Genomic DNA, 57,671 nt, shown 5'->3' on the forward strand with positions numbered 1-57,671 from the left:
TCCAGTCCAGGCCCTTTCTCTGGAATAATATCTCTTCATATTTCATTGTTTTTAAAGGCCATGTGTCTGATCGTTTTGTATATTTCACCTGTACCAAATTATCAAACTTCTTAACTACTTTTACCTGTTCCATCACCGATATGGATACTCGTTCGTCTAAGATATCCTTGAATATCGTTCTATAGATCAGCTTGTCCCCTACTTTAATCGAATCTTTTAAACGCTTAACATCATATTTACAAATCACTGCCTTAACATATCCTTTGGTCATAATCTCTCCCCTGTCCTTGATCAAATGGAAATACACCACACGGCTCCCAGTCCGCATCTACCGGATTAAGCTTAACCATTGTGTAACGCTGATACGGATATCCCAGCTTATCAAACCCGTTGTAGAGACTGTCTTTCTCTATGTAATATCCCTTACGGGGTTTTGGATTTACATCCCACCCTTTTTTAACCGGAACCAGCCTTCGTTCCGGTTTCGGCATGATTAGGTTACGGCTACAGGAATAATGCTGTTTACTCGGATTCCCCTCATCCCTGAATGTCTTTTCGGTTTCTTTAATCATGTACTCTGCCAGACGTTTATATTCTCCTTCTTCATATAGCGGTACAAACTGCCTGCGGCCATGATCTTTCCACAATTCTCTTGTAATCTCCAGAGTTGTCTTTTTGTTACTCTTCACATGGTTGATGATAAGATGATGGTGGATTCTTTTATGAAGGTATTCTGTGACTTGTATGTATTTCAGCTCAAATCCTATTTTCCTGTATTCTTTTCTCAGTTTGGAAAGAAAATCACCTATGTTTTTTTGAGCTTGCTTGCGATCCGGTTTGGGATCCTTATAAGTCAGTATCAAATGCCAGTCACCCGGTTTAAAGTTCGCATTTATTTTTATCGCAAGCTTACGCGCTGCCTGCCTCATATTCGCTTCCTGCATCTCTTCTTTGGTTTTCTTAACCTTTTTACCTCTTACCCCACTGTATCCCTTACGTTCTGACTTAGGGATGCACTTTATAACTTCTATGGTTGCTCCTGCCTTATACTCTATTAATTTATATCTGTACATTACTGTCTCCCATACTGTAAAGTTAGTCCTTTTAACAAGTGAGAAATGCGGTCAAATCCGCTTATTTCCTTGACTTTCCAGTTTGCACAGATTATAATTAAATTGATGTTGGGTCTGTGCAAACAGGCTGTCCTAATGGACAAGCGCATATAGTTAAGGGAATAACTATATGCGCTCTTTTATTGTCAACGTACCTGTCATATTTTCACGCGGTCCCAGCCAGAATCCGCTTTACTTCCATCTGATCCTCAACCGACATGTGGAAGAGCTTTCTCTGCTCGGCTTCCTTCTCCATTTCTTCGATGCATTCGTCACAGTATGGCATCTCTGCCGGGTCTAACAGGCAGCCGCACCGATGGCAGTTGTATCTGTGTCTCATTTCCTAATCACTCCTTTTAGCAATTTGAATAACGCAATACCGGTAATAAAGGCCACGATACACTCTCCTCCATACGCCACGTATCCTCTTTCCAGGTAGGCCAGTGGAGCCAGGAACATATAAACTGCTAATGACATAAGCACGGACAGTGTCACCTGTAAAAATCCGTAAATCCTCCCCGTTCTTTCAGTTTTCCTTTTATTTTTCCGTCTTCTCCTAACGCGCACCACGGGCATGTATAACGTTTCGTCTTCTCTGCCTGTAACGATACATTCCATCGCAATCCGCACTTCCGGCAGATCTCCCAACGTCCTTCTTTTATGCACTTTTCTTTCCTCCGCATATTGTTTCTCTCTTATTCTGATATTTAAGGCGGTTTCAGCCGTCTCACCCCCGGTTTAATCGAAGTGGTTTTATAAGTCTCGGCTGAGACTGAGTGCTTTCGTTATTTAGATAATTTATTAGCAGATCCAGATTTATGTACTTTGTTCTTCCTGTTTTTCCTGATGAAACATAGGGTACTTCTCCATCAAGAACTAATCCTCTGATCTTCCAGTATGTGATCTGAGTCTGGGGATCGTTATTCTTAAAGTAATCCGCACATTGCTGGATCGTTCGCATTCTCGGTACAGAGTTTCCTTCCACTTTTTTACCTCCTGTCCTATTTTCTATTGTCTTTTTCTGCCATGTCTCCTATAATTTAAGTACAGGCCATGCCGGGCCGAGTACATAAGAAAGGAGGCAAAATCAATGTCCCTGCTTAAGTATCGTATAGATATTTCATCTCTATCTGACGGTGAAAAGTCCAATTTGATTGACCGAATCGATAAGCGTTCTTTTAACGGATCCTTTATGATCCCCGGCCAGGACTTTATCGACTTTTTAATTGATGAAAAAGTTAATGTCAGTGTGCTGGATATTCCTGCTTCCTGCCGTCTGACTCGCCTTTATCAATAGGTGCAAAAAAACAATAATTTGTATTGAGGGCTTCCGCATCGTAAAACAGCTCCATGCGGAATCTCTCATGCGTTTGTGCCACTTCATAAAGCTGTCCCATCAGTGACATCATGAATGCCACTGTTTTGTCGAATCCCTCTGTTTTTACCATTCCTTTCCCAACAACTGTCTCTCCCTTTTTTGCAATTTTCTCAGCATCTTCCACCGTAAAAGGTGTGTATTTCTGTTTCATGATTTCTCCGATCTTTCAAAAAATATTTGTTGACACCGATGATTACGGTTCCAAATCAGCCATCATAAAAGCTGTCTCCCTAATCATTGTGTTTTTCCATCCTTTTCCCTTAAAACTTTTTCGTTGTCATTTTCTCCCAAATCCCTTATAATGTACTTATATTTCATGGGTATAACCAATACAAATGAAGGAGAAAATATAAATGAAAAAATCTTTAATTTTAGTCTCTTGTATACTTGTTTTTACCATTTCTGCTTGTTCTAAAGGAGTTTCTCAGGAAGAATATGAGTCCCTTGCATCTCAGAACAATGAATTAATGTCCGAGGTGCAGTTATTATCCGCTGAAAAAGAGTCACTTGCAGATGAATACGAATCATTATCAAACATATCCAATGAACTACTTGATGAAAAAAAAGAGCGTGTACTCAATCAAATGGACGATTCTTATGCTAATGCATGGATTACAACCTCTTTTGGATCTAATAGTACTTGTTTTTCTGATAACGTATCCCTCCTTCAATGTAGTGCAGGTAATGTTTACCCAATTACTGAAGAAGGCATTGCAAAAATTTATAGTGACTTATTAAACTCAATGACTACGCTCGCCTTAGTACAAGATAATATCAAATATGATATGATTTCCATCAAATTCCATAATGTCGCTGGAACATGCGCAATGGAAATAAGCTTAAAAAAACAAAATGGTTCATTCACACTTGATACAATAATGTGTAATGCGTCCTATACCTCTACGATTATTACTGCACTAAACAATATCTTATCTAAATAAAATTTTGATATCTCGTCCCTGACAAATCTTATATTGTCAGGGATTTAAAATTATAAAACTCCCACCTTCCAGATCAACTCACTTAGATTTCTGAAAGGTGACTCTCTAAAAAACATCTTTATTTCCATGTTTCCCTTTCTAAAAATGAATTAAGATATCTTTCGCATCACTTTAGCAAAGTGTCTTCTAAGACACTTTGTCTGCAAAAAAAATATCCACTGGAGAATCTAATTTTAATAACTTTACAATCGCTTGGATTTCTTCAAGAGTAAACTGAGTTTTCCCCTTACACTTCCTGTAAAAAGCTGACCGACTTATCCCTAATTCACTACACATTTTTTCCTTACTTATGCCTTGCTTTTTCATTTCTTCTTCCAGTTTATATTTATTCATTTTTTCTCACCTCCATTTATTTAGTGTCTTTTATGACACTCTCAGTATAAACCAGCTTAGAAATTATGTCAAGCATATTTTTGTCTTTTAGGACACTTAATTATTATTTTTGTTGCAAATAAGACACTTTTATGTTAGACTATAGCCAATAGGAGGTATAGACATGTCAGATACAGGAGAAATAATCAAAAAATTACGAATTGAAAACGGAATGACTTTAGAAGAACTTGGAGATAAGATAGGCGTAGGAAAAAGTACCGTTAGGAAATGGGAAAATGGAATAATTGCAAACATGAAGCGCGATAAGATAGCGAAAATTGCAAGTATCTTTAATGTTTCTCCTTCTTACCTCATGGGTTGGGAAGAGCAAGAGGATATAGAAACAATGGCAACCAGTTTAGATTTATTATATAACGACAAAAGTTTTCAATTAGTTGCAAATAAATACTCTTTGTTGAAAAACGAAATTTCTATTAGACGGTTACTAAAGTATATGGACCTTTTGATCGAAGAAGAGAATGAGCTATAAAATATCGCTCATTCTCTCCTTATAAATCAAGAACGCCGCATAAGTTGTTTATCCAGAAATGAAATTATAGTTTTGAGTAAAGTCTCATCATTAATCTCTCTTAACTGCTCTGCAATTATAGTTATGTAATAATCAATACTCATAAAATATCCTCTCTTTCTGACCACGAGGGTCCGTAGTTACAAATGCTTTAATTTTTTTGATCACGAACTCATCTTGTAACAATTATAACACCACACGGAATTTTTTTGTTCAATTTCAACAATATTTTTCATATATGAAAAATATTGTCTGTATATATAGAAATGCGTACTATAAAAGTATATAATTAAATGTCAACTATCGTGAATAGTTCTGTATATTCTACCCCTAGTGCCTCTGCAATTAATAACAATTCACTTAAAGTGGGTTCCTTCATTCCATTCTCTATCCGCCATAATGAGGTCATAGAAATTCCAGTACTGGCTGATAGCCATTCATATTTAGGGTCCCCATGTTTTGCTTTAACTTCATTGATTAGTATTTTCACCCGTTTGCTCATCATATTAGTGTAATACAAGATAAGCTGTAAAATAAATGGAATTATTTACCAATATTCTGTAGGGAGGTGTGATCATGCCATCGATACGAAAAAAAGGAAACAACTATGAAATAACAATCAGTAACGGTTATGATTCTTCAGGTAGAAAAATAACGGTAAGCCGCACATTTACACCGAAAGATACCTGGAATGAGGAGCGAACTAAAAAAGAGGTTGAAAAGTTTGCGATCCGGCTGGAAGAGAAAGTAAAAAACGGATATAACGTAAAAGCAGACAATATAACTCTTGAAAAATTGTCTGTACTCTTTTTGGAGGATGTGAAGCCGCCAGAAGTAGAGCGAACCACGTACTATGATTATACAAGAAGGCTTCAGATGCGTATTATTCCCATTCTGGGCCGTGAGAAGATTACGAACATCAACGGTCATACCATTAAGGAGTATTCCAGCCAGCTCCGTAAAGACGGGATCCGGCTGGATGGAAAATCCGGTGGACTCTCTGAAGGTTCAATCAACAAAGATAAGGCAGTAATCAGTTCTCTGCTTTCCTATGCCGTTTATGAAGGGCTGCTCAGCATTAATCCTCTGATATACTCTGGAAAGCGCAGAGGGCGTCAAAAAGCCTCCAAAGAGTACACAGTCGATTATTTTACCATTGACCAGACAAAATGGTTTCTGTGGGCCTTAGAGAACGAAATTGAGATAAAGCATAAGGCACATGAATGTAAGAGAAAAGATGGAAGTAAGTATATGGTTAAAGAATATACTCAGAAATGGAAGCTTCCGATTAAATGGCGTGTCTTCTTCATGTTATCACTCTTTACCGGAGAACGTCGCGGTGAGGTTATTTCTCTGACCTGGGAAGACCTGGATTTTGAGACTGGTGAGGTGAATACAGAAATCTCGACCGTATGTGTAGAAGGAAAAGTATATCACAAGGATACCAAAACCCATGCCTCCCGCTGTCCTGTCGTCCCTCTCTTTGTAATGGAGGCTGCTGCCGAGTTACTGAAGGAACAGAAAAAGGAGTCGCTACAGCTCGGGGATCAATGGGTTGGATACAAAGGATCTAAATTCAAAAAGAATTTTGTGTTTACTCAATGGAACGGACAGCAAATGAATTTAGGAAGCCCCAGGCATGAATTCAAGCGATTGATCCGTATCTACAATGATAACGTCGCTAAGTCCGAAGAAGACCTGCTGCCTGAGACAGTTACCCTTCATGATCTGCGGCATACTGCTGCCTCTATCCTTATTTCAAACGGACTGGATGTTCAGTCTGTCGCTGGTGTTCTGGGCCACGCGGATCCTACAACGACATTGAATATCTATTCTTACTTCTTCCGGAGTAAGAATAAGGAGGCTGCAAATATTATGGAGAATGTACTTCGGCCCTCTCCTCAAAACCAAAACGAACAAGTAATTTAAGTAAAAATACAGCCATTGGCTTCTGCCGGCGGCTGTATTTTTTAGCTTATAAAAAGTAGGAATTTGCCAATAGTAGGAAAACAGTAGGATTTGTGTTAAAAACAGAGTTAGTATTTTTTTGGCAAAAAGAAAAACCCCTGATAAAATCAGGGGTTTTCAGCCAGCTCCCGGCCGGACTTGAACCGGCGACCCACGCATTACGAATGCGTTGCGCTACCAACTGCGCTACGGAAGCAGCTTTGTTTGTCAGACTTAACTGTCGGACCTTAGATAGTATATCAGCAAAGGGGGAAAAAATCAACCCTTTTTTTGAAAAAATTGTAAATAGCGAGAACTGTTACAATTGATGTATTAGTTGCAAAAATTAGGGTGAAAAGTTATAATGAATAACAGTAGAAACGTCCCCAAATGACTGGCATTATAAAAGGTGATCAGATGAAGGAAAAAGAACCCGTCAGAAAACACATTCTGGTAAGCGGCCGGGTCCAGGGCGTCGGCTTCCGCTACAGGACCTATTATCTCGCCCAGAATCTTGGTCTGACCGGCTGGGTTCAGAACCTGGATGACGGCCGTGTCGAGATGGAGCTTCAGGGTGATGAAGCAGACATGAACCAGCTTTTCCGAAGGCTGGAGCAAAACAGTTTTATCGATATTACGGACTGTGTGGTAAAGCAGATTCCGACGGAACGGGAAAGCAGTTTTCACGTGCGGTAGCTTCCATATTTTTCCAGCTTCACCTCTCCCATAAAGTTGTATAGTTACCTTATGGGGGTGAATTGAAATGCATAAAAAAGGAGAAAAGGAACTGGCAGATTTATTCGACCGCGCCGCTGAAAGCGACGATCCCGTACCACCAGCACCGGACAATGAATTTCAGACGATTCTGGCTGAGATGAAACGCAGGGGGATTGAACCCCGGATTCGCAGGGAGCTGAAGGAAAAGAAATAGGCGGTCTTTACAGACCGTCTGTTTCTTTTTCCGCGTATCCCGCCACCTCTTTATCCCAGGTCATAATATGCTTCTGAAGCCACTCCTCCACGTTCTTTCTCACAGCCTCCACGAACGCCTCACTCGGTCCTTCCTCTTCCTCCAGCATAATCCGCAGTTCCTCTACGGCCCGCTTAAACTTCTCATGCTCCCGGTGGTGGGCCAAAAGCTTCGGATACCCGCTCTTTTTCTGGAGCCCTTCCTCCTCTGAAAAATGGTAATCCGTATAATCCAGCAAAAAATCAAGCGTTCCCACCGCGGTTCTCTTTTCCGTTCCCGGAACGCACTCCTCCGCCAGTTTATTCACCCGGCTGATCAGTTCTCTGTGCTGCGTGTCGATCAACTCATTCCCCGTTACCAGACTCCTGTCAAATGTAATGCTCATTCTTTCATTCCTCCTTTTACCATCTTTACTCGTATGTGCCTCAATCGCACTTTCCCGGTGCTCCGTCTATTCCGGAAGCACCATGACCCATCTTCCCTCTTCCGGATAAAAAATCAGTTTAAACTCCTGGGTCAGCCCGCCGATCACCGCCCGGCAGGCGTATTCCATGGAAGGTATTCCGGAATAATACTTTTCTTCTCCAAAACGGACTGCCACATGGTTTACGGTCTGCATCATCCCATCGTCCCCTTCGAACTTAAAGGACAGGGGCTGGATTGCTCCGGTACTGGTAAACCACGCCTTGCACGCGATTTTGATCTGTCTGCCAGCCAGAAGCCCGCTGTCCGCTCTTTCCGCATTTGTCCCTATTCCGAACGCCGACATGTCACCACTCCTTTAAAAAACTTCCTGTCTGCTGTAATCCACCGTGCGCTTCTCCCTTGCGATTCCGCCGCCCATGTGATCATGTACGGCGGCTCCCTCCGGATGCTCCGGGAGAAAGGCTGCGCGTTTTACAGCATCGTTGCCGAACCGCCTCCGGATTTCATCGACTGCCTTATCCATTCTCTCCAGCTTTTCGTAATCCATGCGGTCGAAGAGCCCAATCTGCCTCGATTCCTCTGAGGAGACGTGACTTGTATGGATGCCCAGATGGCGGACCGGCGTCTTATCCCACGCCTCGTCAAAGGCCCGGCATGCCGCCTCATACAGTTCCCTCGTGATGTTGGTCGGCGTTTCCAGCGAAATCTGATGAGAATGGTATTCGAACAGATAATCCCGGATTCCCACCGCCACCACGCCGATTTTAACACCGTCCTTCCTGAGTCTGGCGCCCAGTGTTTCCGCCAGGGACAAGAGGACCAGTTTTGCCGTTTCCGCATCACAGACGTCAAAAGCCACTGTGGTGGAATTGCCGTATCCTTTATTGGGCGGAGCCTCCGCCTCCACTGCAGATAGGTCGATGCCGTTGGCAAAGCCCCAGATCACCTCTCCCTGTTTTCCCAGGTGACGTCTTAAAATATCCGGATCGCTCTGTGCCAGCTCCCCGATCGTGGTGATTCCGATCCCCTTGAGTTTCCGGTAGGTCGCGCGCCCGATGAAGAAAAGCTCCGACACGGGAAGCGGCCACATCTTCACCGGAATCTGCTCCTTCCACAGCGTATGGACCCGGTTCGGCTTCTTAAAATCAGAGGCCATCTTTGCCAGAAGCTTATTCTGCGCCACGCCGATGTTCACCGTAAAACCCAGTTCCTGTAAGATCCTCTCCCTTATCGTCTCCGCAGCCGCCTCTGGCGGTCCAAACAGCGCCGTGCTCTCCGTCATATCCATATAAGCCTCGTCGATGCTGTACTGTTCCACCAGCGGCGTATACTCCTTTAAGAGACGGATCAGTGCATCACTGGATCTCTGATAGAGATTATAGTTAGGCGGAACCAATACCAGCTCCGGGCACTTTTTCAAAGCAGAAAACACAGTCTCTCCCGTCTTGATCCCGCATGCCCTGGCAAGAATGGACTTTGCCAGTATAATTCCGTGACGCCTCGTCACATCGCCTCCCACAGCAGAGGAAACCGTCCTCAAATCCAGGCGGCCGCCCAAATGCTTCATCCGGTAGACCGCTTCCCAGGAAAGAAACGCCGAATTCACATCCACATGAAATATGGTGCGTTCCATCAATCATCACCTCAATACTATTGTATCGAATATATGTTCGATTGTAAATGGAAAGTAAAGGAAGCTGTCACAGCTTCCCCTACCGTTCGTTCTATTCTTTTAAAGCACCTTTTTCATCGGTTTTCAAATGCAGCTCCCCTTCGAACATAGCGCCGTCTTTCTTTGCCCGGTAAAGCTCTCCCTTCCAGATGATCCACTGGTCTCTGGCCATGGCGCCGTCGTCCTTTAAATAATACCAGACCCCGTCAGAGCCGGTCTTCCAGGTATCGTGCACCATCATGCCCGCGCCGTCAAACCAGTACCAATGATCGCCATCCTTGTACCAGTCATCGGCCACATAGTTTCCCGTATCTCCGAGATAGAACCGCCAGCCGCCGTCCTCCTCCAACCATCCGGATTTCTTTTCCTGCACAGTGATCCCGTAATACAGGGCGATGGCGTCGGCTTCCGCCCTGGCCAGACGGTCCAGATTCGATTCCTTTAAGAGCCATGCGGCTATCTGCGCATTGGTATGAAAGGAGTGCTCCAAGATAAGCCCTGGAGTCCCTACGGAGACCGCGCCCCGGAGCACGCCATAATAATCCCCGTTCTGTCCTCTTCTGTGCTCAATTCTGGCAGGCTGCTTCGTCTTCATCACCTTTTCCACACACTGCGCGAGAGCCATTCCGATCCCATCCGCGCTTCCGTTAATGACGCAGTAGGCGGCTGGATAGTCCACCTGATTGTTCACACCGGTTCCCACCGCGTTGGAATGGTCGGACAGGAACAAATCGCATCCTTTCGACTCCGCGCCTCTGGCGAAAAGACCCTTGTCCTCATCCTCCCGGCGCCTCGTGGTGATCACTTCGATTCCATACTCTTCCAAATACTTTTTCTGCAGAAGGTGCAGTTTCCATACCATGACAGACTCGTAATACCGATGATCTGCCGGGCTCTGGTTATACCGGCCCTGATGTCCCGCATCCAAACATATCTTCATATCGCTGCTGACTCCTTTTTAAGCTTATACTACAGGATATGAAACTTTGGGACAGGTGTTGCATCAGGCTCCCGCGCCCATAATTTTGTATAATAACGAAAAAAGCTTCCGGATTTATTTTCCGAAAGCTTTTTTATGACCTATCCGAGAATCGAACTCGGGTTTCCGCCGTGAGAGGGCGGCGTCTTGACCGCTTGACCAATAGGCCACGTATCGAATGTTAACCAAAAATCGTCGAGGCGACAAGATTCGAACTTGCGACCTCTGCGTCCCGAACGCAGCGCTCTACCAAACTGAGCCACGCCTCGATACCTTTGGTAGTATAATATAAAAATGATGGATTGTCAACTATATTTTGGAATTTTTTTAATTTTATAAAATATAAGAAAAATTCTACTGCTGTTCCACCGCCGTAAAGCCCAGATCATCGAGAATTTCCACTGCTTTTCCGTAGTCCTTCTCTTCCTCGATCACTACGGTCTTGGTCTCTAAATCCACTTTGTGGCCGATTCCCTCGTGATCCAGCCCTTTTTTGATTCTTGATACACATCCGTTACACATCATTTCATCACAGCGATAAGTCTTCATAGTCTTTATCTCCTTTTCTTTTTCATAAATTGCGGTTGTTCAATCACTTCATAACCTTCTGTATCGTCATACACAGCTCATCGACCGCTTCTAAATTGCCGTCCTGAATCTGTTCCACGACACAGCTCTTGATATGGCTCGACAGCAGCACCTTATTGAAGCTGTTAAGTGCCGCCTGAACCGCGGATACCTGTGTTAAGATGTCCACACAGTACCGCTCGTCTTCCACCATGCTCTTAATGCCGCGGATCTGGCCTTCGATCCGGTTTAAGCGGTTCAGTAAGTCCTTTTCCTCCGCGGCCTGACGATGCTTGTGCTTCACCGCACAGTCACATGTGCGTTCCTCCATATCATACCTCCATTCCTTATGCCCCTACAGCTTTACTGTCTTTAAGCGAAGCGCGTTGCTCACCACGCAGACCGAACTGAGTGACATGGCAAATCCGGCAAACATCGGATTTAACAGCGGGCCTCCAAATAAGTATAGCACACCAGCGGCCACAGGGATACCCAGACTGTTATAGAAAAATGCCCAGAATAAATTCTGTTTGATGTTCCGAATCGTGAGACGGCTTAATTTTACCGCCTTATAGACGTCGCGCAGATCGGATTTCATGAGGACGATATCGCCGGATTCCAAAGCGATGTCGCTTCCTGAACCGATGGCCGTTCCCACATCCGCGGATACAAGCGCCGGAGCGTCGTTGATTCCGTCTCCAACCATCATGACGGTCTTTCCCTGCTTCTGCAAAGACTCCACCACATTGGCCTTATCTTCCGGCAGAACCTCTGCGATTACGGTGTCGATATGGGCCTGCCTGCCGATGTAGTCCGCTGTCTTCTGATTGTCTCCCGTCAGCATACACACCGTGATTCCCAGACTCTTTAACTGGTCCACAGCCTCCACGCTGGTCTCCTTAATGGTATCGGCTACACAGATAATGCCCTTTAACGTGCCATCCACCATCAGATACATCGGTGTCTTTCCCTGGTTCGCCATCTGGTGGGCCTGCTCTCTCACGGGATCGCCCATGGATACCTTCATCTGCTCCACCAGTCTTTCATTACCCACGGCTACCTGGCTCGTTCCGATGGATGCGATGATTCCCGCTCCCGTCACGCTCTCAAATTTCTCCGGCATGGCAAGCTCCAGCCCATGTTCTCTGGCCTTCAGTACGATGGCCTGCCCCAGCGGATGCTCCGACATCTGTTCACAGCCAGCCGCCAGCTTAAGAAGACCGTCGGAGGTCTCCGTCTGATCCAGAACCACGATGTCCGTGACCTTCGGCTTCCCTTCCGTAATCGTACCCGTCTTATCAAATACGACAGTGTCTACCTTATGAGCGGTCTCCAGCGCCTCACCACTCTTGATCAGGATTCCATGGCTGGCTCCCAGACCGGTTCCGACCATGATCGCCGTCGGTGTCGCCAGTCCCAGCGCACACGGGCAGGCGATAACCAGAACCGCCACAAAGATGGTCAGGACAAAAGACAGCTCCTTGCCGCCAAACAGCCACCAGAGGAGCGCCGCAACCAGTGCGATTCCCATAACCGTCGGAACGAAGTATCCCGCAACCTTGTCTGCCAGTTTGGAGATAGGCGCCTTTTTCCCCTGTGCGTCCTCGATCATCTTAATGATCTTGGAAAGCGTGGTATCCCCGCCTGTATGGGTAACCTCCATCTCCATGGCCCCGTTGTAATTCATGCTGCCGCCGATCAGGGTGTCGCCCTCCTGCTTCTCCACAGGGATGCTCTCTCCTGTCAGCATGGACTCATCCACGCTGCTGCTGCCGCCCGACACGATACCGTCCAGGGGTATCCTGCTGCCCGGCTTGATAAGGACATGCTGTCCCACTCTCACACTGGCCGTTTCCACTTCCCGTTCCGTACCATCCTCATAGAGAATCGCGGTGTCCGGAGCCAGCTCCATCAGCTTTCTGATCGCTTCGGAGGTCTTGCCCTTGCTTCTGCTCTCCATGTATTTGCCCAGCATGACGAGAGTGACGACCACGGCCGCCGACTCGTAATAGAGGTGATGGGCGTTCATCGGATTCACCGGTATCGTAACCGTCATACAGAGGCTGTAGATAAACGCACTGCCGGTGCCGATCGCCACCAGGGAATCCATGTTCGGATTGCCCTTAAACAGCGCCCTTAAACCTACCAGATAAAACTTCCTTCCCGCAATAAGCACTGGAACCGTAAGAATCAGCTGTGCCAGCGCATAGTTGAAAGGATTGGCTTCCATATGGAGGAAATGCGGAAGCGGAAGTTCAAACGGGAGCATATGGCCCATGGAAATGTACAGAAGCGGAACCGCAAAACAGATGGCCACGATCAGCCGTCTCTTCATCGTGTCGCGCTGCTGCTCCTGCTTTCCCCAGTTTTCCTCCTCCTGGGCCTTTACATCTTTCTCCTCCGCCAGAGGGCAGGCGCCGAATCCGGCCTTCTCTACCTTCCCCATAATCATCTCCGGAGTGACTTTCGTCTCGTCGTAGGTGATGGTCATCTTGTTCGTCGTCAGATTCACGTCACTCGACTCCACACCTTCCAGTTTTCTCGTGACCCGTTCCACCGCACTGCTGCAGGCTGCACAGGACATGCCTTCAATATCGTAAACTTCAGTTCTCATAAGATCATCCTTTCTCATATACCCCTATAGGGTATATTCATTATAGTATGATTTCTTATCCCTGTCAATGGTATCTGTCAATATTATTTCTCAATAAAGGAAAATCTTGCTGGAAATCTTCGGAAATAAAAAGGCAGGTTCCGCAGCGCTTCTAGAAGAAACCTCAGGTTCATGGTAGAATTAGACAGTCTTGTTTCAGCAAAAGCGTTAAAAACAAACAAATGAGAAAGCAGGTATTGATTATGTGGGCAAATCCATTGAATCCGGGAGATACCATCGGCATTATTTTCCCCAGCCATACCGTCACTCCGGACGACTACGCGAAAATCATCTCCGGGATCGAAGCGAAAGGCTTTCGGGTGAAAACGGAGAGCCGCTTATACCGGCATACGTACGGCTACGCGGCAAGCGAGACGGAGCGCGCCGATGATCTCAGTGAGCATGTAATCTGTCCCATATTGAGCAGAGTTCCTTCATAAATCAGGTATCAGGGCTGCTGTTCGGCAACTATTCAGACACCTTATCGCAGCTGCTGCTTGGCAGGCTGGAACGTTTCGGCCGGAAACACAGCATCCCGGTCGCGTACTGCGATGATTTCGGCCACGGAAAAAATCACGCCATCCTGCCAGCTGGCTGCCGCGCTGTGCTGGATACGAAAAATAAGACACTGCGGTTTCTCCCTTCATAATTGGCAGCAAAAAGGCAGGTCTGCACAGGACCTGCCTTTTTGCTGTATTGCCAAATCAAATTAAACTGAATTCAAAATTTAAAAATCAAACAGTGACAACTGATTAGACTCCGGCAGTTCGCCCAGCAGTCCCAAATCTCCCATCAGATCGCACACCGTCTTACTGACCTTCGTCCTGTTCCGGAAATCTTCCTTTGATAAGAACCTGCCGTCCTTCACGGCATCAACCACGGCATCAGCCGCTTTTTCACCAAGTCCGTCAATACTGCTTAAGGAAGGCATCAGCTTGCCTCCGATAATCTGGAAATGGCGGGCCTTCGCCTGATAGATATCGATCGGCGTAAAGTCATAGCCTCTCGCGTACATCTCCTGAACGATTCTCATATCGCGGAGCGTATCCTGTTCCTTCTTTGAAAGCGTATCCATCCGCTTCCTGTAGTCAGCCAGGTAATATTCCAGCTTATCGCGTCCCTGGCACATCAGCTCATAGGAGAAGCCATTGGCGCGGATACTGAAAAACGCCGCATAATATGCCAGCGGATAAAACACCTTACAGTAAGCGATACGCCACGCCATCATAACGTAGGCGGCCGCATGGGCCTTCGGGAACATGTATTTGATCTTCTTACAGGACCAGATATACCAGTCCGGCACGCCGTGGCTGGTCATCTCCTCTTCCCACTCCGGCTTCAGGCCTTTTCCCTTTCGGACACTCTCCATGATGGTAAAGGAGAGTCCCTCCTCCAGCCCCATGGAAATGAGATAGATCATGATGTCGTCACGGGTACAAATGGCGGTCTGAATCGTCGCCTTTCCCTCCTGAATCAAGGTCTGGGCATTTCCCAGCCATACGTCGGTACCGTGAGCCAGACCGGCGATTCGCACAAGGTCGGAAAAATACTTGGGCTGGGTATCAATAAGCATCTGCATGGCGAAATCCGTACCGAACTCCGGCACGCCCAGCGCTCCCAGCTTACATCCGCCGATATCATCCGGCGTAATCCCCAGAGCCGATGTATCCTGGAATAAGGACATGACCTCCCTGCTGTCCAGCGGAATATCCTTAACTGGGTCAAAACCGATTAAATCCTGAAGCATTCGGATCATGGTCGGATCATCGTGCCCGAGTATATCGAGCTTCAGCAGGTTATGATCGATGGAATGGTAATCAAAATGGGTAGTGACCGTCATGGTCGTCATATCGTTGGCCGGCCTCTGCACTGGAGTAAAGGAATAGATTTCCTCCCCGTGAGGAAGCACGATGATACCGCCGGGATGCTGTCCCGTGGTTCTTCTTACCCCCACGCATCCCTGGACAATACGGTTGATTTCACAGTTTCGTTTATGTACGCCGTGTTCCTCATAGTAATTCTTCACATAACCGTAAGCCGTCTTATCCGCCAGTGTACCAATGGTTCCCGCGCGGAAGGTCTGGCCTTTTCCGAAGATAACCTCCGTATAGTCATGAGCCTTACTCTGGTACTCACCGGAGAAGTTCAAGTCAATATCAGGCTCCTTGTCTCCCTTGAATCCCAGGAATGTCTCAAAGGGGATGTCGAAGCCATCCTTTGTGAGCGGATGGCCGCAGACCGGACACTCCTTATCCTGCATATCACATCCGGCCATACCGGAATACTTCTTCACTTCCTCCGAATCAAAATCGTAATAATGGCAGTTGGTACAGTAATAATGGGGGCTTAAGGAGTTAACCTCCGTGATACCGGACATGTACGCGACAAAGGACGATCCTACCGAACCACGGGAACCTACGAGATACCCGTCCTCATTGGACTTCCACACCAGTTTCTGCGCAATGATGTACATAACGGCGAAACCGTTGGAAATGATGGAGTTTAACTCCCTCTCCAGACGCTCCGTAACGATCGTCGGCAGGTTGTCACCGTAGATCACGTGGGCCCTGTCATAACAGATCTGCCTCAAATCCCCGTCTGAGTTTTCGATGACCGGCGGACACTTATCGGGGCGCACCGGCGAGATTCGCTCGCACATGTCCGCGATCTTCCGCGTATTCTTTATGACGACCTCTTCCGCCTTGTTTGGACCCAGATACTCGAATTCCTTCAGCATCTCCTCCGTCGTCCGCAGGTAAAGCGGCGCCTGGTCATCACTGTCCTTAAATCCCTGCCCCGCCATGATGATCCGGCGGTATACCTCGTCCTCGGGATCCAGGAAGTGAACGTCGCAGGTGGCGCAGACCGGTTTTCCGAACTGGTCTCCCAGTTGCACAATTTTCTTGTTGATGTCGATTAAATCCTGCTCCGAATTTATGCTGCTCTTCTCATCACGGAGCATGAAGCTGTTGTTTCCTAGAGGCTGGATCTCCAGATAATCATAGAACCGAACCAGCCTGGCGATCTCTGCGTTGGAGCCGCCGCGAAGCAGGGCCTGATACAGTTCCCCCGCCTCACAGGCCGATCCCACGATTAAGCCCTCCCGGTTCTGGTTCAGCAGACTCTTGGGTATTCTGGGCCTTCGGGCATAGTAGTCGATGTGGGACCATGAGATCAGCTTATAGAGATTCACACGCCCGATATCGTTGGTTGCGATAATGATTACGTGATAGGTCGGAAGCTTCTTGATCATCTCCGGAGTCATCGTCTTTAAGCTGTTTAACTCGATCAGCGTCTCCACGCCGCGCTCCCGCAGCATCTGGACGAATCTGACAAAGATCTCCGCCGTACATCCCGCGTCATCCACGGCGCGGTGGTGGTTTGCCAGCGAGATATTCAGCGCCTTGGCGACCGTGTCCAGCTTGAATCTGTTTAGGTTCGGCAGAAGGAACCGCGCCAGAGTCACCGTATCCAAAACCGTAGGTTCAAAGGGAAGCCCCTGCAGCTCCGCGTTGCGGTTGATAAAGCTCACGTCGAAGGAGGCATTGTGAGCCACCAGAACAGATCCCTGACAGAATTCCAGAAACTGCGGCAGAATCACATCAATCTTCGGATATGGGAGCACCATGTTGTCATTGATGCTGGTCAGCTGCTCAATCTCGAAGGGAATCGGTACATCCGGATTTACGAAGGTGCTGAATTTGTCCGTAATGACTCCATTCACCACCTTGACGGCGCCGATCTCGATGATCCGGTTCTTTTCCGGGCTGAAGCCTGTGGTCTCGATATCGAATACCACGAAGGAGTCCGCAAATGTCTGGTCTTTCGGATTATCCACCAGCAGCTTCAAGTCGTCGACAAGATACCCCTCCACCCCATAGAGAATCTTGAAGGTGTCCCCCTTGTCCAGGGCGTGGTTGGCATCCGGGAAGGACTGCACGCATCCGTGGTCTGTGACGGCGATGGCCGGCATCCCCCACTTTTTTGCACGCTTTACAATATCCTTAACCTCCGATACGCCATCCATATCGCTCATCTTCGTATGACAGTGAAGCTCGACCCGTTTCTCCAGGCTTCCGTCCACCCGTTTTCCGGTGAAGTCCTCTGACTTCTTGATGCCTACCACAGAGCCCAGAGTCAGCTCGCCGTCGAACTTGTCGATGGTCGTCACACCCTTAATCTTAATAAACGTTCCCGCCACAACGGCCGCCTTCAGATCATCCAGCTGTTCCTCCCTTGCGAACATCTTCACGGTAATCGTATCCGTAAAGTCAGAGACATCGAAGATCATAATCGTCTTTCCGCTCCGCAGTTCCCGGCTGTCCACCATGAGAATCTTTCCGCGGATGGTTACCTCTCCGATCTCCCCGTCGATCTTTTCGATCTCCATCGTCTCTCCATCGAAATCACGGCCATAGAGCACGTCCGGATTATCTGAACGTTTTCCTCCGTAGCCGCCATAACCGCCGTTTTTCTTATAATCCTTATATTCTTTCTTCTGGTCCTTCTTTCCGTAATCCCCGTTCCTGTCTTTTTTATTTTCGTCCTTCTTATTCTCGTCCTTCTTACCGCCCATACGCAGAACCGGAGCGCCTGCCCCGCTTTCTACCGCTCCCTGCCGGGCCGGGCCCTCGTCGAAGGGAACTTCCGCCGAATATCCGGCCGCCAGTGCCTCCAGAGATGCACCGTCCGCCATGGAAGGACCGCCGTATCCGTCCTCTGTCCCAGTTTTCGACAGCACCTGCTCCTCGTTTAAGACAGCGGCCAGGGAGGTCCGGCTGACGATCTCCTCCACCTCGCGCTGCATCTGAAGCTCCTTCTGCTTCGCCAGCGCATTCTCCTTCGGCTCCACGTACTCGTAGCGCACCTCAACAGGGAGGCCGCAGCGCTCATAAAAAATCTTCTCCAGAACGCGCTTTAACTCGGCTTCCTTTTCATGGGTGACAATGGTGTCTTCCACTGTCATCTTAAGCAGATCCGGCTCCGGAAATTCATATTCTGTCTTCCGGAAAATATTATATTCGATGATACTGTAGTTTTTGAGTTCCATCAGGATACTGTCCCGGTACACATCCAGCAGCTTCTCCGGCGTGTACTGGTCAGACAGGCGGAACTTCTCGATAATCTTGATCGATACCTGCTTAGAGGGGAAGAGCTGGTCCTTAATGCCCTTCTCCAACCCATAGATATTCTGTTTATGAATCAGTCTGGGGCTCACGATATAAATGCGAATAGAGCTTCTATCCCTGGTGGAAGTGACCTTCTCAACTTCCACCAGATTTAAAAGCTCCCGCAGTTCGTCTGTCATATTCAGATTTGGAAATACATCCAAAAATGCTTTTGTCATTCCATCACCTGTTGCTTTCTGCCAAACATTATCTCCTCTTATCCAGCTTTAAGAGCTCCTCTCTCAAAGCGTCAAGTAAGTTCTCCTCAGGTACTTTACGGATAATCTCTCCCTTGCGGAATAAAAGGCCCTCGCCGATACCTCCGGCCACGCCCAGATCCGCTTCCTTCGCCTCACCTGGCCCGTTGACGACGCAGCCCATAACGGCTACCTTGACATCGAGATGATCAAATTCCGTCACCATGTCTTCCACCCGGTTCGCCAGGGAAATAAGATCGATTCTGGTCCGTCCGCAGGTCGGACAGGAGACAACCTCCACTCCGCCCTTTCGTAAGCCCAGGGTCTTTAATATCTGCTTCGCCGTCGTCACCTCTTCCACCGGATCTCCGGTTAAGGAGACACGGATCGTGTCGCCAATGCCCTGATGCAGGATAATTCCCAGCCCGATGGAGGACTTGATCGTCCCCGAACGCACGGTTCCCGCCTCGGTAATCCCCACATGAAGTGGATAAGCGGTCTGCTCACCGATCAGTTCATGAGCCTTTATGCACATCAGCACATCGGAGGACTTGATGCTGATCACCAGATTATCATATCCCATCTCCTCGATCATGCGCACCTTCATGAGGGCGCTCTCCACGATGCCCTCTGCCGTCACTCCGTGATACTTTTCCAGTAATTCCTTCTCAAGGGAACCGCTGTTGACACCGACCCGGATGGGGACGCCGAATTCCTTCGCCTTATCCACAACGGCCCTGACCCGGTCCTCACTCCCGATATTGCCGGGATTAATCCGGATCTTATCCGCGCCGTTCTCAATGGAGGCCACGGCCAGCCGGTAATCGAAATGAATATCCGCCACCAGCGGAATATGAATCTGTCTCTTGATCTCCTTTAAAGCCTCTGCCGCTTCCATCGTCGGTACCGCCACACGGATAATATCACAGCCGGCAGCCTCCAGCGCCAAAATCTGAGCCACCGTGGCAGCCACATCCTCTGTCTTTGTATTGCACATGGACTGGATCAGAATGGGATTCCCGCCCCCAATCTTCCGGTTCCCGATAGAAACCGTCTTCGTCTGTTCTCTGTCCGTCATCGCACTTTCCTCCATTTGCATACTCCCGGTAACCCCTCCCATCTCTTTGGGAAAATTCCGGGATACGCACAGTATTTTTCTTGTTTTTCATGTCCACTTTAGGTAAAGCGGCTGATATCGTTAAATACAACGAACACCATCAGGGCCATGAGTGCCATCATGCCAATCAGATTCACCATGCCTTCTTTTTCCGGATCCATGCGTTTGCCACGGACCGCCTCAATGATTAAGAACAGCAGTCTTCCTCCGTCAAGCGCCGGAATCGGAAGCAGGTTCATAATACCCAGGTTCGCGCTCAAAAGAATGCACATGCTGAGAACATTCATTATAGCCGCCATGACGCTCACTGTCAGCCCTGCCTTCACGGAATCATCGATCATAACCACGATTCCCACCGGACCGCTCAAGTCATTGACACTGGCTTTTCCCGTCAAAAGCATACCGAGACTCTTAATCGTCACGGTAATATCATATTTCACCTCATAGGCCCCGTATTTTACCAGCTCCAGGAAAGAAGCTGCCCGGACATTTACCGGAGTTACGGAAATACCTATCATATACTGGTTGTATTCTTCATTAAATTCCGGTGTCACCAGAACCGTGCCGCGCTCTTTTCTGCCCGTCTGTGCATCGGTTCTCTCATAGGACACCCGGCTCATCTTCTCATCCGGTTTTAACATGCGGTAAAGGATATAATCGCCGTAAACCGTCATCTTCTCATCGTTTACGCCGGTAATCACATCCCCCGGCTTAAGCCCCGCCTCGTAAGCAGGAGAACCCTCTGTGACTTCTTTGATCTGAGTGATATTGTATCCGCCCATTCCCACGAGAATCAGTGCCAGGAAAAAGGCAAGAATAAAGTTAAAGACCGGACCGGCCGCGATAACCGCCATCCTGCCCGGGATGCTTGCATTCTGAAATGCTCCTTCCGCCGGATTTTCCTCGTCTTCTCCGAGCATCATACAGGAGCCGCCGATCGGCAGCAGCTTTAAGGAGTACGTCGTCTCCCCTTTTTTGACATGGAACAGCCTCGGTCCCATACCAATGGAAAATTCCACAACGGCGATGCCGTTTAATTTTGCAAATAAAAAGTGCCCTAATTCATGAATCAGCACGATCAGTCCAAATACAAGAACTGCTACGATAACGCTGGACAATCTACCACCTGCTTTCTATATAGTCATAAGCCGAAGCCTCTGCTTCCAGAATCTCATCTACAGATGGATTCTCTTTCACAGTATGCCCTTTCATAGCCCCCTCTATCATATCCGTGATGGTAAGATAAGAAATTTCTCTGTTTAAAAATTTTGCAACGGCCCGTTCATTGGCCGCGTTGAATACAGTCGGCATGGTTCCGCCGGTTCTTCCGGCCTCGTAAGCCAGGGAAAGCCCCGGGAAATTGTCCATATCCGGCTTTTCAAATGTGATCTGCCCGATGCTCCAGAAATCCAGCCGGTCCCCGGCCAGAAAACGGCGCTCCGGGTAGTAAAGTGCATACTGGATGGGCAGCTTCATATCGGGTGTTCCCAGCTGTGCAATCACCGCCCCATCGTCGAACTGCACCATGGAATGGATAACGCTCTGCGGCTGAACCACAACCTGTACCTGATCCATGGAGACATCGAAGAGCCAGTGCGCCTCCATCACCTCCAGGCCTTTATTGACCATGGTGGAAGAATCGATGGTAATCTTCCTTCCCATCGACCAGTTGGGATGCTTTAAGGCATCCTCGATACGCACCTTTTTAAGCTCCTCTCTCGTCTTTCCGCGGAACGGCCCGCCTGACGCGGTTAAGAGAATCTTATGTACCGCCTTTTTGTCCTCGCCGTTCAGGCTCTGAAAAATAGCGCTGTGCTCACTGTCCACAGGCAGGATCTTTACGCCCTTTTCCTTTGCCAGAGGCATAATGATATGGCCGGCCGTCACCAGCGTCTCCTTGTTGGCGAGCGCGATGTCTTTCCCCGCCTCCATGGCCGCAATGGTGGGCCGTATTCCAATCATGCCGACGATGGCCGTTACCACAATCTCCGCGTCCGTCTCCACGGCCGCCGCGATCAGCCCATCCATGCCGCATACCACCTTCACCGGCAGATCGCTGACCATCAGGGCAAGCTCCTTCGCCTTTTCCTCTTCCCACACACAGACAATCTCTGGATGAAACTCCCGGATCTGTTCTTCCAAACGTGTAATATTACTTCCAGCCGCCAGAGCGGTTACTTCTATATCCTTCTGAGCTCTCACCACTTCCAGGGTCTGTGTTCCGATGGAACCGGTTGAACCCAGAACTGCAATCTTTTTCATGCTGTTTTTCGCTCCTTTTATCTTTCTCGCGTTCCTCTTTTCTCATCGCCGGAATTTGCTCATCGCAGAAATGTTACTGCAAAGAATATGGCAGGCGCCGTAAACAGCATACTGTCAAACCGGTCCAGAATACCGCCGTGGCCCGGAATCAGATGGCCGTAATCCTTCACTGCGTGATTGCGTTTTACCGCCGATGCCGCCAGATCGCCGATCTGGGAAATAACCGCCGCTATGGCACAGGCCAAAGCGCAGGCAACCTGCGGGTTCTGTACTTCCGCCATGGAAGCGCCGAACACCGTCGCATAAAGGAAACCCAGAAGCGCCGCTCCTGCTACGCCACCGATCGCCCCCTCAATCGATTTCTTGGGACTCAAAACCGGCGCCAGCTTATGCCTGCCAATCAGCATGCCCACGCAGTACGCGCAGGTATCGCATCCCCAGGAACTCAAAAAGATCAGCCAGACGAGATATTTTCCATCCGCCATGACGCGAACCTGATACAGATAAGACAGCATAACCGCCACATAAAAGACGCCGAAGAACGCTACCGTCACTTCCTCTGTCTTATATTTGGGGAACGTAAAGACATAGATGGTCATCAGTATCATAAGAAATGCGATGGACATCAACATCATATACTGCTCTCCATGGAACCACAACAGCCCGTAGTAGGACACCACAGTCAGATAGCCGGCAATTCCGATCACATTCTTCTGTATCTTCATAACACGATATAATTCAAACAACCCTATCATGGAAATGGCCACAGTCGTAGCAAAAAGAATCATCCCCCCGCTTCCCACAGTGACGAGGGCGATCAAGACCAGGATAATTCCACTGATCAGTCTGGTTGTAAACATCGCGCTTCCTCCCTTCGGACTATTTCACTCCTCCAAATCTTCTATCCCTACTATTGTACGCAGCTATCGCCTTTTTCAGTTCTTCTTTATTGAAATCGGGCCAATAGCAGTCCGTCACATACAGTTCCGTATAGGCTAACTGCCATAAGAGATAGTTCGACAGCCGCAGTTCACCGCTGGTACGGATCAGAAGATCCGGGTCCGGAATCTCCGCCGTGTCGAGATACGATGAAAATGCCGCTTCATCCATCTGGTCCGGAGTAATCTTCCCGTCAGCCGCATCTTTCATGATCTTCCTGGCTGCGCGCACAATCTCATCGCGTCCGCCGTAATTCACTGCGATAACAAAGGTCAGGCCCGTATTATTCTCGGTCTCTCTCTCCAGCCGGTTAATACCGTCGATGATATCCTGGTCGAAACGGCTTCTCTCACCGATCATCCGTACCCGGACATTGTTCGCCCTGGCAACCTTTAAGAGCCGTACCATATAGTAACGGAACAGCTGCATCAGCGCGCCCACCTCATCGCCGGAACGCTTCCAGTTCTCCGTGGAAAAACCGTAGACAGTCAGATATTTGATTCCAATTCTGGCCGCATCCTCTACCGTTCGTTCCACCACCACACATCCTTCCTTGTGGCCCATGCTTCTGGGCAGTCCACGCTTCTTCGCCCAGCGTCCATTGCCGTCCAAAATGATGGCGATATGGTCAGGAATTACCATATTATCTATATTAATTTCCATTATATTCTCCTTTATTATTCTAGTACTTAGGAATTTATGCAACGCTGTACTAGGCTGCCCTGAAACATAAACAGGACAGGCACTTTGAAAGCCCCCTCACTTGCGTGGGTTGGAATCATGCCTGCCCCGGTTCTTTCTGTTATACAGTAAGAAGTTCCTTTGATTTCGCTTCAATTGCTTTATCGATCTTGCCGATCATCTTGTCAGTTAATTTCTGAATATCATCCTCTGCCTCAGCTAAGTCGTCCTCGGAAATCTCATCCGCCTTCTGCTGTTTTTTGAAAAAGTCATTGGCGTCACGGCGGATATTACGAACCGCTACCTTGGCTGCCTCGCCTTTTTTCTTGACATCCTTAACCAGTTCTTTTCTGCGTTCCTCGGTCAGTTCCGGGAAAACGAGACGGATTACATTGCCGTCGTTAGTCGGATTGATCCCCAGTTCAGAAGTCAGAATTGCCTTTTCAATCGCCTTTAAGAGGCTCTTCTCCCATGGCTGAATGATGATCATGCGGGCTTCCGGAACGTTGATGTTGCCCACCTGCTGAAGCGGAGTAGGAGTTCCGTAGTAGTCAACCTTGATTTTATCAAGTACATGCGGGTTTGCACGTCCTGCGCGGATCGTCATATAATCACTCTCCAGCACTTCTAAAGTCTTATTCATCTTGTCCTCGTAAACCTGTAAACTCTCCTGCATATTGTCCTCCTAGTTTATGCGGTCACAATCGTGCCGTTTATTTTCCCCTGCATCGCGTTCGCAATGCTGTCTTTTTCGTTCAGGCTGAATACTGCCAATGGCATGCGGTTCTCCATACACATGATAGAGGCAGTCAGATCAATCACGCCCAGCTGCTTGTCAATAACCTCCTGTATGGAAATCTCATCATACTTCTTCGCCTCCGGATTGATCTTCGGATCGCTGTCGTAAACGCCGTCGATGGCCTTCGCCAAAAGGATGCAGTCCGCTTCCATCTCGATGGCCCGAAGCGCGATTCCGGTATCGGTAGAAAAGTAAGGATGGCCGGTACCGCCTGCAAAAAAGACGACCATTCCCTTTTCAAAATACTTGTTTGCTCTGTCCTTGGAAAAAAGCTTAGTCATGGAGCCGCACTCAAACGGTGTCAGAATCTGAGTCATCATCCCGGCACACCGGAAGATTTCAGAAACATAGATACAATTCATAACCGTGGCCAGCATTCCGATCTGATCAGCCTTGGTGCGGTCGATTGCATTGCTCGTCCTTCCCCTCCAGAAGTTGCCTCCGCCGATAACGATGCCTACCTCGACACCAGCATCCACGGATATCTTAACCTGCCGCGCTACTTCCTTCACAGTCGCTTCATCAAAGCCTGTTTTATTCGGTCCGGCAAGGGCTTCACCGCTTAATTTCAGTAATACACGTCTTGGGTTCATAGCTATCATTCTCCTGTTATTTAAGCGTTTTCCGCTTTGGTATTGTCATGAATGATTATAGCATATTTCCTTTTGGTTGGAAAGAGAAAGTTTTTATGAGGAAATACGCCCTGCCATTCACCACGTCCCGCATAGTACAAAAAGTCCGGTGGTAAAGCACTTTCCAATTACATAAAAAGTCCCCGGAAGAAGTTTTCACCTCTTCCGGGGACCGTTAAAATTCTTTTACGTCAGACAATTAATCCATTGTCGCATACTGGAAGAACCAGTAGCCGTATGGAGAATGCCATGTTCCTTTTAACTTCGGATCCTGTAAATAGAAATCGTTGTAGTAAGCAACAGGCGCCATAGCCGCGTCTGCAAGGATCATGTTTTCTGCTTCATGAAGTTTTGCATAATGCTCAGCAACGTCAGCTGTAGAGTTGGCATCGTTTAACATCTTGTCAACTTCAGGATTGCTGTATTTACCATCGTTGTTTCCGCCGCCGGTAATCATTAAGTTCAGCATGTTGGAAGGATCATCGTAGTCATATACCCAGCCGTTACGTGCCACCTGGAAATCGCCGGCACGACGGGTTGGTGTAAATGTAGACCACTCAACAACCTTGATATCCATGTTGATACCAAGTGCTTCTTTCCAGCAGCTCTGTAAGTACTCAGCCAGTGGTTTGTGGTAACCAGCATCGTTAGTCATGTATTCAATCGTTGGGAATCCTGCTCCGTCCGGATATCCGGCGTTAGCAAGTAATTCTTTTGCTTTTGCAATGTCAGAGTCATGATCAGCTACATTAAAGAAGTCTCCGCCGTTATTCTTACGTGTTACTTCTTCGAAGGAGGAACCATCTTCTGCATCAGAAAGGCCAGGTCCAACAAAGTTGGTAGCTGGGGAATAAGTTCCCTGCATAACAGTGTTGGCAACGTAATCACGGTCGATTGCAAGGCTTAATGCCATACGTACGTCAGGATTGTTAAATGGTTCTTTTTCTGTCTGGAAGCTGATATAATATGTACCCATTAAAGGATCTACATGGAAATCTTCGTTGCCGCGCAGACTCGGAACTTCTTCTGTAGGAACATCCTTGATCATAGACACTTCGCCTGTCTGGTAAGCGCTGTAAGCCGCATTGGAATCTTCCATCAGGACAAACTTTAAGGTATTAACTGTAACCTTATCCGCGTTCCAGTAATTTTCGTTCTTTGCAAAAATAATATGGGAACCTGGTACCCATTCGATCATTTTTAAAGGTCCGTTTGAGACATAGGTCTCCGGTGTTAAAGTCCACTGATCGCCGTTCGCTTCAATCGTTGCCTGCTGAACAGGAACCATGGAACCATGTGTAATCAGTTTAGAGAAATATACACATGGAGAAGCCATCTCAACAACGAATGTATCATCATCCGGTGCAGATACTCCAAGTGCGTCTAAATTACCTTCAGATGCTTCTTTGTAGCCTTTTACGTAGCCGAGCATATCCATAGCATACGGTGCAGCTGTGTTCGGATCTGCAAGTCTCTTCCAGGAATATACGAAGTCGTTCGCTGTAAGAGGTGTTCCGTCACTCCACTTTAAGCCTTTGCGAAGATGGAAGGTATAGGTAAGTCCATCATCAGAAACTTCCATGGATTCCGCCTGCCCTGGAACAATCTTGTTCTCTGAGTCAACGCTCATCAGAGTCTCAAATGCATGAAGAATCATGTTTCCGCCGTCTACTGCGCTGTTTAAAGCCGGATCAACAGTCTCAGGATCAGGTCCGATCTGAACTGCAAGGTCAAGGCCAGCTCCTCCGTTTTCAGCCGGTGCTGCAGTCTCGCCCTCTGCGGCAGCAGCTGTTGTTGTGGTATCGGCAGCTGTTGTTGTTGGCGCATCAGCAGTCTTATTGCCGCCGCAGGCGGTAAGAATCATGCCGGATGCCATAACAGCAGCCAATACAAGTGCTGTTTTTTTCATATCAATTCCTCCTCTAAAGAATTTTATTCAAATTAGCACAGCAGTACTTTACCTGACTACTGTGCTGATTTGTCTTTTAGCATACCACAAATCTCCAGGAATAGCAACTTAGAAATTAATTTACTTTGTCTAAGTGGTGGCATGCCGCGTAATGACCACTGGAAACTTCCTTCCACTGCGGCTCCTCCGCTGCACATAACTCGTCGGCATACGGACAGCGGGTACGGAAGCGGCAGCCGCTCGGCGGATTAACCGGGCTCGGCACGTCGCCTTCCAGAACAATTCTCTTAGATTTTCTGCTGATCTCCGGATCAGCGATCGGAATCGCCGAGATCAGGCTCTTCGTATACGGATGTACACTGTGGAACGTCAGCTCATAGCTGTCTGCCAGCTCCACCAGCTTGCCCAGATACATAACTCCGATTCGGTTTGATATATGTTTTACAATGGATAAATCATGTGCAATGAAAAGATAGGTCAGTCCCAGTTCTTCCTGAAGCTGCTCGAACATGTTGACAACCTGGGCCTGGATGGATACATCCAGTGCGGATACAGGCTCATCACACACAATAAACTCCGGATTTACCGCCAAGGCGCGCGCAATGCCGACACGCTGACGCTGTCCGCCTGAGAACTCGTGAGGATAACGGTTCGCATGCTCGGAGTTTAAGCCAACGGTGGAAAGCACGGATAAGATTCTCTCGTGACGGTCCTTTTTGTTGGCAGCCAGACGATGGATGTCGATGGCCTCGCCGACGATATCCTCGACTGTCATACGCGGATCCAGGCTCGCGTACGGATCCTGGAATACGATCTGCATCTTACGGCGGTAAGGAAGCATATTCACATGCGTGATATCTTTGCCGTCATAGAGAATCGTTCCATCCGTCGGTTCATATAAACGAAGCAGAGTACGGCCGGTTGTCGTCTTTCCACAACCGGACTCACCTACCAGGCCGAGCGTCTCTCCCCTTCGGATACCGAAGGAAACGTTATCGACCGCCTTTACAACCTTCTTTTCAAAAAGCTTACTTCCTGCAACCGGGAAATACTGCTGTAAGTGTTTTACTTCTACCAGATACTTGTCTTCCATCATGCATCCCCCTTCTGTGTCCTGGAATCCTGCTGTTTGTCAAACTCTCTCTTCTGCATCAGCCAGCATGCACTGTAATGGATATCGGATAAATCTGTATACGGCGGCATCTCTCTTAAGCAGATCTTCATGCAGGCGCGGCACCGCGGCGCAAACGGGCATCCTGCAGGCGGATTCAGCATATCGACAGGGCTTCCCTCGATAGGTACCAGCTTATTATGCTCTTTTTCCGTCAGCTTCGGAATACTCCGGATCAGTCCCTTTGTGTACTCGTGGGACGGACGGTAGAAGATATCATCTGTCGTGCCGTATTCCACAACCTTGCCGGCATACATAACGGCGATTCTGTCACACATATTGGCAACAACACCCAAGTCATGAGTGATCATGATAATCGCCATGCCCAGTTTTTCCTTTAAGTCCATCATAAGCTCGAGAATCTGGGCCTGAATGGTAACATCCAGAGCCGTGGTCGGCTCATCTGCGATCAAAAGCTTCGGTTCGCAGGCAAGGGCGATGGCGATCATCACACGCTGGCGCATACCGCCGGACAGCTCGTGAGGATACTGTTTCAGACGCTTCTCCGGCTCGTTGATTCCAACGAGAGTCAGAAGTTCCTTCGCTCTCTCATTCGCCTGCTGTTTATTCTTATCCGTATGAAGCATAATTACCTCACGGATCTGGTTTCCGATGGAATAAACCGGATTCAAGCTGGTCATCGGGTCCTGGAAAATAATGGAAATCTCATTTCCACGTACTTTCCTCAGTTCCTTTTCTGACATCTTTTCGATCTCATGACCGTTGAATTCCAGGGAACCGCCGATCAGACGGCCCGGATAAGCGGTAATTCCCATTAAGCTGTATGCGGTTACGGATTTACCGGAACCGGATTCGCCAACAATTCCCAGCACTTCGCCTTCTTTTAAATGAAGAGACACATCATTTAATGCCTTTACTTCACCCGCGGGAGTAAAGAAAGAAAGGCGTTCATTTTTGATATTTACCAAATACTCGCTCATCGTATCTCTCCTCCTTTAGTCTTTGAGTTTCGGGTCAAACGCGTCACGCAGACCGTCGCCCAGTAAGTTAAAGCTTAAAATGATGACGGAAATCGCAAGCGCAGGTGCAAACAGACGGTGCGGATAAGACTGCAGACCATTTAACGCAGCACTGGCAAGGCTTCCCAGAGAAGGCATAGGCGCAGCAACGCCAAGACCTAAGAAGCTTAAGAAACTTTCCGTAAAGATCGAGGACGGAATCTGCAGCGTTGTGGTTACAATCAGAGTACCGATACAGTTTGTCAGTAAGTGCTTCCTAATGATACGGCCATTGGAAGCCCCCAGTGCCCTGGCCGCGGTCACGTATTCCTGCTCCTTCAGAATGAGGATCTGGCTTCGAACGATTCGGGCCATACCGACCCAGTAAAGAAGGGCGAACACGACGAAAATACTGATCAGGTTGACACCGATTACCTGAATCCATTCAAATCCCGGTTTTTGAGCCAACGCCTTTAGGGGCTGGTCAAATGCAACCGATAAAAGAACGATGATCAGAATATCAGGGACCGTATAGATCATATCAACGATACGCATCATAATCATATCGACCCAGCCGCCGAAGAAGCCCGCGACGGAACCATAAAGGGAACCAATCAACAGGATGATAGCGGAGGCCACAAGTCCTACGGTAAGGGAGACACGGCTGCCCATCATGACACGGACTGCATAGTCACGTCCCAGGTTATCCGTTCCCAGCACATGCGGGAATACGCTCTCTCCCGCTGCCTTTGCCTCCAGTTCCTTTTCTGAATACTGCATGGGTGCCAGATTCTCGCTTCCACGAATCTGCTGCTCATAGCTGTATGGGTAGAACTGTGGTACCAGGAATGAAAAAATGAATACAAAAACAATAACTACCAGGCTGACCATGGCAATCTTATTCTTCTTTAAACGGCGTATTCCATCCTGCCAGAAGCCAACACTCTTGCGGAGGACGGTAAGACTCTCTTTTTCCTCGTCACTTGCCGGGAGAAAGTCGTCTACGTTAAGCTGTAATGATAATTTATTATTCGACATCTTCTTTCTCCTTTCTATTTAAGATTAATACGTGGATCGATGAATTTGTAGGCAACGTCTACAATCACGTTCATAACAACCATCAATGAGGCAAGGAATATGGTAGTTCCCATGATCAGCGGATAATCACGTCCTGTGATGGAACCGATAAACTCGGAGCCAAGGCCCGGGATTGTGAAAATTTTCTCGACAATGAAGCTTCCCGTTACCGTATAGGCAAGAAGCGGTCCCAAATACGTAACAACCGGAAGAATCGCGTTACGAAGCGCATGCTTGAAAATACTGATTATCTGAGAAAGTCCCTTTGCGCGTGCTGTTCTCATGTAGTCCTGGCCCATAACATCCAGCATGGAAGAACGCATCAGACGTGCGATATAGGACGACGGATACAGTGCCAGCGCAATAACCGGCATGATGTAGTTTTTCCACGATGCCAGTCCGTACGTGGGCAGCAGCCCCAGCTTCAGACTCAGGACATACATCAGGATCGTACAGATTACGAAACTGGGAATCGCAATTCCGCACGTACTGAATACGATTATGATGTCATCCACCACCGTCCCTCGTTTAAAGGCGGCAATACTCCCCAGTGGAACGCCCACCAGAACTGCCGTTAAGATTGCGATGCCGCCGACTCTTGCGGACACCGGGAACTTCGATGCGATGATCATATTCACGGTACGGCCGCGCTGTTTTACGCTTAAACCGAGATTTCCGTGAAGAAGATCTTTCATATATGTAACATACTGCTCACTTAGAGGCTTATCAAGACCGTATTTCTCATTCAATGCGGCCTGTGCCTGCGGACTTATGGCCTTCTCTGACATGAAAGGGCCGCCGGGTACCATGTTCATAACGAAGAATGTAACAGATGCAACCGCAAATATTGTTACAATCGCCATGATGATACGTTTAAAAATATATTTAGCCATTGTGTCAACTCCTTTGGTATAAGGTTTCCTTCGCGCAGCCCGGACGGAAGCCTTACAGGCTTCCATCCCTGCGTTCTGCGAAATATCAATAGTCTCTCCTGCTCTGAACCCGGAAAAAGGGCGAAGTGTCCGTCCAATTTGGAAACATCTGTCAACGCTAAACGGACACTGTCTCTATAGAAAAATCCCATGGATGCCCATGGGATTCCCCCCTGAATCCTCTTTCCTTGGAAAGTCCTCCTCACATACGTTCGGCGGAATCTATTACTGCATCTGTTTTGCAACTTCAGCAGCAAAATCTTCTTCTTTTTTCTCAAGACCTTCTCCGGTTTCAAAACGAACGAATTTCTTCAGTTCGATCTTTCCGCCAACTTCTTTGGAAACCTGCTCTAAGTATTTAGCAACAGTTAAATCGCCATCTTTCACGTAAGCCTGGTCTAACAGACAGAATTCTTTTAATTCCTTGTTGAGACGGCCAACGATCATCTTCTCGATGATAGCGTCCGGCTTATCCGGATTCTCGTTCTTTGCCTGAACCTTTAGTATCTCAGTTTCATGCTCGACGAATTCCTGAGGAATCTCGTCTCTCTTTACATACTTTGGTGTTAAAGCTGCAATCTGCATTGCAACGTTCTTTAAGGCCTCTTTTACATCATCGTTAACAACTTCAGCAGAAGCTTCCAGTAATACGCCGATTCTTCCGCCGCCGTGGATATAGTCGATTACTACACCGTCTGTGGTGATCTTCTCGAATCTTCTGATGTTCATGTTCTCGCCGATTACTGCGATCTGGCTGGATAATACCTGAGCTACAGTCAGGGAAGCATCCTTTGCCCATGCTTCCGCCATGAATGCATCCATATCCTGCGCGCTGCTGGCCAGTACCTGTGCTGCCACATCGGCCACATAGCCCTGGAACTGGGCGTTCTTTGCTACGAAGTCTGTCTCGCTGTTTACTTCAACGATTGCCGCAGACTTTCCATCTTCGCTTACGAGGGTCTTAACAAGACCTTCTGCTGCGATTCTTCCCGCCTTCTTGGATGCAGCTGCAAGTCCTTTTTCTCTTAAAAATTCTACAGCCTTTTCCATATCTCCATCGGTTGCCGCAAGTGCTTTCTTACAATCCATCATGCCTGCACCGGTCATTTCTCTTAACTCTTTTACCATTCCAGCCGTAATTGCTGCCATTTGATTTCCCTCCATATTCTTTTCGTTATTCATATTATACAGGTTTAAGCTTCCTGGTCTATAGGGAACTTCTTCCTTTTCACCACGGCAGTATCTGCCGCAGCGCGAATCCTGCTGCCCCATAAATCGAAAAATGCTTCAACCCGCTTATCACAGCCGGTCGAAGCATTCATCTGCCTGAACAATTAAGCCTCTACAGCCTCTTCCATATCCTGAGCTGCTTCTGCTTCTTCAGCTGTTGCCTCGCCCTGGTTTGCCTCGATTACTGCATCCGCCATCTTGGATACGATCAGCTTAACGGCTCTGATTGCATCGTCATTACCCGGAATCACGAAATCGAGTTCTTCCGGATCACAGTTCGTATCAGCAATACCAATTAACGGAATTCCCAGTGTATGAGCTTCCTGAACGCAGATTCTCTCTTTCTTAGGATCTACAACAAAGATAGCATCCGGAATCTTCTTCATTTCTTTAATTCCGCCAAGGTTTTTCTCCAGTTTCTCCCATTCTTTCTTGAGAGCAATAACTTCCTTCTTAGGAAGAACATCAAATGTTCCGTCTTCGGACATGGTCTCGATCTGTTTTAATCTTCCAATTCTGGACTGGATTGTCTTGAAGTTTGTAAGCATTCCGCCCAGCCATCTCTCATTTACAAAGTACATACCGCAACGCTCTGCTTCTGTTCTGATCGCGTCCTGAGCCTGCTTCTTGGTTCCTACGAAAAGGATCTTGCCGCCTTCTGCAGCGATGTCGGCTACGGCTTTGTAAGCCTCGTCTACTTTTACAACAGACTTCTGTAAGTCGATGATGTAGATGCCGTTTCTTTCTGTGTAGATGTACGGAGCCATCTTAGGGTTCCATCTTCTTGTCTGGTGACCGAAATGTACACCAGCCTCCAACAGCTGTTTCATTGAAATAACGCTCATGTTATTACCTCCATTTGGTTTTTCTTCCGTCTGCTTCTCTTGCTTCCAAGGAGACCGATATTTCGGCACCTTCCTCCAGAATCCGCAAACGTGTTTTTTTGTAAGCCTAGCTAGTATAGCATATCTTTAATGCCTGTGCAAGTCATTTTTTACTTTTAATGACAATTTTTTTCATACTTTCGTAAAAAAAAAGAAGCAGTTTTTCTTCGCTGCTTCTTTTGCCGACGTCCTGATTTACGGTTCTTTTATCTCTCTGTGTCCCTGCATCGACTTTCCGTTGCCGGCCTTGATCGCCTTCAGCTCATCGAAAACCACATCGTTTAAAACTTTGATGTAGGTTCCCTTCATACCGGAAGAACGGGATTCGATAACGCCTGCACTCTCGAACTTTCTGAGAGCGTTGACGATGACTGAACGGGTAATTCCCACGCGGTCAGCGATCTTGCTGGCTACCAGGATTCCCTCATTTCCGTCAAGTTCGTCGAAAATATGAGTGATTGCCTCCAGCTCTGAAAAGGATAAGGTGCTGATCGCGGATTTTACGATCTGAACCTTTCTTGTCTCCTCTGCATTCTCCTCATTTACGGACCGCATCATCTCAAGGCCTACGACCGTCGTTCCGTATTCGCTCAGAATGATATCGTCAATATCGTACTGAGCATCTGACTTGTAGATGAACAGCGTTCCCAGACGCTCACCCGCAATATCGATAGGAGTGATAATAGCCTGGTACTTGCGGATATTGTCGCCTATAAATCCGAGAGTCTCGAGATTCACATTTTCCTTGGTGGAAAGAATACCGAGCAGACGTTCATTCAGCATACCATCCACGTAGCCGCCGACCTGATCTGCAATCAGTTCCTGTATCTCTTCTACATCAGAACTGATCGCAACACCCAGTACCTTCCCCTTTTTACTGATCACGAGAATATTAGAATTTAATATCTCGCTGAGCACTTCACAGATATCGTTAAATACTACTTTGTGCGAGTTGTTGTTATGCAATAACTTGTTAATTTTCCTAGTTTTGTCCAACAATTGAACACTCATAACCGAAAACCTCCTTAAGAATTTGTAGGAAAGCTCAAAATACCCCTTTAATATTTAAATATTAACACTATTCCAGCAAAATAACAATCATTTTTTGAAGATTTTCGATTTTCTTAATAATTATTCTATTTTGTATTTTTGCTCGTACTGTAACCACACTGTTCGTTGGAGCAGAGCAGTTTATTGCCTTTTTCGACCATATAAGCGCCACATTTCGGACATTTCTCTGTGGAAGGTCTCTGCCAGGACATGAAATCACACTCCGGATTGGCTTCGCATCCGTAATAAATTCTGCCCTTCTTCGTCTTCTTGATGACGACGTCCTTTCCGCACTTGGGACACGGTACGCCGATCTTCTCCAGATACGGCTTTGTATTCTTGCATTCCGGGAATCCGGGACACGCCAGGAACTTACCGTGAGGGCCATATTTGATTACCATGTTCCGGCCGCAGATCTCACAGATTTCCTCTGTCACCTCATCCGCGATGGTCACGGACTCCAGTTCCACCTCCGCCTTGTCAACCGCTTCCTTTAAATCCGGATAGAAATTGCGCACCACGGTCTTCCACGGAACGGAACCGTCTCCCACCTTATCCAGAAGGAATTCCAGATTAGCGGTAAAGGTGATATCGACAATGCTGGGAAAGCTCTGCTTCATCATGCTGTTGACAACTTCCCCCAGTTCTGTTACATAAAGGTTTTTATTTTCCTTTGCTACATAGCGTCTGGCAATAATCGTCGTGATCGTCGGCGCGTACGTACTTGGACGGCCGATTCCCTGTTCTTCCATGGACTTTACCAGAGATGCCTCAGTAAAATGTGCCGGAGGCTGGGTAAAGTGCTGGCTGCTGTCCAGCTTCTCAAGGGTTAAAACGCTTCCCTTCTCCAGCTTCCCAAGAAGGGCGTTGCTCTCTTCCTTCTCGTCCTCCTGAATGTAAACAGACATGAATCCGTCGAAAGCCAGTTTCGAAGCTGCTAATGTAAAGTAGTAATCTCCTGCCGCAACCTTGACGGATGTCGTCTCATAGACAGCCGACTGCATACGGCTCGCCGCAAAGCGTTTCCAGATCAGCTGGTACAGACGGAATAAATCACGCTGAAGCGATTCCTTAACGATTACCGGTGTCAGGCTGATATCAGTGGGACGGATCGCCTCGTGTGCATCCTGGATTTTGGCTCCGCTCTTCTTCGCCTGTTCTCCGCTGGCCACGTATTTGCTACCGTACTGCGCCTCGATAAACGCCCTCGCCGCCATATCGGCCTCCTCTGCGATTCTGGTAGAATCGGTACGCAGATAAGTGATAAGACCGACGGTTCCGTGTCCCTTCACCTCCACGCCTTCATAGAGCTGCTGGGCCAGACGCATCGTCTTCTGTGTAGAGAAGTTTAAGACCTTGGAAGCCTCCTGCTGAAGCGTACTGGTCGTAAACGGAATCGGCGCCTTCTTGATCCGCTCCCCGTTCTTCACCTCATCCACCACGTAGTCGCTGCCTTCCAGATCCTTTAATATCCCATCCAGTTCTTCTTTATTGCGGATCGTGATCTTTCCTTCTTTATTGCCATAGAACTTGGCGGCCAGGGCCTTCTTGCTTCCCTGCTGTTTTAAATCCGCCTCAAGGTTCCAGTACTCTTCCGGAATAAAGGCGTTAATCTCCTCTTCCCTGTCGCAGATCATGCGAAGTGCCACCGACTGAACACGGCCTGCACTTAAGCCACGCTTTACCTTTGCCCAGAGAATCGGGCTGATCATATATCCAACCATACGGTCCAGAATTCTTCTCGTCTGCTGTGCGTCCACGAGATCCATGTCTATCTCCCTCGGCGCCTTCAAGGAGGCCTTCACCGCGTTTTTCGTAATCTCATTGAAGCTGATCCTGTATACCTGCTTATCCTTCTGCTCATCCAGCTTTAAGGCCTTCACCAAATGCCAGGAAATGGCTTCTCCCTCACGGTCAGGGTCAGTTGCGAGATAAATTTTATCTGCTTTTTTCACTTCCTTGCGAAGCTTCGCAAGAATATCCCCTTTTCCCCGGATCGTAATATACTTTGGTTCAAAATCCTGTTCCGGGCTGATTCCCAGCTGACTCTTAGGCAAGTCTCTTACATGACCATTTGAAGCATCAACCTCATAGCTCGTTCCCAAAAATTTTTTAATCGTTTTCACCTTCGCGGGTGACTCCACAATAACTAAACAATTCGCCATACAAAACTCCTCGCCTATAATCTCTTACCATAATATTGATGGGATGTCTGAACCACATAACCGCCCAGTTCCAGATCCAGAAGTGTGCCGATACATTCACTCACAGACAGTCCGCTTAAGATCACAATCTCTTCTAACCCCTTCGGTTGCAAATCGAGGCAACTATACACCATTTTTTCTTTTTTGGCAAGCCCGTTCTCATTTTTTTCATGAACTCTTAATATTTTACCATCCCTCAGAGTGAAATATTCCAGTACATCCTCCGGACTTAAAAGAACGCCTGCGCCCTCAGAAATCAGCCGGTTACAGCCCTCGCTCAGCGGATCTGATATCCGTCCCGGAAGCGCAAAAATTTCTTTTCCCTGTTCCAGTCCGATTCCTGCGGTAATAAGAGACCCGCTCTTCTGTCTGGCCTCCATTACAAGAATCACATCGGAGAGTCCGCTGATGATCCGGTTCCTTATGGGAAAGTTTTTCTGCTGCGGCTGCTCCCACGGCATCCACTCCGACAGAACACCGCCGTGGCGGCACATGCGTTCGTAGAGCCCGTAGTTCTCCCGCGGATAACAGATCTTGATCCCGCACCCCAATACGCCAAATGTCTTCCCGCCGGCCTTCAGCGCTCCCCTATGGCCTGCGCCGTCGATGCCGTAGGCAAGGCCGCTGATAATCTGCACTCCGGCCTTCGCCAGCTCCGCTGCCATGTATTCTGCTTCCTGCTTTCCGTAATTGGTGCAGTTTCTTGCTCCGATTACGGCAGCAGCCGGCCGCTCCTCAGCCGGAAGTTCTCCTCTGACGAAGAGTCCCACCGGATAATCGTGTATCTTAAGCAGTCGCTTTGGATAATTCCCATCCAAAAATGCAATCAAACGGATTCCCTCTTTTTCCAATTCTTCCAGTTCTCTTTTTCGTCTGTCCAGTTGGCACTTTTCCGCATCGAACACGGCAGCCTCCTTCGGCCTCAGCAATCCTGCATTTTCCAGTTTTTTTCCTTCTATATTATATATCTCTTCAAAACTTTTAAACTGTTTAAAAAGACGCATGCCGGTAACCGCGCCAATTCCGGGCACGGATAGAAACCAGCAGAGATATTGACGTTCCTTATATGATATCATGATGACTGCCTCCCCAATATTTTTCTTCCAGGCTGCGAAGCCCTGCCGCTTCCGCCAGATGTTCTTTTTTTATTTCGCCGCTACCTTCCAGATCCGCGATGGTTCTGGCCACTTTCAGTATTTTTCCGTATCCTCTGGCACTAAGCCCCATGTGTTCAAAAATACGCTTTAGATATACCTGTTCAAGCTGGCCCAGGCGACAGAAATCTCCGATCTGCGCCCCGTTCATGGCACTGTTAAAATAGATTCCGCTGCCCTCAAAACGCTGTCTCTGAATAATCCTTGCTGCCTCGATCCTCTCCCGGATGGCACCGGAAGGTTCCCCCTTCCCCTTATCCTTCAGTTCCTCATACTTCATCGGCACCGCCTCGGCGCAAATATCGATCCTGTCCAGCAATGGTTTTGAAATTCGGCTCAAGTACCGCTGTATCTGCGGCTCCGTACACGTACACCGGCTCCGGTCGGGATAATAGCCGCATTTACACGGATTCATAGCGGCAGCGAGCATAAAATCCGCAGGAAATTCGTAAGCGCTGTGCAATCTGGAGATCGTAATCTTCCGTTCCTCCAGCGGCTGTCTTAAGACCTCTATGCTGTTTTTCTGAAACTCGGGTAACTCATCCAGGAACAGAACGCCCCTGGAAGCCAGAGAAATCTCTCCGGGTTTAGGAATTCTTCCTCCGCCGGTCAAAGCCTGCGGACTGATGGTGTGGTGCGGACTCCGAAATGGCCGCCTGGACAGCAGCGGCTGATCCTGATGAAGAAGGCCGCAGATGCTGTATATCTTCGATATCTCTACATTCTCCTCGTGGGACAGGGATGGCATGATGGTTGGAATTCGTCTCGCCACCATAGTCTTTCCTGTCCCGGCCGGACCGATATAGAGGATGTTATGCATGCCGGCCACCGCGATCTCCGTGGCCCGCTTGAGAAGAAACTGACCATTTACCTCAGAGAAATCCACATCGTAAGCATCTTTCTCCGAAAAGCACGCTTTTTCCTGTCTTATGGCCGGTGACAGCTGGTCAGGATCATTTAACATACCCGCCAGCTCTCTGATGTCCTCCACGCCAATGATGTCGATGTTCCCGATGATCTGTCCCTCGCTCACATTGGGAATCGGAAGAAAACACCGTTTCTTTCCCGCATTCCCGGCTGCAGCCACGATCGACAGAATTCCGGAAACCGGTTTGATTCTTCCATCCAGCCCCAGTTCTCCCACCAGGACGCTGGTATCCAGAATCGACTGGTCCACCAGTCCGGTGGCCGCCAGAACCGCGACTGCGATGGGAAGGTCGAATCCGGTTCCCTCTTTCCTGATATCCGCAGGCGACAGGTTCACCGTAATCTTTCTGGCCGGAAGCCGGAAACCGGAATTCTTCAGAGCGGTCCGAACCCGGTCCTGCGCCTCCCTCACCGCTCCTGAGAGATAACCAACCATAGTAAAGCCGGGGAGTCCTTCGCTCACATCCGCCTCCACCACGACAGGGTATCCTTCGACGCCCAAAATACCAATACTATGCACTTTGCTGAACACAATTTCTCCCTTCCTGATTTTAATTTCTGTGTTTTATTCTGTGTTTTCATTTTGTGTTTTCATTCTCTGTTGGAAATATGATGCAGAACCGCATCGATTCATAGAACGTTCCTGAATTGGAACCTGTATTTATCATACAGGATTTTAGATTGTCTGGCAAGCAGTTTTTAACCTGCCTGCCAGACACTGTTACTCAGTTATTTATGCAATGCTATACTGGTGATACGTAATCCAGCTTAAGATATCATGCCAGACCGCTTCTTTATCTGTCTCGTTCAACAGCTCATGGCGGTCATCCGGGTAGAGAATCATCTCGGTATCCGTCATGCCGATCTTCTTATACCTGCGGAACACGCGTCTGACGCCTCTCCCGAATTCACCGACCGGATCCTGTGCCCCTGACAGAATAAAGAGCGGCAGGGATCTGGGAATCCGGTCTTCCTGGCGGTGCAGCTTTAAATCCAGCATAATATTGAAGAAATCACAGTACGCCGAAGCGGTGAACTTAAAATTACAGAACGGGTCACCGCAGTACTGATCCACAGATTCACAGTTCTTGGAGAGCCAGTCATTGTCTGTTCTGGACGGCATAAAAGAACGGTTGTAATTCCCCAAAACCAGCTGGTGCATCCATTTGCTCTGATACTCTTTTCCCCGGATCAGGCCGATGGAGGCGGCAATCAGTTTGCCTGCGATCACAATCGGCATCGCCTGGTCTCCCGTTCCCATAATGATCGCACCTGCCAGTTCTTCCCCATACAGTGTAAGATACCGTCTGAGGAAAAAGGACCCCATGCTGTGCCCCAGCATATACAGCGGACGCCCCGGGTACATGACGCGTATGCGGCTGGCTGTCCTATGTAAATCCCTGATAACGCAGACATGGCCGACCTTATCGGCAAAGTAGCCATACCGCCCATTCTGCACCGTTCCTCCATGACCGAGATGATCATGGCCGATCACCGCAATTCCCTGTTCTGCCAGGAAACAGGCAAATGGATCGTACCGAAGGATATGCTCCGTCATTCCGTGAGAAATCAAAAGAAGCTGTCTCACCTCTCCATCCGGTTCCCACAAAACGGTATGCAGTCCTGATTTTCCATCGCTGGAAGGAACTCTGAACTCTCTTCGTCTTATCATGTAAGTGACTCCTCTCTGAAACATGAACAGTATCATTCTGTCGTATAAGAGAAGTATATCATAAATGCAAAGTTCGTGAAAGACTTCCTCCGGTCTTTCGGACTGTAATCACCACTGATCCTTTAAGCCATGGTCAAATTCCGGCATATACGCCCTGTACCTCAGCGGCATATGAGTCCTCTGGCACACCGGATTCCACCGCTCTTTTATGGTAATACTCCTCCTTAATGCCTTCCACAGTTCCCGGTATTCGTCGTCTTCTGTCGCCTTATGAAGCTTTTCCTCCCACTCTCTGGAATCCAGCTCCATAAGAAACCATGGCCGTCCAGCCTGATGAAGGGCGGCCTTCTTCCTTTTCTCGTCATAGATAATCCAGTTCTCCGCCGGCATGCGGTCTGCAAAATGAGGGGCGATTAACACCAGCACATCATTCTTCGGGCCGATCCGGCTGACCAGCATGTCCTCATCCATCTGGATAAACCGCAGAAACTCCGTCTCCAGATGCGCCTCGTTGTCAAGATTCCGGCACATATCGAATATCTGGAATACCTCGGGCAGCTGGAGGCTCTGGGTGATGCCTGCTCCCTTCTGGAACCCCCGGATCAGGAAACGGTAGATATGATCCGCCTTCTCTCCGTTCCGGCTCAAGGAGGCCTTGTAGATGGCTTCATACGCTGCTTCCGATATTCTGGTCCGCACCGACCGGATCACCTTTTCCACCTTTTCCTCGTCGGGTATGACGTCAATGTAATCACAGAACAGTTCCATGGTGCTGTATTGGCCCGCAGTCTCCAGTCTCACATTGGAATGGCCCTTCCGGCTCATCCATGCGTCATACACACCTGTTAAAATCCCTTCAAAGCTATCTTTACACGTATAAACCGTCATATCACTCACATACTCCCTGTTACTACTGAATACCGGTCTGCAGGGACCGGGGCCATATTAAGCTTCATGTCATCGAACAGCGACAGCTGGCGGTAAGCCCCCTGCTGGCTGATATCCCATACTGCACGGCGCTCATCACCGACTAAGTGGCTGGTGATGTAATCCTCATCCATCCTGGTCGGATACATCATCCGGCCGGAACATGTAATAAAATACATGGCTCTCTTCAGTACGACTCCCATCTTCTTTAAGGATTCGAAATCCAGCAGGCCCTGCCTTCTGGCCGCGATGATTCGTTTTACGGATTTCACTCCCATTCCCGGAACCCGCAAAAGCGTATAGTAATCGGCACGGTTGATCTCTACCGGAAACAGTTCCAAATGGCGGAGCGCCCAGTCACACTTGGGATCCAGAAACACATTGAAATTCGGCCGGTCCTCTGTCAGGAGCTCCGATGCCTTAAAGCCGTAAAACCGCAGGAGCCAGTCCGCCTGATAGAGCCGGTGTTCCCGCAGAAGCGGCGGCCCGCCCGGAAGCGCCGGAAGGCTGGAATCCTCGTTGACCGGGACGAAGGCTGAATAGAAAACCCGCTTTAAATCATAGTTCTGGTAGAGCGCCTCCGCCACCATCATCATCTGATAATCATTTTCCGGCGTCGCGCCCACGATCATCTGTGTACTCTGTCCCGCGGGCACGAAGGAGGGCGTCCTTTTATATTCCATCAGCTCGAACTTATTCGCGGTTATGCCACGCTGAATCTGTCTCATGGGAGTCAGTATCTTGCTTCTGCTCTTACCGGGAGCCAGCTTTTTTAAGCCATCCGCGGTCGGCAGCTCCAGGTTTATGCTCATTCGGTCTGCCAGAAATCCCACTTTTTCAATTAAAACCGGGTCGGCCCCCGGAATTGCCTTTACGTGGATATAGCCATTAAAGCGGTATACCTCTCTCAGCTTCTTTAAGGTCTGGTAGATCAAATCCATGGTGTAATCCGCGCTGTATAAAATTCCGGAGCTCAAAAACAGCCCCTCAATATAATTCCGCCTGTAAAACTCCATGGTCAATGTACAGACCTCGTCCGGTGTAAATGCGGTCCTTACCACGTCATTGGAACAGCGGTTAATACAATATTTGCAGTCATAGATGCACTGGTTGGTGAAGAGAATCTTCAAAAGGGAGATGCATCTTCCGTCTCCCGCAAAGCTGTGACAGAGTCCGGCTGCAACCGTGTTGCCAAGCATCCCTGCCTTACCTTTTCTGTCAACGCCGCTGGAGGTGCAGGCCACATCGTATTTGGCAGCGTCGGAAAGGATCTCCAGTTTTTCCTGTATACTTAAATCTTCCTGAATCAGCATAGGTCACCTCGAACATACGTTCTTTTTTTTCTTTTATTTTAGCATACTGTAAAGAATATATCAAGTATTTTCGAATATATGTTCGAGCAATATCTTTTGTCTTTATTTTCTATCTTCGTATCGCTTTCTATCCCGTTACACAAAACAAAAAAACGGCTTCCTCCGGCGCCTGAATTCCAGCGCCGGAGAGCCGTCCACACCGCATAAGCGGTTGTATTTTCCATTACTTCATAACATCACAGTATATCTTTTTATTCCGCATATCCTTCCGGATTATTCTTCTGCCAGTTCCAGGAATCGCGGCACATGTCCTTTAAACCGCGTTCCGCCTTCCAGCCCAGCTCACGTTCTGCCTTTGCCGGATCGGCGTAGCACTGAGGTACATCGCCCGCTCTCCTCGGCTTGAACTCGTAAGGAACCTTTAAATCATTGGCTTCTTCAAAGGCATGAATAACGTCAAGAACGCTGTATCCGCAGCCGGTTCCCAGGTTGTAGATCAATACGCCGCCCTTTTCGCCTTCCATCTTCTTAAGCGCCTTGACGTGGCCGTCCGCCAAATCCACAACGTGAATATAATCCCGGACACACGTTCCATCCGGGGTATCATAATCATTTCCGAAGACTCCGAGAGATTCCAGCTTGCCGACTGCAACCTGGGTGATATATGGGAGCAGATTGTTCGGAATTCCCTTCGGGTTCTCACCGATTCTTCCCGATTCATGAGCTCCGATCGGATTGAAATAGCGCAGAAGCATGACATTCCACTCCGGATCTGCCGTATGTAAATCGGTCAGAATCTGCTCCAGCATTCCCTTTGTCCGGCCATATGGATTGGTGATCTCTCCCTTCGGGCACTCTTCCGTGATCGGAACAAATGCAGGATCGCCATATACAGTCGCGGAGGAACTGAATACAATGCTTTTTACGCCGTGTTCACGCATGACATCACAGAGCACGAGTGTGCCGGTAATATTGTTGTGATAGTATTCCAGCGGTTTGTAAACAGATTCTCCCACCGCCTTAAGGCCTGCGAAATGGATCACCGCATCGATCTTCTGCTCTTTAAAAATACGGCTTATCGCTGCTTTGTCCAGCAGATCAGCCTCGTAGAATGCAAGCGTCTTTCCCGTAATCTCCTGTACACGTTCCATGGATTCCTCACAGGAATTACAGAGATTATCCACTACTACCACCTCATAGCCCGCCTTCAAAAGCTCTACGCAGGTGTGACTTCCGATGTATCCGGCTCCGCCAGTAACTAAAATTGCCATTGTCATGTCCTCCTTCTAAAATTGTCTACGGTTATTATAGCAGTCTGAACTGGAATAACAATGCAGATTTCTTTGAAAAACCTATAGATTTTTTCTATTTTTAAAATGCAAACGTGTGCGGCTCTCTCCTGTCCGGAAGACTGCCGCACACGGTACTGCTGTCTTTATGGCTCGAAGACACGGTCGCCTTCCAGGATATCATTGCAGACGTATCCCTCCATCTCCATATACTGGACCGTGTAGGGATAATCGTCCCCTGCTCTTTTTACCAGATAAAACTGGATAGCCGGCGGGTCTGTTTTCTCTGTATTCCATGTTCCCGTAACCTTCACATGGTCCTCATCGACAGGTTCCGGCTCCGAAAAAGTAAAACTGCCGTCGAATGCTCCTTCTATGTGAAATACGACAGCGTCATCCTTTTCGTCGGGCACGATAAATCCGGCCATGGATTCCGGTATGGAAGGAAGCTCCGTTTTTCCTTCAAAAAGGACGGACATATACTCCTTCAGCTTTCCTGTCTTCACGGAAACCTCCGTCTCTCCCTGCGCTGCTCCGGTCCCCGCGATGCCGTAGAGACACCACCACGCAAACGAATTATCAGCAGTATTATAGACCATCCGCTTCTCCGATGCAGTCCAGACCATCCCTTTTAAGACGGTTTCCTGCAGCTTCAGAGAGTCCAGTGACGTCCGGCCTTCAGCCTCCGCGGCACCATTTTCGCTGCTGCCATTTACATGATTCACCGGTTCTGCCGATATATCTTTGTCTGACGGAGAGGTCTCTTCCTGAATGCCGGTTGAGGTTGTCCCCGCATTCACCTTCTGGCTGCTTTTTGCAGAAGTCGGGGGCGTCTGTCCTCCTGATGTTCCATTCTCCTGTGCCGCGTGTCCGGAGGCGCAGCCGCCAGACGCAAGAACGCACACAAGAGCAGCGGCTATAAGGGCCGTCCTGGACCTGTTCATACCTGTCATACATTTCCTCACTTTCTCAGAGCGTGCCTGAAGAACGGACTACTCGTCCCATTCTTTCCATATCTCCGGCCGGTATCCCACAGTCGCTTTTTTCCCATTCCGAACCACTGGAGTCTTTATGGCCTGGGAATTCAGCAGAAGCTTTTCCTCCCGGTCCTCAGGTGACAGATACTTTAAGAGGGCCAGCAGATCCTTGTCTTTGCAGTTTTCGTCGATCAGCGCTTCCACGCCTCCAACCGCCTGCTTTACATTGGTAAACTCTCCTTTGCTCATGCCCTTTTCCGCCATATCGATCATCTAAACGCGTATATTCCGTTCCTTAAAATACCGCTCCGCCTTCTTCGTATCAAAACACTTCTTTTTACCGAATATCTGTATGTTCATCCGTCAAGCCTCCACCACAAATTTTCCTCTGTCTTCCACTTCTTAAAGCCGCATCTGCCCAGTACACGTATGGAGGCCAGTGCCCTTCAACAATTTTCAGGAAAATACCTTCCATCGGCTCAGCATTATAGGCAACACCGAGTTCCGACCCCAACTCTGCCATATCAGTAACCCAAAGCCTTAATTGATCCGGCGTCAGCGGAATCAGCTGTAGCCGTTCTGTCTCTATCATCAATGTCCTTTTCCTCCATCCTGTATCTCCAGTGTTTCGTATTTAAGCATTCATCATACCATAAACACAAAAATTTCGAAAGACCTCATCCAGCATTTCCCGCACAGCCCGGCATTCTCCTGCTGTTCTGTCTCCAAAAGCCCGGTGATCCGGACTCTTGCGCCGGAGCTCGTCTGCTTCAGCAGCCATACTTCCTCAGCACGGAGTGCGCCTCCTGTCCAGAGGGCTTTTTGTGTAATAGGAACACTTTTCTATTACACAAAAAATCCCCGCCGCTTTGAATCTCCGCGGAAGCGGTTCATCCAAGCCGGCGGGAACATTCTATTTTGAGGCTTCCAGTTCCCGGCGGTCTATCCCATAAGGAAGACTGCCAGTAAATATCCAAGCGTCAGGCAGAGCCCGATACAGAACAGCATCAGGCCAAAGGAAAAGCTTTCTTCGACCAGCTTTCCGGTCCGTTTCAGCTCCTCCTCCGCCTCTATGAAACGTGGAATCGCAGACGTGCGGTCCGTTTTGATTTTCCTGCCCCGCCTGCCTTTCCATGCCGCGATTTCATCCGCCATACCTCCAAGGATGTAGGCGAGTCTGTCATTTTCCCTTATTTTTACGGTTCCCGGCAGCTGCCGGTGAGTCGTCTTTCTCGCAAGGAGAATCAGGCCGTCGACGAATGAATCCATGGCCCGGCAGACTACGGAGGACACCGCCAGAAATACAGTCACCACCGTGGAGACCAGGTACCGGTCGATCAAGGCGCATACCGTGCCGCAGATTCCAGGCAAAATACGCAGAAGAAGCGGCCGGTAGACCAGATTCTCCAGATCCAGCCAGGACGGCAGGCGGTCTGCATAAATCGCTGTGCCTCGTTCGTCCTTTTTCATCAGAAGCAAACGTACGACGAGGACATAGAGCACGACGCCTATTCCGATGGAAATGACTCCGCCCTTTAGATTTCCCAGAGAAAAATAAGCCACGGAATGAAGCATCTCATCTCCCTGGAAAAAGGGTTCGCCTGCTCTAGCGATCCGGTCCATGGACAGATGCGGTGTCATGCCCAGAAGCGGAATGAGCGCAGAACAGCCAACCAGCACGGAACGGCTGAGAGGCTTCATGCAGGAGGTGGACATCGCGTCGTACTTCGCCTGCTCGGTCGGATGTTTTTCCACAAAAAGGGCGATAAACAGCTTCAGCATATAGGCCACGGTCATTCCTCCCGTCAGAAGAAACACCCATTCCGCCGCTTTCCAGATTCCCGGATTCAGCAGAAGCGATGTGACGATGTCAGGCATTCCGGCAGAGGAAGAAACCATTCCCGGATTCACCAAAACGGCAGCCCCTTCTCCCACGGCCTTCGCATACTCCACCATGCTCTCATGGAGCAGCGTCTTGCTCACATAACCGCTCCACAGCGGGATTCCGCCGATTCCCAGGCTTCCCATGAGGAAACAGAAGCCAAGCGCCGGCTTCTTCCTGCCGAAACCGCGGATATCATTTAAATTCAGCTTATGCAGATTCATATACACCGCCCCGGCGCAGAGAAAGAGCACCAGTTTAAACAGCGAATGATTGACCATGTGAAGAAATGTGCCCCACACCGCCAGACCATTTTCTTCTCCCACGCTGGAAAGAAGAACTGCCATACCGATTCCCGTTAAAATGAATCCGATCTGAGAGATGGACGAACACGCCAGCGTCCTCTTTAAATTAACGGACAGCAGCGCCAGAAGCGCGCCCAGAAGCATGGTCACAAGCCCCAGCATGGTGAGGAGAAGCCCCCAGTTTCCATCGGAAAAGAACAGCCCCCCGGTAATCACAATGATTCCGAATACGCCGGCCTTCGTCAGTATTCCAGACAACAGCGCGCTGGCCGGTGCCGGTGCCACCGGATGGGCCTTGGGAAGCCAGATATGGAGTGGAAAGCAGCCCGCCTTGGCTCCAAAACCGAATAGAAGCAGTCCCCCCGCAGTATAAAGCTGTGCGGCTGGCGAAAGGTAACCGCCGCTGTTCTCCAGGGCTGGCCGCGCCGCCGGACCGATCAGATCCATATCCAGGGTCCCCGTCAGGTCATAGAGAAGGAACAGCCCCATGAGCATGGCAAGGCCGCCGATGACCGCCACAGCCAGATAGGTTTCCGCCGCCTTAAGGCTCTCCTCCTTCTCGTCGAATGCCACCCAGACATACGAAGTAAAGGACATGATTTCGAAGAAAATAAAGGTGGTATACAAATCCGCAGACAGAAACACTCCCACGGTAGCAAAAAATGTCACCCATAAAAAAACGTAGTATTTCCGGCGTTTCTCATAGTGAGCCATGTATTCCAGGGAAAATGCACCGCTGGCGGCCCACATCAATACGGCGATACAGGAATAGACCAGACGGAAGCCGTCCAGCTTAAAATGCAGTCCCATCCCACAGAATCCGGGTATCGCCACATCAAACAGGGTCTTCATCCGGCCTCACCTCCTATCGCCGTAAGCAACTCCATCAGAGGCCCGGAATACAGGCCAAACACCAGCACTGCGGCCGCGAAGATCAGAAGCGGCACCATCATCATCCAGTTGGGATCGGTGTATGGTTCCTCTTTTACCGCCGCGGCCGCCCCAACCTTTGGAAAATACGCCCGCACCAGCACAGTAAGCATATAGACACCGGTCATCAGGGCCGAATAAAGGATCACAGCCGTTCCCAGATACGGGAGAATTCCCATTCTGCTGCCGCCTGCCAGAGTGAGACTGCCGCAGGCGAAGGCCGCTTCCGCAATGTTCCATTTGCTGATAAAACCGGCAAACAGAGGGATCCCCATGAGGGAAAGGCTGGCCACAGTCAGACAGCCGAACGTCAGCGGCATCTTCTTCGCCAGGCCGTCCACTTCATAGACGTATGTCTTTCCGGTCTGATGCATTACAGCCCCCGCGCAGAAGAAGGAACAGATCTTCATAAATGCGTGAAAGACCATATGGCTTAAGGCGGCCGCCAGACCCAGAGGACTCATCATCGACGCTCCCAGCAGAATATACGACAGGTTGCTGATCGTGGAATACGCCAGACGGCGTTTCCAGTGAATCTCCCTGACTGCCATGGTAGAGCCGAAGATAATCGTCACCATGGCTGCGGCCATGACCACCCACTGTGCCGCGCTTCCCCGCAGGAATTCCGTTCCATAGCTGAAATAAGTGAATCGAAGTATGGCAAACGCACCGGATTTCACCACAGCCACCGCGTGCAGCAGAGCTGTCACCGGCGTAGGCGCCACGGTGGCCTTCGGAAGCCATCCGTGGCATGGAAATACGGCCGCCTTAACTCCGAAGCCGAAGAATGCAAGGATATAGACGAACAGCAGCGTTCCACGGTCGCCTTCTGCCGCAGTCAGGGACAGGACGCCGCCCGGAACGAATTCCGTGGTTCCCGTGGCTGAATATTTCAACACAAAAATCAGGCCGATAAAGGCGAACGCCGCGCCTCCGATGGAATAATAGAGGTATTTGCGGCTCGCCCGCATGGCTTCCTTTGTCATGGGATGGAGCACCAGAGGGAAGGTGACCAGCGTCAGCAGCTCATAAAACAGATACATGGTGACTAAGTTGCCTGAGAACGCAATTCCGATCGTCACCCCATACGTCATCAGATAATAGGCAAAAAAGGAGACCCGCCTCTTTTCATGCCTCATATATTCAAATGAATAAAGCGTTGCCAGAGGCCACAGAAACGCCACCAGGCCCGCGAATACCGAGCCCATGCGGTCCAGCTTAAACCGGACCGTCAGATTCCCGTAGAGTTTAAAGAGCACCAGATCATTATCCATGCCGCTTCCGCCGGCGATCAGCAGGGCCACCAGCAGGCTGTTTAAAAGCACCAGTCCTTCCACGACAATTTCCAGATGTCTGTATGTTCTCTCATCCCCGGCCCCGTATCCGGAGGCGAGAATCGCCGTACCTCCCACGATCGGAAGGAGCGCCGGCACTGCCAGTAAGATTCCGTTCATACGCATTCCTCCGTCAAAGTACGGCCGCGGCAATGGATTCCAGCATAGCCAGGAACCGGCCCGGGAAGCAGCCGAAAAGCAGGGCCCCCGCCGTAAATATCAGTATCGGTACCATCATGCAGAGCGACGGTTCCTGCCCTATAAGCCCTCTTGCCTTTAATCCGCTCTCATCAAAGTCTTCCCCCGGGAAGAACCCATGGATGGTGAGAGGAAGCAGATAACCGGCAGTGAGCAGTGCACTGATCAGCAGCACGGCCGGTCCCGCGATCGTCCACACTCCCGTTCCGGAGGCAAGAGCCCCGCACGCCAGATACCATTTGCTCACAAAGCCGCTGCAGGGCGGAATTCCGATCAGCGCCAGGGACAGAACCGTATAGCCGCCCAGCATCACCGGCATCACCCGGCCGAGACCGCGCATCTCTTCCACTCTGGTCCATCCGGTTTTAAATATGATGGCGCCGGCCGCCAGGAAGAGTCCGTTCTTGATCATGGAATGGAACACTACATGGGATAAGGCCCCCACAAATGCCGTCGGCTCCAAAAGACTCAGCCCGAACAGAATATAGGAGACCTGGCTGACCGTCGAATACGCCAGCCGTTTCTTTAAGACCGGTTCCTTATAAGCCAGCATGGAGCCCATAAATACGGTGAGCAGGGACAGGAGAATCCACATGGTCTGTACCCAGGTTCCGCGGAGAAGCTCCGGCCCGACGATATAATAGACCACCCGGATTACCGCCAGTACGCCCGATTTCGTAATCAGGCCCGACAGTACGGCACTGGCCGGCGCGGGAGCAACCGGATGAGCTGTGGGCAGCCATCCGTGCATGGGAAACATACCGGCCTTCGTTCCAAAGCCCAGCAGCATGCAGCACACCGCAGCCAGCAGGATTCCTTCCTTTCCGGCAAGGGACACACCTCCCAGCACACCTCCCGGAGTAAACGCCAGAGTACCGGAAATGCTGGCCAGAAAGAGGATCCCAAACAGCGCCAGGAAAGCGCCCGCCACAGAGTAAAATAAGTATTTGAGTCCCGCCATAACCGCATCCTTTGTGAGCTCGTGGAGAACGAGGGGAAGCGATGTCAGCGTCATCAATTCGTAAAAGACGTACATGGTCACCAGATTGGCGGAAAAATCCAGTCCGATCAGCACTCCGAGGACGATTAAGTAAAACCCGAAGAACCGGTGTTCATCCCGTTCATGGGTCATATAGGTAATGGAATAGATCCCTACCAGAAGCCAGACCACCGCCGTCAGCACGGCAAAAAGCCTGCTGATCCCATCCACCCGGAATTCAATGGTAATGGTGTCAGTCAGCTTCCAGAGCGTAAGCCCGCCTCCCGGCGCCACCGCGGCAAAGGCGCACAGCGCTCCCGCCGTCAGCGCAGCCATAACCAGGCACAGCATCGCTTTCCGGCTGCTTCTGAACCGCTTCACCGTCAGAAGCAGGATTCCTGCTGCAATTGGTATGATAACCGGGAGCAGCAATGTCACGTTTTGATCCATCTCTTGGTACATAAAGTATCTCCTTGTTATGAGCACTTGGCGGTCGTGTTTTGACCGCTTACGTGCGATACATGTCATCTCCACTCAGCGAGGTTTTTACGAGCTTAATGGAGTAACGCTTATTCAAGCGTTGAAAGTCCGGCTGCAATCGCCTGTACGATCGGCTGGGATTGTAGTCCCAGAATCAGATTCATAAAGATGAAGCACAGGACGGCCAGCCTGAGTTTCCAGGAACTTTTCCTGACTGCCGACCGCTCTGCCGCTCCTCTGGTCTCCCGTTCTCCCTCTCTGGAGTACAGGGTGATAACGAGGCGCAGGAAGTAGATGGCATTTAACGTCGTACTGACGGCCAGACCAATCAGCGTGATAATCATCTTATTCGGACTCTGGAGTGCCGATGTGGCAAACAGCAGCTTGGATATGAATCCGGCCAGCATGGGAAATCCCACCATGGAGAGTGCCCCCACGGAAAATCCGATTCCGGCCAGAGGGTTCCGGTATCCCGCTCCACGCAGACTCTTGTAGTCCTTTTTATCACCGGACACCTCATAGAGCCCCACCGCGCTGATAAACAGCAGCGCCTTGGTCGCCGAATGGGTGAACATGTGGAACACCGCAGCCACCATTCCGGCTTCCGTTCCAAGGCCGATTCCCATGTAAATATAGCCAATCTGAGCCACGGAAGAATAGGCGATCATCCTCCTCGTATCCTTTTCCAGAATCGCATGAAGGGACCCCATAAGCATCCCGGCAAGTCCGAAGATGAACAGAACGTTGACAATCCGGCTGGCTACCACATTTTCTCTTCCCAGCACGCGGTAGAATATCTTAATCAGCAGGAAAATATACCCTTTGGACACGAGTCCGGACAGAATGGCGCTGGCCGTCGGAGTCGCATAGCCATAGGTATCGGGTATCCAGTAATGAAACGGATACAGTCCGCTCTTGATGGCCAGTCCGACGCTGATCACCGCCAGAATTACCAGCATGGGAATCTCATAGCTGCCCGCGGCTTCGATGGCCTCCACCGCCGCCCTCGCCGGGCTCATCAGCAGATGGCCCGTTACATCGTAAAGCATACTGAGCCCGATTAAAAACAGGCCCGAGCCCAGCTGGCTCATAATCATATACCGGATCGCCGCCGACAGGCTCCTGCCCTTCTGCCGTATCATGATCAGCCCGCATCCTGCGATGGTATTGATCTCCACAAATACATAGGCGGTAAATAAATCGTTCGTATAGATAAGGGCCAGAAGCGAACTGAGCATCAAATCGATCATTACATAGAATAAATTCAGCTTTGACCCTTCCACGTCCTCCGCGGTATGATCCATGCCTCCCAGGACGGACAGCAGCATGACCACGCCGAATACGGTGGCGGTCATGCCTTCTAAGACGCCGGCCCTGATCTCATTTCCCCAGGGGGCCGGAAAATGTCCCATCATATAGGTATAGCTCTCCCCCGTCCCCATGCAGAAGCGAAGGACGGCGGCCGACATGACCGTCGTAGCCGCAATAACCGCCAGGCTTAAATTCCTGGCCTTTTTACCAGAGAGGGCGCACGACAAAATACCGGAAAACATGGCGATGATGATGGAGAAAAAAGGAAAGTTTTGAACAAGAGTCATGTCTTTTCCTCCTCTTTCGCCTGTGTCAGAATCTCATCCAAATCCAGGGAACCGTACCGCTCATACAGGCGGATCGTCAGCGCCAGCATCAGCGCAGTCGTACTGACCGAAACCACGATACCCGTCAGGACAAGGCCGCTGGGTACGGGATTGATGTAAGCCGCCGCCTCTCTAATGCCGTTCATCTCGATAGGAACGGCTCTTCCCTGGATATACCCCTTTGCCGCCAGGAATAGATAGACCGCCGTGTCCATGATGTTCATTCCCATAATCTTCTTGATTAAGTTCTTATGAAGCAGCAGCATGGTAAATCCCACGCCGAACAGAATCACCGCCACCGTCTCTTCTATATTAAGCAGCAAATGTACTGCCATGTCACATCCCTCCTTTTCGGAACAGCGTGTAAAATGCGTACATGGTGCACGCCACAACCAGACCCACGCAGATGTTAAGAGGCAGAATCAGCCCGCTGCTTAAGATGGCCCCGGGAGTTCCAAGAGGGATTCCGCTCTCTAAATGGTTTGCGCCGGTAAAGAAAGAATAGCTTTTCGCCACGCAGTAAAATGTCAGCGCGCATAGTGTAATTCTGCGGTACACTTTCTCCGTAAAGAACCGCTCCGTCTTCTCGAAACCGAAGGCATTTAAATAGAGGATCAGACCCGATCCCAGCACTGCGCCTCCGGAAAACCCGCCTCCGGGCGACAGATGGCCGTTTAAAATGATGTAGATGCCGAAGATCATGATAAAAGGGACCAGCACGCAGGCGCATTTCTGTAAAATGATATCGTTTTTCGGTTCAAAGAGCCGGTCATTAGCCTCATCGAGCCGTTTGCGCGTCTGTGCGTCACGGCTCACCGCATCAATCCGGAGCAGCGCCAGGACACAGCAGGAAGCGATAAACAGCACGCACGACTCCCCAAATGTATCGAAGGCGCGGTAATCCAGAATCATACCGGTGACATAATTGAGCGCGCCGGTCTCCTCCACTCCCTTTTCTATATACCGGGCGGACACCTCGTTGTTGTCCGGATTTCCTGCATTACCAAAGACCGGCAGATAGGCGATCGTCCAGAGCAGAACAAAAATGATCGTCAGACACAGCAGAACCGACATGACCTGATAGAACCGGTGAAACAGGAGAAGTCCCCGTTCTTCCTTCTTCCGCATTCTGTCTGCCTTTCCCGGATCATCTCCCGGAAACTCCGCCTGTGCTGACTGCGCCGCCTGCGAAAGTACCTTTGAGTCTTCCTCCGGAACGCGGATCTCCATTCCGTCTGCGAGAAGGTCCGTCTCGCCGTCGATCCATTTCCTGAATTTCAGCCACAGGCTGTTTTCGTAATTATCCTTCGTCCTGCTCATCACGGTCCTCCTTTCGGATGGCTCTGATCTTCTTTAGCGTAATGAAAAAGAGGATGCTGGTCACGCCCGCTCCCACCGCCGCCTCGGTAATAGCCAGGTCGGGCGACTGAAGCAGAATCCATATGATACACATGATCAGGCTGTAGGACATAAAAATAACGATGGATGTCAGTAAATCCTTCGTAAATGCAACCGATACCGCACATACGATCAGACAGATTAAAAGAATGATTTCAAAGAGTTTCATCGCCCTTTTCTTCCTCCTTCTGTTTCTTATCGGTTTTTCCCTTCCGGATCACGAGGATCTCACCGAGATTTTCGTCAGTCATGGCTTCCAGGCGGCTGATCATATGGCCGGATACCGGACCCGCAGTCCAGAAAAACAGGATAACCAGGAATAATTTTAAAGAATCCATGGAAAATCCACGAATCAGGATGAGTCCCGCAAATACGAACAAAATCCCCAGCGTGTCTCCCATAGCCGCCGCATGCATCCGGTTCAGCGCCCGGTGAAAACGGTTTACTCCAAACACGGCCAGTATCATAAAAACAAGCCCCGTCACGAGACAGGCGGCCGAAAGTGCGAATCTGATCCACTGCCACGTCATCGTGAGTCCTCCTCTTCCGCCTGTATGCCTACGTTGTCCTCGATTGCTCCTAAATCGGCTTTCCGGTTCTTCTTCTGCAGATAGACTCCCGTGTATACCTTGCAGAGAACAACAACGCCTAAAAAGCTGATCATGGCATAGATCAGGCTCACATCCACCAAATAGTTTTCATCCAGGTAAACGGAAAGAATGGCGATGACCATGATCACCATGGTTCCTGTCATATTGACTGCGATAATCCGGTCCGAGATCTTCGGCCCCAGAACGGAACGAATGATGCTGATGATCATCAGAACTGCCAGAATCAGGGCTGCCCCGGTTAAAAGCATCTCATAAGCCTGTCCTATTTTGTCCATTTTGCTTCCATGTCCTCCATTTCCTTCAGCAGCTTTACGAATACAGAAGTCTCCATCCCCTCGGCCAGTTCTTTATCCAGACAGTGCACGCAGAACCGGTCGTCCTCCACGGACACGGTGATGGTTCCCGGCGTCAGCGTAATGGAATTGGCCAGCAGAACCCGCGCCAGTCCCGTCTTGAAATCCGTGTCAAAATACACGAAGGCCGGCTCCGGCTGAAGCTCCGGCGACAGAATGATCTTTAACACGCACACGTTGGCCTTTACGATCTCCTTCACGAGAACTCCGAAATAACGGATAAACAGCGGGATCAGACGAAACAGCAGCAGCTCCTTTTTCAGGCTGTATTCCATGTAGCGGCACATAAAATAAAAAAGTGCGGCTGAAATCAAAACGCCAAAGATACAGATTTCCGCCGTCACTTTACCGTTTAAAATCATCCACACTGCAAAAAATAAAAGAAACACAGGCATATCCCCCTTCCGCCCAGTTTGATTTACTATGTATTATACCTCTCCTTTGGGGGAAATACAAGGATGTCTGCACGTTTCGGTCCGCGTCGGCAGATCCGGATATTACGGCAGAACTTTACATTCTTTTAAAGCTTTTTGGTTGTATCATTTTTCCTATTGCGATATAATAAACATGTAACAAGAAACCAATGAGGAATGTGTATGGATTTGATTAACCAGTTTATTGAAAATTATAAGAAAAAGTTGAACTTTTACGAGACGGCCGGACACATCGCAGCCAGGCAGCTGGAATCCGCGCTTCAGGCAGCCGGTATCCGCGCCATGGTGACATCCAGGGCCAAGAATCCTGTGAGATTAAAAAGCAAGGTATTGAGGAGGAACAGCCGGCGGCCGGTTCCCTATAAAAACATGAGGGAAATTTACGAGGATATCGCCGATTTATCCGGAGTCCGGGTATCCCTCTACTTCCCCGGAGACCGCGACAAGGCCAACAGCCTGATCGCCGATCTGTTTACCATTATAGAGACTAAGCAGTTCCCGGAGCAGTCCAAGCCGCCCACCTACAACAAGCGTTTTTCCGGCTATTGGGCCAACCATTACAGGGCTCATATGAAGGAAGAATCCTTAGACAAGCCACAGCAGAAATACGCCGCCGCACGGATTGAGATTCAGGTGGCTTCTGTTTTGATGCATGCATGGTCCGAGGTCGAACACGATCTCGTCTACAAGCCTCTTTCGGGAACCCTGTCGGAAGAAGAGCTGGCTATCATCGATGAGCTGAACGGACTCGTCCTCGCCGGAGAGATCGCTCTGGAACGACTGCAGAGTGCCGGCAATGAAAGGGTTCAGAGCAAAAACGCCACATTCGGCAGCCAGTATGAGCTGGCTTCCTACCTCTACAATTACTTAAGCAATAATTTCCGCCGTGAGGACATCGAGCTCCGCATGGGAAATATCGAGTTATTATTCAAGCTCTTAAGCAGGCTTAAGATGAACGGCGTCAAAGAGATCGAACCGGTCTTAAAATCAGTCAAGTTCGAAAAGGACCGCCGCAACATCTCCCAGCAGATCATCGATCAGATCATTACGGGTAATGAAAAACGGTACCAGATTTACCGGGAGCTCCGCATCGCCGGCGATGCCGACGAGGTGGCGAGCAACTCCATCACCTACTTCTTTAACCAGTGGGTGCCTCTGGAGCATTTCCTGAACCGTATATCATACAAAAGCTCGCCGAAGACGCGCGGCGCCTTTAATATCAATACCTTAAAGCGGCTGGATATTCTCGACAAGGAATGCCTCAACAAGATCGTCGCCCTCCGGAAGACGCGGAATGTCCTGATCCATAATATCGAAACTCCCGAGGTGGATGATTTACTGGAACAGGGAAATGAGGCGAGGGACTTACTCGAAAAGCTGACGGAGCAGTTCTCCTCTCCCGCTCCTGCGGCGGAATCTGCGAAACAGGCAAACTAATATCGGTATGAATGAGACAGCACATAAAAAGCAAGCAGCACCGGATAGATTTCTGCATCTGGTGCTGCTTGCTTTCGTGTGAAAACCCTACGAATAACATTTATTTTACAAAGACATAATTTGCAAGGTAAAACAGCAAAAACGTATGTGCCGGATAGAAAACATAGAAAAAGTATTTTAATCCTGGGCCTTTCTGGTTATTGTAGCTGAGCATGAACGGCAGGGCGAGCACCATCATCCACTGTGTGGCGGTGCCTGCGGCCAGCATCTCCTCGCTGAACTGGGCGATGCAGAAAAGCAGATACACGACTGTTAATAAATCCTTCTTCTCTTTCAGGAAATACATCAGCACACCCAGGACAATGAATTCAAGCCCATACTCATTCAGCGCCAGATTGGGAATGACACCGGTGAGCGTATCTCCGCTGAGACTGTGAAGGAAGGGGAAGAAGCCGGGCATCATATAAAATAAGGCCTGAACGAGAAAAATGATGCCGATCATGATACCGCCCTTTTTTCTGTCCTTCATAAACAGTTCGATGGTGCTGATTAAAACGCCCACCAGAAACATGGACAGGAAAATATTATGGTATCCATAGTCAATGGCTGCATCAAAC

Annotated in this window: 58 protein-coding genes, 3 tRNA genes and 1 pseudogene (1 of these 62 running past the window's edge); 8 read left to right on the forward strand and 54 right to left on the reverse strand. The window is 49.2% G+C overall.

Annotated features, from left to right (window positions below; translation table 11 throughout):
- From H8S75_RS28865 to H8S75_RS28885, 5 genes are all read right to left on the reverse strand, one after another.
- Positions 1-271: hypothetical protein (locus H8S75_RS28865; RefSeq protein WP_187024473.1), on the reverse strand; the 271-nt coding region annotated here is incomplete at its 3' end.
- Complete coding sequence (locus tag H8S75_RS28870; protein WP_187024474.1) at positions 252-1,073, reverse strand: rolling circle replication-associated protein; 822 nt, start codon at positions 1,071-1,073, stop codon at positions 252-254. The genes H8S75_RS28870 and H8S75_RS28865, both read right to left, overlap by 20 nt.
- A 205-nt stretch (positions 1,074-1,278) precedes the next feature.
- Positions 1,279-1,452 (reverse strand): hypothetical protein, encoded by a 174-nt coding sequence (locus H8S75_RS28875; RefSeq protein WP_187024475.1) that lies wholly within the window; start codon positions 1,450-1,452, stop codon positions 1,279-1,281.
- Positions 1,449-1,730 carry a hypothetical protein gene (locus H8S75_RS28880; protein ID WP_187024476.1) on the reverse strand — a complete coding sequence of 94 codons (282 nt, stop codon included), beginning with the start codon at positions 1,728-1,730 and terminating at the stop codon, positions 1,449-1,451. Before H8S75_RS28880 ends, H8S75_RS28875 begins: the two co-directional genes overlap by 4 nt.
- 626 nt (positions 1,731-2,356) lie before the next feature.
- Positions 2,357-2,641 (reverse strand): hypothetical protein, encoded by a 285-nt coding sequence (locus H8S75_RS28885; RefSeq protein WP_187024477.1) that lies wholly within the window; start codon positions 2,639-2,641, stop codon positions 2,357-2,359.
- 202 nt (positions 2,642-2,843) lie between these two features.
- Between H8S75_RS28885 and H8S75_RS28890 the strand changes: the two genes are divergently transcribed.
- Entirely contained in the window at positions 2,844-3,431 is a 588-nt protein-coding gene (locus tag H8S75_RS28890; RefSeq protein ID WP_187024478.1) for a hypothetical protein, read from the forward strand.
- A gap of 186 nt (positions 3,432-3,617) precedes the next feature.
- Here H8S75_RS28890 and H8S75_RS28895 read toward each other — a convergent pair whose 3' ends face one another.
- Positions 3,618-3,824 (reverse strand): helix-turn-helix domain-containing protein, encoded by a 207-nt coding sequence (locus H8S75_RS28895; RefSeq protein WP_187024479.1) that lies wholly within the window; start codon positions 3,822-3,824, stop codon positions 3,618-3,620.
- 163 nt (positions 3,825-3,987) lie between these two features.
- Here H8S75_RS28895 and H8S75_RS28900 point away from each other — a divergent pair, with 163 nt between their 5' ends.
- On the forward strand, positions 3,988-4,353 hold the full coding sequence (locus H8S75_RS28900) for a helix-turn-helix domain-containing protein (protein ID WP_187024480.1): 366 nt from the start codon (positions 3,988-3,990) through the stop codon (positions 4,351-4,353).
- A gap of 328 nt (positions 4,354-4,681) precedes the next feature.
- Here the strand turns inward: H8S75_RS28900 and H8S75_RS33665 are convergent, their stop codons facing one another.
- Positions 4,682-4,897: a helix-turn-helix domain-containing protein gene (locus H8S75_RS33665; RefSeq protein ID WP_432764210.1), complete on the reverse strand. Its 216-nt coding sequence runs from the start codon at positions 4,895-4,897 to the stop codon at positions 4,682-4,684.
- Between the two features lie 71 nt (positions 4,898-4,968).
- Here H8S75_RS33665 and H8S75_RS28910 point away from each other — a divergent pair, with 71 nt between their 5' ends.
- A complete protein-coding gene (locus tag H8S75_RS28910; RefSeq protein WP_187024482.1) occupies positions 4,969-6,321 on the forward strand; it encodes a site-specific integrase in 1,353 nt (450 codons plus the stop codon).
- A gap of 162 nt (positions 6,322-6,483) precedes the next feature.
- Here H8S75_RS28910 and H8S75_RS28915 read toward each other — a convergent pair.
- A tRNA-Thr gene (locus H8S75_RS28915) sits at positions 6,484-6,556 on the reverse strand.
- A gap of 200 nt (positions 6,557-6,756) precedes the next feature.
- On the opposite strand from H8S75_RS28915, the gene H8S75_RS28920 reads away from it, so the two are divergent.
- Both H8S75_RS28920 and H8S75_RS28925 read left to right on the forward strand, forming a co-directional pair.
- Positions 6,757-7,035 (forward strand): acylphosphatase, encoded by a 279-nt coding sequence (locus tag H8S75_RS28920; RefSeq protein WP_002604286.1) that lies wholly within the window; start codon positions 6,757-6,759, stop codon positions 7,033-7,035.
- Between the two features lie 67 nt (positions 7,036-7,102).
- Positions 7,103-7,270, forward strand: a complete 168-nt coding sequence (locus H8S75_RS28925) for a hypothetical protein (RefSeq protein ID WP_187024483.1) — start codon at positions 7,103-7,105, stop codon at positions 7,268-7,270.
- Between the two features lie 7 nt (positions 7,271-7,277).
- On the opposite strand, the gene H8S75_RS28930 is transcribed toward H8S75_RS28925, so the two are convergent.
- The 9 genes from H8S75_RS28930 to H8S75_RS28970 form a co-directional block, all read right to left on the reverse strand.
- Positions 7,278-7,694 carry a bacteriohemerythrin gene (locus H8S75_RS28930; protein WP_187024484.1) on the reverse strand — a complete coding sequence of 139 codons (417 nt, stop codon included), beginning with the start codon at positions 7,692-7,694 and terminating at the stop codon, positions 7,278-7,280.
- Between the two features lie 66 nt (positions 7,695-7,760).
- Positions 7,761-8,078 (reverse strand): hypothetical protein, encoded by a 318-nt coding sequence (locus H8S75_RS28935; RefSeq protein ID WP_002604289.1) that lies wholly within the window; start codon positions 8,076-8,078, stop codon positions 7,761-7,763.
- A gap of 12 nt (positions 8,079-8,090) precedes the next feature.
- Positions 8,091-9,368: a Y-family DNA polymerase gene (locus tag H8S75_RS28940; protein WP_187024485.1), complete on the reverse strand. Its 1,278-nt coding sequence runs from the start codon at positions 9,366-9,368 to the stop codon at positions 8,091-8,093.
- A gap of 91 nt (positions 9,369-9,459) precedes the next feature.
- A complete protein-coding gene (locus tag H8S75_RS28945) occupies positions 9,460-10,347 on the reverse strand; it encodes an N-acetylmuramoyl-L-alanine amidase family protein (RefSeq protein WP_187024486.1) in 888 nt (295 codons plus the stop codon).
- Positions 10,348-10,483: 136 nt separating this feature from the next.
- Positions 10,484-10,555, reverse strand: a tRNA-Glu gene (locus H8S75_RS28950).
- A gap of 26 nt (positions 10,556-10,581) precedes the next feature.
- Positions 10,582-10,655, reverse strand: a tRNA-Pro gene (locus tag H8S75_RS28955).
- 85 nt (positions 10,656-10,740) lie between these two features.
- Complete coding sequence (locus tag H8S75_RS28960) at positions 10,741-10,935, reverse strand: heavy-metal-associated domain-containing protein (protein ID WP_187024487.1); 195 nt, start codon at positions 10,933-10,935, stop codon at positions 10,741-10,743.
- Positions 10,936-10,978: 43 nt separating this feature from the next.
- Positions 10,979-11,284 carry a metal-sensing transcriptional repressor gene (locus H8S75_RS28965; protein WP_055652616.1) on the reverse strand — a complete coding sequence of 102 codons (306 nt, stop codon included), beginning with the start codon at positions 11,282-11,284 and terminating at the stop codon, positions 10,979-10,981.
- Positions 11,285-11,308: 24 nt separating this feature from the next.
- Positions 11,309-13,567, reverse strand: a complete 2,259-nt coding sequence (locus H8S75_RS28970) for a heavy metal translocating P-type ATPase (RefSeq protein ID WP_187024488.1) — start codon at positions 13,565-13,567, stop codon at positions 11,309-11,311.
- 242 nt (positions 13,568-13,809) lie between these two features.
- On the opposite strand from H8S75_RS28970, the gene H8S75_RS32880 reads away from it, so the two are divergent.
- Positions 13,810-14,046 (forward strand): hypothetical protein, encoded by a 237-nt coding sequence (locus tag H8S75_RS32880; protein WP_243270509.1) that lies wholly within the window; start codon positions 13,810-13,812, stop codon positions 14,044-14,046.
- Positions 14,047-14,063: 17 nt separating this feature from the next.
- Positions 14,064-14,255 carry a hypothetical protein gene (locus H8S75_RS33670; RefSeq protein ID WP_243270513.1) on the forward strand — a complete coding sequence of 64 codons (192 nt, stop codon included), beginning with the start codon at positions 14,064-14,066 and terminating at the stop codon, positions 14,253-14,255.
- Between the two features lie 78 nt (positions 14,256-14,333).
- Here the strand turns inward: H8S75_RS33670 and H8S75_RS28980 are convergent, their stop codons facing one another.
- From H8S75_RS28980 to H8S75_RS29155, 36 genes and pseudogenes are all read right to left on the reverse strand, one after another.
- Positions 14,334-18,953: a PolC-type DNA polymerase III gene (locus H8S75_RS28980; protein WP_187024489.1), complete on the reverse strand. Its 4,620-nt coding sequence runs from the start codon at positions 18,951-18,953 to the stop codon at positions 14,334-14,336.
- Between the two features lie 28 nt (positions 18,954-18,981).
- On the reverse strand, positions 18,982-20,064 hold the full coding sequence (ispG, locus tag H8S75_RS28985; protein ID WP_187024490.1) for a flavodoxin-dependent (E)-4-hydroxy-3-methylbut-2-enyl-diphosphate synthase: 1,083 nt from the start codon (positions 20,062-20,064) through the stop codon (positions 18,982-18,984).
- A gap of 83 nt (positions 20,065-20,147) precedes the next feature.
- Positions 20,148-21,206, reverse strand: a complete 1,059-nt coding sequence (gene rseP, locus H8S75_RS28990; RefSeq protein ID WP_025530370.1) for an RIP metalloprotease RseP — start codon at positions 21,204-21,206, stop codon at positions 20,148-20,150.
- Position 21,207: 1 nt separating this feature from the next.
- Positions 21,208-22,350, reverse strand: coding sequence for a 1-deoxy-D-xylulose-5-phosphate reductoisomerase (locus tag H8S75_RS28995; RefSeq protein WP_002604299.1), 1,143 nt, complete (start codon positions 22,348-22,350; stop codon positions 21,208-21,210).
- 59 nt (positions 22,351-22,409) lie between these two features.
- Positions 22,410-23,210 (reverse strand): phosphatidate cytidylyltransferase, encoded by an 801-nt coding sequence (locus H8S75_RS29000; RefSeq protein WP_187024491.1) that lies wholly within the window; start codon positions 23,208-23,210, stop codon positions 22,410-22,412.
- Between the two features lie 19 nt (positions 23,211-23,229).
- Entirely contained in the window at positions 23,230-23,952 is a 723-nt protein-coding gene (gene uppS, locus H8S75_RS29005; RefSeq protein ID WP_187024492.1) for an undecaprenyl pyrophosphate synthase, read from the reverse strand.
- A gap of 139 nt (positions 23,953-24,091) precedes the next feature.
- The gene (frr, locus tag H8S75_RS29010; protein WP_055652610.1) at positions 24,092-24,646 is read right to left on the reverse strand and encodes a ribosome recycling factor; all 555 of its coding nucleotides are present in this window, start codon (positions 24,644-24,646) and stop codon (positions 24,092-24,094) included.
- Between the two features lie 14 nt (positions 24,647-24,660).
- Positions 24,661-25,362 carry a UMP kinase gene (pyrH, locus tag H8S75_RS29015; protein ID WP_187024493.1) on the reverse strand — a complete coding sequence of 234 codons (702 nt, stop codon included), beginning with the start codon at positions 25,360-25,362 and terminating at the stop codon, positions 24,661-24,663.
- 238 nt (positions 25,363-25,600) lie between these two features.
- Positions 25,601-27,310 carry a peptide ABC transporter substrate-binding protein gene (locus H8S75_RS29020; RefSeq protein WP_187024494.1) on the reverse strand — a complete coding sequence of 570 codons (1,710 nt, stop codon included), beginning with the start codon at positions 27,308-27,310 and terminating at the stop codon, positions 25,601-25,603.
- 115 nt (positions 27,311-27,425) lie between these two features.
- Positions 27,426-28,403, reverse strand: coding sequence for an ABC transporter ATP-binding protein (locus H8S75_RS29025; protein ID WP_243270514.1), 978 nt, complete (start codon positions 28,401-28,403; stop codon positions 27,426-27,428).
- Entirely contained in the window at positions 28,403-29,422 is a 1,020-nt protein-coding gene (locus H8S75_RS29030; protein ID WP_002604306.1) for an ABC transporter ATP-binding protein, read from the reverse strand. Before H8S75_RS29030 ends, H8S75_RS29025 begins: the two co-directional genes overlap by 1 nt.
- A 15-nt stretch (positions 29,423-29,437) precedes the next feature.
- Entirely contained in the window at positions 29,438-30,478 is a 1,041-nt protein-coding gene (locus tag H8S75_RS29035; RefSeq protein ID WP_002604307.1) for an ABC transporter permease, read from the reverse strand.
- Positions 30,479-30,492: 14 nt separating this feature from the next.
- Positions 30,493-31,410, reverse strand: a complete 918-nt coding sequence (locus tag H8S75_RS29040; RefSeq protein WP_002604308.1) for an ABC transporter permease — start codon at positions 31,408-31,410, stop codon at positions 30,493-30,495.
- Positions 31,411-31,674: 264 nt separating this feature from the next.
- Positions 31,675-32,598, reverse strand: coding sequence for a translation elongation factor Ts (gene tsf / locus H8S75_RS29045; RefSeq protein WP_110323464.1), 924 nt, complete (start codon positions 32,596-32,598; stop codon positions 31,675-31,677).
- 185 nt (positions 32,599-32,783) lie between these two features.
- Positions 32,784-33,524: a 30S ribosomal protein S2 gene (gene rpsB, locus H8S75_RS29050; RefSeq protein WP_187024496.1), complete on the reverse strand. Its 741-nt coding sequence runs from the start codon at positions 33,522-33,524 to the stop codon at positions 32,784-32,786.
- 234 nt (positions 33,525-33,758) lie between these two features.
- Positions 33,759-34,574, reverse strand: a complete 816-nt coding sequence (gene codY, locus H8S75_RS29055) for a GTP-sensing pleiotropic transcriptional regulator CodY (RefSeq protein WP_187024497.1) — start codon at positions 34,572-34,574, stop codon at positions 33,759-33,761.
- A 125-nt stretch (positions 34,575-34,699) separates the two neighbouring features.
- Positions 34,700-36,778 (reverse strand): type I DNA topoisomerase, encoded by a 2,079-nt coding sequence (topA, locus tag H8S75_RS29060; protein WP_187024498.1) that lies wholly within the window; start codon positions 36,776-36,778, stop codon positions 34,700-34,702.
- A 14-nt stretch (positions 36,779-36,792) separates the two neighbouring features.
- Positions 36,793-37,893, reverse strand: a complete 1,101-nt coding sequence (gene dprA / locus H8S75_RS29065; RefSeq protein ID WP_187024499.1) for a DNA-processing protein DprA — start codon at positions 37,891-37,893, stop codon at positions 36,793-36,795.
- A complete protein-coding gene (locus H8S75_RS29070) occupies positions 37,880-39,430 on the reverse strand; it encodes a YifB family Mg chelatase-like AAA ATPase (RefSeq protein ID WP_187024500.1) in 1,551 nt (516 codons plus the stop codon). The genes dprA and H8S75_RS29070 overlap by 14 nt, the downstream gene beginning before the upstream one ends.
- 201 nt (positions 39,431-39,631) lie before the next feature.
- Positions 39,632-40,570 (reverse strand): alpha/beta fold hydrolase, encoded by a 939-nt coding sequence (locus H8S75_RS29075; protein WP_187024501.1) that lies wholly within the window; start codon positions 40,568-40,570, stop codon positions 39,632-39,634.
- Between the two features lie 108 nt (positions 40,571-40,678).
- On the reverse strand, positions 40,679-41,458 hold the full coding sequence (locus tag H8S75_RS29080; RefSeq protein WP_187024502.1) for a TIGR03915 family putative DNA repair protein: 780 nt from the start codon (positions 41,456-41,458) through the stop codon (positions 40,679-40,681).
- Between the two features lie 5 nt (positions 41,459-41,463).
- A complete protein-coding gene (locus H8S75_RS29085; protein WP_187024503.1) occupies positions 41,464-42,810 on the reverse strand; it encodes a putative DNA modification/repair radical SAM protein in 1,347 nt (448 codons plus the stop codon).
- A 251-nt stretch (positions 42,811-43,061) separates the two neighbouring features.
- Positions 43,062-44,081: a UDP-glucose 4-epimerase GalE gene (galE, locus tag H8S75_RS29090; protein ID WP_187024504.1), complete on the reverse strand. Its 1,020-nt coding sequence runs from the start codon at positions 44,079-44,081 to the stop codon at positions 43,062-43,064.
- A gap of 164 nt (positions 44,082-44,245) precedes the next feature.
- Positions 44,246-45,052: a hypothetical protein gene (locus H8S75_RS29095; RefSeq protein WP_187024505.1), complete on the reverse strand. Its 807-nt coding sequence runs from the start codon at positions 45,050-45,052 to the stop codon at positions 44,246-44,248.
- A 39-nt stretch (positions 45,053-45,091) separates the two neighbouring features.
- Positions 45,092-45,436, reverse strand: a pseudogene (locus tag H8S75_RS29100) (arsenate reductase family protein).
- Positions 45,414-45,668, reverse strand: coding sequence for a hypothetical protein (locus tag H8S75_RS29105; protein WP_243270511.1), 255 nt, complete (start codon positions 45,666-45,668; stop codon positions 45,414-45,416). The pseudogene H8S75_RS29100 and the gene H8S75_RS29105 overlap by 23 nt, the downstream one beginning before the upstream one ends.
- A gap of 350 nt (positions 45,669-46,018) precedes the next feature.
- Positions 46,019-48,115, reverse strand: a complete 2,097-nt coding sequence (locus H8S75_RS29110) for a complex I subunit 5 family protein (protein ID WP_187024506.1) — start codon at positions 48,113-48,115, stop codon at positions 46,019-46,021.
- Positions 48,112-49,647, reverse strand: coding sequence for a complex I subunit 5 family protein (locus H8S75_RS29115; protein ID WP_187024507.1), 1,536 nt, complete (start codon positions 49,645-49,647; stop codon positions 48,112-48,114). Before H8S75_RS29115 ends, H8S75_RS29110 begins: the two co-directional genes overlap by 4 nt.
- A gap of 13 nt (positions 49,648-49,660) precedes the next feature.
- Positions 49,661-51,166, reverse strand: a complete 1,506-nt coding sequence (locus tag H8S75_RS29120; RefSeq protein ID WP_349769011.1) for a complex I subunit 5 family protein — start codon at positions 51,164-51,166, stop codon at positions 49,661-49,663.
- Positions 51,167-51,273: 107 nt separating this feature from the next.
- A complete protein-coding gene (locus H8S75_RS29125) occupies positions 51,274-52,782 on the reverse strand; it encodes a complex I subunit 5 family protein (RefSeq protein ID WP_187024508.1) in 1,509 nt (502 codons plus the stop codon).
- Entirely contained in the window at positions 52,779-53,156 is a 378-nt protein-coding gene (locus H8S75_RS29130; protein ID WP_187024509.1) for a sodium:proton antiporter, read from the reverse strand. Before H8S75_RS29130 ends, H8S75_RS29125 begins: the two co-directional genes overlap by 4 nt.
- Position 53,157: 1 nt before the next feature.
- A complete protein-coding gene (gene mbhE, locus H8S75_RS29135; protein ID WP_187024510.1) occupies positions 53,158-54,141 on the reverse strand; it encodes a hydrogen gas-evolving membrane-bound hydrogenase subunit E in 984 nt (327 codons plus the stop codon).
- Complete coding sequence (locus H8S75_RS29140) at positions 54,122-54,388, reverse strand: hydrogenase subunit MbhD domain-containing protein (protein ID WP_055652591.1); 267 nt, start codon at positions 54,386-54,388, stop codon at positions 54,122-54,124. The genes mbhE and H8S75_RS29140 overlap by 20 nt, the downstream gene beginning before the upstream one ends.
- Complete coding sequence (locus H8S75_RS29145; RefSeq protein WP_055652590.1) at positions 54,375-54,749, reverse strand: cation:proton antiporter; 375 nt, start codon at positions 54,747-54,749, stop codon at positions 54,375-54,377. Before H8S75_RS29145 ends, H8S75_RS29140 begins: the two co-directional genes overlap by 14 nt.
- A complete protein-coding gene (locus H8S75_RS29150; protein ID WP_156832298.1) occupies positions 54,746-55,105 on the reverse strand; it encodes an MrpF/PhaF family protein in 360 nt (119 codons plus the stop codon). The genes H8S75_RS29145 and H8S75_RS29150 overlap by 4 nt, the downstream gene beginning before the upstream one ends.
- The gene (locus tag H8S75_RS29155) at positions 55,093-55,578 is read right to left on the reverse strand and encodes a Na+/H+ antiporter subunit E (protein WP_080665462.1); all 486 of its coding nucleotides are present in this window, start codon (positions 55,576-55,578) and stop codon (positions 55,093-55,095) included. The genes H8S75_RS29150 and H8S75_RS29155 overlap by 13 nt, the downstream gene beginning before the upstream one ends.
- A gap of 201 nt (positions 55,579-55,779) precedes the next feature.
- Between H8S75_RS29155 and H8S75_RS29160 the strand changes: the two genes are divergently transcribed.
- On the forward strand, positions 55,780-57,054 hold the full coding sequence (locus H8S75_RS29160) for a RelA/SpoT domain-containing protein (RefSeq protein WP_187024511.1): 1,275 nt from the start codon (positions 55,780-55,782) through the stop codon (positions 57,052-57,054).
- A 100-nt stretch (positions 57,055-57,154) separates the two neighbouring features.
- Here the strand turns inward: H8S75_RS29160 and H8S75_RS29165 are convergent, their stop codons facing one another.
- Positions 57,155-57,671: the 3' portion of a TraX family protein gene (locus H8S75_RS29165; protein ID WP_187024512.1), read on the reverse strand. The gene runs 236 nt beyond the window's last position; the window shows 517 of its 753 coding nt (coding positions 237-753); its start codon lies beyond the right edge, outside the window; it ends in the stop codon at positions 57,155-57,157.

This window comes from Hungatella hominis (assembly GCF_014288005.1).
Lineage (GTDB): Bacteria > Bacillota > Clostridia > Lachnospirales > Lachnospiraceae > Hungatella > Hungatella effluvii.

Excerpts from the sequence above, each read along its gene's own strand:
- H8S75_RS28870 (WP_187024474.1), bottom strand. The coding sequence starts at position 1,073 with ATGTACAGATATAAATTAATAGAGTATAAGGCAGGAGCAACCATAGAA.
- H8S75_RS28875 (WP_187024475.1), bottom strand. The coding sequence starts at position 1,452 with ATGAGACACAGATACAACTGCCATCGGTGCGGCTGCCTGTTAGACCCG.
- H8S75_RS28880 (WP_187024476.1), bottom strand. The coding sequence starts at position 1,730 with ATGGAATGTATCGTTACAGGCAGAGAAGACGAAACGTTATACATGCCC.
- H8S75_RS28885 (WP_187024477.1), bottom strand. The coding sequence starts at position 2,641 with ATGAAACAGAAATACACACCTTTTACGGTGGAAGATGCTGAGAAAATT.
- H8S75_RS28890 (WP_187024478.1), top strand. The coding sequence starts at position 2,844 with ATGAAAAAATCTTTAATTTTAGTCTCTTGTATACTTGTTTTTACCATT.
- H8S75_RS28895 (WP_187024479.1), bottom strand. The coding sequence starts at position 3,824 with ATGAATAAATATAAACTGGAAGAAGAAATGAAAAAGCAAGGCATAAGT.
- H8S75_RS28900 (WP_187024480.1), top strand. The coding sequence starts at position 3,988 with ATGTCAGATACAGGAGAAATAATCAAAAAATTACGAATTGAAAACGGA.
- H8S75_RS33665 (WP_432764210.1), bottom strand. The coding sequence starts at position 4,897 with ATGATGAGCAAACGGGTGAAAATACTAATCAATGAAGTTAAAGCAAAA.
- H8S75_RS28910 (WP_187024482.1), top strand. The coding sequence starts at position 4,969 with ATGCCATCGATACGAAAAAAAGGAAACAACTATGAAATAACAATCAGT.
- H8S75_RS28920 (WP_002604286.1), top strand. The coding sequence starts at position 6,757 with ATGAAGGAAAAAGAACCCGTCAGAAAACACATTCTGGTAAGCGGCCGG.
- H8S75_RS28925 (WP_187024483.1), top strand. The coding sequence starts at position 7,103 with ATGCATAAAAAAGGAGAAAAGGAACTGGCAGATTTATTCGACCGCGCC.
- H8S75_RS28930 (WP_187024484.1), bottom strand. The coding sequence starts at position 7,694 with ATGAGCATTACATTTGACAGGAGTCTGGTAACGGGGAATGAGTTGATC.
- H8S75_RS28935 (WP_002604289.1), bottom strand. The coding sequence starts at position 8,078 with ATGTCGGCGTTCGGAATAGGGACAAATGCGGAAAGAGCGGACAGCGGG.
- H8S75_RS28940 (WP_187024485.1), bottom strand. The coding sequence starts at position 9,368 with ATGGAACGCACCATATTTCATGTGGATGTGAATTCGGCGTTTCTTTCC.
- H8S75_RS28945 (WP_187024486.1), bottom strand. The coding sequence starts at position 10,347 with ATGAAGATATGTTTGGATGCGGGACATCAGGGCCGGTATAACCAGAGC.
- H8S75_RS28960 (WP_187024487.1), bottom strand. The coding sequence starts at position 10,935 with ATGAAGACTTATCGCTGTGATGAAATGATGTGTAACGGATGTGTATCA.
- H8S75_RS28965 (WP_055652616.1), bottom strand. The coding sequence starts at position 11,284 with ATGGAGGAACGCACATGTGACTGTGCGGTGAAGCACAAGCATCGTCAG.
- H8S75_RS28970 (WP_187024488.1), bottom strand. The coding sequence starts at position 13,567 with ATGAGAACTGAAGTTTACGATATTGAAGGCATGTCCTGTGCAGCCTGC.
- H8S75_RS32880 (WP_243270509.1), top strand. The coding sequence starts at position 13,810 with ATGTGGGCAAATCCATTGAATCCGGGAGATACCATCGGCATTATTTTC.
- H8S75_RS28980 (WP_187024489.1), bottom strand. The coding sequence starts at position 18,953 with ATGACAAAAGCATTTTTGGATGTATTTCCAAATCTGAATATGACAGAC.
- ispG (WP_187024490.1), bottom strand. The coding sequence starts at position 20,064 with ATGGAGGAAAGTGCGATGACGGACAGAGAACAGACGAAGACGGTTTCT.
- H8S75_RS28995 (WP_002604299.1), bottom strand. The coding sequence starts at position 22,350 with ATGAAAAAGATTGCAGTTCTGGGTTCAACCGGTTCCATCGGAACACAG.
- H8S75_RS29000 (WP_187024491.1), bottom strand. The coding sequence starts at position 23,210 with ATGTTTACAACCAGACTGATCAGTGGAATTATCCTGGTCTTGATCGCC.
- uppS (WP_187024492.1), bottom strand. The coding sequence starts at position 23,952 with ATGGAAATTAATATAGATAATATGGTAATTCCTGACCATATCGCCATC.
- frr (WP_055652610.1), bottom strand. The coding sequence starts at position 24,646 with ATGCAGGAGAGTTTACAGGTTTACGAGGACAAGATGAATAAGACTTTA.
- pyrH (WP_187024493.1), bottom strand. The coding sequence starts at position 25,362 with ATGAACCCAAGACGTGTATTACTGAAATTAAGCGGTGAAGCCCTTGCC.
- H8S75_RS29020 (WP_187024494.1), bottom strand. The coding sequence starts at position 27,310 with ATGAAAAAAACAGCACTTGTATTGGCTGCTGTTATGGCATCCGGCATG.
- H8S75_RS29025 (WP_243270514.1), bottom strand. The coding sequence starts at position 28,403 with ATGGAAGACAAGTATCTGGTAGAAGTAAAACACTTACAGCAGTATTTC.
- H8S75_RS29030 (WP_002604306.1), bottom strand. The coding sequence starts at position 29,422 with ATGAGCGAGTATTTGGTAAATATCAAAAATGAACGCCTTTCTTTCTTT.
- H8S75_RS29035 (WP_002604307.1), bottom strand. The coding sequence starts at position 30,478 with ATGTCGAATAATAAATTATCATTACAGCTTAACGTAGACGACTTTCTC.
- H8S75_RS29040 (WP_002604308.1), bottom strand. The coding sequence starts at position 31,410 with ATGGCTAAATATATTTTTAAACGTATCATCATGGCGATTGTAACAATA.
- tsf (WP_110323464.1), bottom strand. The coding sequence starts at position 32,598 with ATGGCAGCAATTACGGCTGGAATGGTAAAAGAGTTAAGAGAAATGACC.
- rpsB (WP_187024496.1), bottom strand. The coding sequence starts at position 33,524 with ATGAGCGTTATTTCAATGAAACAGCTGTTGGAGGCTGGTGTACATTTC.
- codY (WP_187024497.1), bottom strand. The coding sequence starts at position 34,574 with ATGAGTGTTCAATTGTTGGACAAAACTAGGAAAATTAACAAGTTATTG.
- topA (WP_187024498.1), bottom strand. The coding sequence starts at position 36,778 with ATGGCGAATTGTTTAGTTATTGTGGAGTCACCCGCGAAGGTGAAAACG.
- dprA (WP_187024499.1), bottom strand. The coding sequence starts at position 37,893 with ATGATATCATATAAGGAACGTCAATATCTCTGCTGGTTTCTATCCGTG.
- H8S75_RS29075 (WP_187024501.1), bottom strand. The coding sequence starts at position 40,570 with ATGATAAGACGAAGAGAGTTCAGAGTTCCTTCCAGCGATGGAAAATCA.
- H8S75_RS29080 (WP_187024502.1), bottom strand. The coding sequence starts at position 41,458 with ATGACGGTTTATACGTGTAAAGATAGCTTTGAAGGGATTTTAACAGGT.
- H8S75_RS29085 (WP_187024503.1), bottom strand. The coding sequence starts at position 42,810 with ATGCTGATTCAGGAAGATTTAAGTATACAGGAAAAACTGGAGATCCTT.
- galE (WP_187024504.1), bottom strand. The coding sequence starts at position 44,081 with ATGGCAATTTTAGTTACTGGCGGAGCCGGATACATCGGAAGTCACACC.
- H8S75_RS29095 (WP_187024505.1), bottom strand. The coding sequence starts at position 45,052 with ATGACAGGTATGAACAGGTCCAGGACGGCCCTTATAGCCGCTGCTCTT.
- H8S75_RS29105 (WP_243270511.1), bottom strand. The coding sequence starts at position 45,668 with ATGATAGAGACAGAACGGCTACAGCTGATTCCGCTGACGCCGGATCAA.
- H8S75_RS29110 (WP_187024506.1), bottom strand. The coding sequence starts at position 48,115 with ATGAAGACCCTGTTTGATGTGGCGATACCCGGATTCTGTGGGATGGGA.
- H8S75_RS29115 (WP_187024507.1), bottom strand. The coding sequence starts at position 49,647 with ATGAACGGAATCTTACTGGCAGTGCCGGCGCTCCTTCCGATCGTGGGA.
- H8S75_RS29120 (WP_349769011.1), bottom strand. The coding sequence starts at position 51,166 with ATGTACCAAGAGATGGATCAAAACGTGACATTGCTGCTCCCGGTTATC.
- H8S75_RS29125 (WP_187024508.1), bottom strand. The coding sequence starts at position 52,782 with ATGACTCTTGTTCAAAACTTTCCTTTTTTCTCCATCATCATCGCCATG.
- H8S75_RS29130 (WP_187024509.1), bottom strand. The coding sequence starts at position 53,156 with ATGGCAGTACATTTGCTGCTTAATATAGAAGAGACGGTGGCGGTGATT.
- mbhE (WP_187024510.1), bottom strand. The coding sequence starts at position 54,141 with ATGAGCAGGACGAAGGATAATTACGAAAACAGCCTGTGGCTGAAATTC.
- H8S75_RS29140 (WP_055652591.1), bottom strand. The coding sequence starts at position 54,388 with ATGAAACTCTTTGAAATCATTCTTTTAATCTGTCTGATCGTATGTGCG.
- H8S75_RS29145 (WP_055652590.1), bottom strand. The coding sequence starts at position 54,749 with ATGACGTGGCAGTGGATCAGATTCGCACTTTCGGCCGCCTGTCTCGTG.
- H8S75_RS29150 (WP_156832298.1), bottom strand. The coding sequence starts at position 55,105 with ATGGACAAAATAGGACAGGCTTATGAGATGCTTTTAACCGGGGCAGCC.
- H8S75_RS29155 (WP_080665462.1), bottom strand. The coding sequence starts at position 55,578 with ATGCCTGTGTTTCTTTTATTTTTTGCAGTGTGGATGATTTTAAACGGT.
- H8S75_RS29160 (WP_187024511.1), top strand. The coding sequence starts at position 55,780 with ATGGATTTGATTAACCAGTTTATTGAAAATTATAAGAAAAAGTTGAAC.